Annotated in this window: 50 protein-coding genes, 4 tRNA genes, 1 rRNA gene and 1 riboswitch (2 of these 56 cut by a window edge); of the genes, 46 read left to right on the forward strand and 9 right to left on the reverse strand. The window is 37.0% G+C overall.

Annotated elements, in window-relative coordinates:
- The 5 genes from BHF70_RS08135 to BHF70_RS08155 all read left to right on the forward strand — a co-directional run.
- A 23S ribosomal RNA gene (locus BHF70_RS08135) occupies positions 1-649 on the forward strand (it extends 2,236 nt beyond the left edge of the window).
- Positions 650-716: 67 nt separating this feature from the next.
- Positions 717-789: transfer RNA gene (locus BHF70_RS08140), tRNA-Asn, on the forward strand.
- Between the two features lie 54 nt (positions 790-843).
- Positions 844-915 (forward strand) — tRNA-Glu (locus BHF70_RS08145).
- 35 nt (positions 916-950) lie between these two features.
- Positions 951-1,021, forward strand: a tRNA-Cys gene (locus BHF70_RS08150).
- Between the two features lie 50 nt (positions 1,022-1,071).
- Positions 1,072-1,145 (forward strand) — tRNA-Met (locus tag BHF70_RS08155).
- A 130-nt stretch (positions 1,146-1,275) separates the two neighbouring features.
- On the opposite strand, the gene BHF70_RS08160 is transcribed toward BHF70_RS08155, so the two are convergent.
- Positions 1,276-2,319, reverse strand: a complete 1,044-nt coding sequence (locus tag BHF70_RS08160) for a LacI family DNA-binding transcriptional regulator (protein WP_242946352.1) — start codon at positions 2,317-2,319, stop codon at positions 1,276-1,278.
- A gap of 331 nt (positions 2,320-2,650) precedes the next feature.
- Here BHF70_RS08160 and BHF70_RS08165 point away from each other — a divergent pair, with 331 nt between their 5' ends.
- The 4 genes from BHF70_RS08165 to BHF70_RS08180 are packed head-to-tail and all read left to right on the forward strand — an operon-like array spanning position 2,651 to position 6,784.
- Positions 2,651-4,090, forward strand: coding sequence for an NAD(P)/FAD-dependent oxidoreductase (locus BHF70_RS08165; protein WP_075759755.1), 1,440 nt, complete (start codon positions 2,651-2,653; stop codon positions 4,088-4,090).
- Entirely contained in the window at positions 4,090-5,343 is a 1,254-nt protein-coding gene (locus tag BHF70_RS08170; RefSeq protein WP_075759756.1) for an NAD(P)/FAD-dependent oxidoreductase, read from the forward strand. Before BHF70_RS08165 ends, BHF70_RS08170 begins: the two co-directional genes overlap by 1 nt.
- Before the next feature lie 18 nt (positions 5,344-5,361).
- Positions 5,362-5,712, forward strand: coding sequence for a DUF1667 domain-containing protein (locus BHF70_RS08175; RefSeq protein WP_075759757.1), 351 nt, complete (start codon positions 5,362-5,364; stop codon positions 5,710-5,712).
- Between the two features lie 28 nt (positions 5,713-5,740).
- The gene (locus tag BHF70_RS08180) at positions 5,741-6,784 is read left to right on the forward strand and encodes a glycerol-3-phosphate dehydrogenase (protein WP_075759758.1); all 1,044 of its coding nucleotides are present in this window, start codon (positions 5,741-5,743) and stop codon (positions 6,782-6,784) included.
- Between the two features lie 88 nt (positions 6,785-6,872).
- On the opposite strand, the gene BHF70_RS08185 is transcribed toward BHF70_RS08180, so the two are convergent.
- Genes BHF70_RS08185 through BHF70_RS08195 form a run of 3 tightly spaced genes read right to left on the reverse strand, consistent with a single transcriptional unit; the run spans position 6,873 to position 10,957 of the window.
- On the reverse strand, positions 6,873-8,744 hold the full coding sequence (locus BHF70_RS08185) for an ABC transporter ATP-binding protein (protein ID WP_075759759.1): 1,872 nt from the start codon (positions 8,742-8,744) through the stop codon (positions 6,873-6,875).
- Positions 8,737-10,470 carry an ABC transporter ATP-binding protein gene (locus tag BHF70_RS08190; RefSeq protein ID WP_075759760.1) on the reverse strand — a complete coding sequence of 578 codons (1,734 nt, stop codon included), beginning with the start codon at positions 10,468-10,470 and terminating at the stop codon, positions 8,737-8,739. Before BHF70_RS08190 ends, BHF70_RS08185 begins: the two co-directional genes overlap by 8 nt.
- Before the next feature lie 34 nt (positions 10,471-10,504).
- Positions 10,505-10,957, reverse strand: a complete 453-nt coding sequence (locus BHF70_RS08195) for a MarR family winged helix-turn-helix transcriptional regulator (RefSeq protein ID WP_075759761.1) — start codon at positions 10,955-10,957, stop codon at positions 10,505-10,507.
- A gap of 209 nt (positions 10,958-11,166) precedes the next feature.
- On the opposite strand from BHF70_RS08195, the gene BHF70_RS08200 reads away from it, so the two are divergent.
- The 6 genes from BHF70_RS08200 (at position 11,167) to BHF70_RS08225 (ending at position 15,545) form a co-directional block, all read left to right on the forward strand.
- A complete protein-coding gene (locus tag BHF70_RS08200) occupies positions 11,167-11,982 on the forward strand; it encodes a GGDEF domain-containing protein (protein WP_075759762.1) in 816 nt (271 codons plus the stop codon).
- Position 11,983: 1 nt separating this feature from the next.
- The gene (locus BHF70_RS08205) at positions 11,984-12,403 is read left to right on the forward strand and encodes a PPC domain-containing DNA-binding protein (protein ID WP_075759763.1); all 420 of its coding nucleotides are present in this window, start codon (positions 11,984-11,986) and stop codon (positions 12,401-12,403) included.
- 21 nt (positions 12,404-12,424) lie between these two features.
- Entirely contained in the window at positions 12,425-13,810 is a 1,386-nt protein-coding gene (gene asnS / locus BHF70_RS08210) for an asparagine--tRNA ligase (protein ID WP_075759764.1), read from the forward strand.
- A gap of 62 nt (positions 13,811-13,872) precedes the next feature.
- Entirely contained in the window at positions 13,873-14,481 is a 609-nt protein-coding gene (locus BHF70_RS08215) for a hypothetical protein (RefSeq protein WP_075759765.1), read from the forward strand.
- Between the two features lie 87 nt (positions 14,482-14,568).
- A complete protein-coding gene (locus BHF70_RS08220; RefSeq protein WP_075759766.1) occupies positions 14,569-15,015 on the forward strand; it encodes a GatB/YqeY domain-containing protein in 447 nt (148 codons plus the stop codon).
- Positions 15,012-15,545 carry a cysteine hydrolase family protein gene (locus BHF70_RS08225; RefSeq protein WP_075759767.1) on the forward strand — a complete coding sequence of 178 codons (534 nt, stop codon included), beginning with the start codon at positions 15,012-15,014 and terminating at the stop codon, positions 15,543-15,545. The genes BHF70_RS08220 and BHF70_RS08225 overlap by 4 nt, the downstream gene beginning before the upstream one ends.
- A 102-nt stretch (positions 15,546-15,647) precedes the next feature.
- On the opposite strand, the gene BHF70_RS08230 is transcribed toward BHF70_RS08225, so the two are convergent.
- A complete protein-coding gene (locus BHF70_RS08230; RefSeq protein WP_075759768.1) occupies positions 15,648-18,050 on the reverse strand; it encodes an endonuclease MutS2 in 2,403 nt (800 codons plus the stop codon).
- A 213-nt stretch (positions 18,051-18,263) separates the two neighbouring features.
- On the opposite strand from BHF70_RS08230, the gene ppk1 reads away from it, so the two are divergent.
- The 3 genes from ppk1 to rlmD all read left to right on the forward strand — a co-directional run bounded on the left by ppk1 (position 18,264) and on the right by rlmD (position 22,786).
- Positions 18,264-20,312, forward strand: coding sequence for a polyphosphate kinase 1 (ppk1, locus tag BHF70_RS08235; protein ID WP_075759769.1), 2,049 nt, complete (start codon positions 18,264-18,266; stop codon positions 20,310-20,312).
- Positions 20,313-20,447: 135 nt separating this feature from the next.
- Positions 20,448-21,389 carry a CRISPR-associated endonuclease Cas3'' gene (locus BHF70_RS08240; protein WP_075759770.1) on the forward strand — a complete coding sequence of 314 codons (942 nt, stop codon included), beginning with the start codon at positions 20,448-20,450 and terminating at the stop codon, positions 21,387-21,389.
- An 8-nt stretch (positions 21,390-21,397) separates the two neighbouring features.
- Positions 21,398-22,786 (forward strand): 23S rRNA (uracil(1939)-C(5))-methyltransferase RlmD, encoded by a 1,389-nt coding sequence (rlmD, locus tag BHF70_RS08245; RefSeq protein WP_075759771.1) that lies wholly within the window; start codon positions 21,398-21,400, stop codon positions 22,784-22,786.
- A 160-nt stretch (positions 22,787-22,946) separates the two neighbouring features.
- Here the strand turns inward: rlmD and BHF70_RS08250 are convergent, their stop codons facing one another.
- Positions 22,947-23,090: a hypothetical protein gene (locus BHF70_RS08250; RefSeq protein ID WP_330390901.1), complete on the reverse strand. Its 144-nt coding sequence runs from the start codon at positions 23,088-23,090 to the stop codon at positions 22,947-22,949.
- A 241-nt stretch (positions 23,091-23,331) separates the two neighbouring features.
- On the opposite strand from BHF70_RS08250, the gene BHF70_RS08255 reads away from it, so the two are divergent.
- Positions 23,332-24,210: an AraC family transcriptional regulator gene (locus BHF70_RS08255; protein WP_075759772.1), complete on the forward strand. Its 879-nt coding sequence runs from the start codon at positions 23,332-23,334 to the stop codon at positions 24,208-24,210.
- 63 nt (positions 24,211-24,273) lie between these two features.
- Here BHF70_RS08255 and BHF70_RS08260 read toward each other — a convergent pair whose 3' ends face one another.
- Positions 24,274-26,922, reverse strand: a complete 2,649-nt coding sequence (locus BHF70_RS08260) for a carbon-nitrogen hydrolase family protein (RefSeq protein WP_242946353.1) — start codon at positions 26,920-26,922, stop codon at positions 24,274-24,276.
- A 335-nt stretch (positions 26,923-27,257) separates the two neighbouring features.
- Here BHF70_RS08260 and BHF70_RS08265 point away from each other — a divergent pair, with 335 nt between their 5' ends.
- The 23 genes from BHF70_RS08265 (at position 27,258) to BHF70_RS08370 (ending at position 52,493) form a co-directional block, all read left to right on the forward strand.
- On the forward strand, positions 27,258-27,548 hold the full coding sequence (locus tag BHF70_RS08265; protein ID WP_075759774.1) for a DUF6465 family protein: 291 nt from the start codon (positions 27,258-27,260) through the stop codon (positions 27,546-27,548).
- 169 nt (positions 27,549-27,717) lie between these two features.
- A complete protein-coding gene (locus BHF70_RS08270; protein ID WP_075759775.1) occupies positions 27,718-28,383 on the forward strand; it encodes a nitroreductase family protein in 666 nt (221 codons plus the stop codon).
- 358 nt (positions 28,384-28,741) lie between these two features.
- A complete protein-coding gene (locus tag BHF70_RS08275) occupies positions 28,742-31,099 on the forward strand; it encodes a glycyl radical protein (RefSeq protein WP_075759776.1) in 2,358 nt (785 codons plus the stop codon).
- On the forward strand, positions 31,062-32,012 hold the full coding sequence (locus BHF70_RS08280) for a glycyl-radical enzyme activating protein (RefSeq protein ID WP_075759777.1): 951 nt from the start codon (positions 31,062-31,064) through the stop codon (positions 32,010-32,012). Before BHF70_RS08275 ends, BHF70_RS08280 begins: the two co-directional genes overlap by 38 nt.
- A gap of 103 nt (positions 32,013-32,115) precedes the next feature.
- Positions 32,116-32,793: a fructose-6-phosphate aldolase gene (locus BHF70_RS08285; RefSeq protein WP_075759778.1), complete on the forward strand. Its 678-nt coding sequence runs from the start codon at positions 32,116-32,118 to the stop codon at positions 32,791-32,793.
- Between the two features lie 47 nt (positions 32,794-32,840).
- Positions 32,841-33,818, forward strand: coding sequence for a Gfo/Idh/MocA family protein (locus BHF70_RS08290; protein ID WP_075759779.1), 978 nt, complete (start codon positions 32,841-32,843; stop codon positions 33,816-33,818).
- Positions 33,819-34,032: 214 nt separating this feature from the next.
- Positions 34,033-36,303 carry an endopeptidase La gene (lon, locus tag BHF70_RS08295; protein ID WP_075759780.1) on the forward strand — a complete coding sequence of 757 codons (2,271 nt, stop codon included), beginning with the start codon at positions 34,033-34,035 and terminating at the stop codon, positions 36,301-36,303.
- A gap of 32 nt (positions 36,304-36,335) precedes the next feature.
- Positions 36,336-37,496 (forward strand): glycerate kinase family protein, encoded by a 1,161-nt coding sequence (locus BHF70_RS08300; protein ID WP_075759781.1) that lies wholly within the window; start codon positions 36,336-36,338, stop codon positions 37,494-37,496.
- Position 37,497: 1 nt separating this feature from the next.
- A complete protein-coding gene (locus tag BHF70_RS08305) occupies positions 37,498-38,391 on the forward strand; it encodes a DMT family transporter (protein ID WP_075759782.1) in 894 nt (297 codons plus the stop codon).
- Positions 38,392-38,531: 140 nt separating this feature from the next.
- Complete coding sequence (locus BHF70_RS08310; protein WP_143249380.1) at positions 38,532-39,164, forward strand: DMT family transporter; 633 nt, start codon at positions 38,532-38,534, stop codon at positions 39,162-39,164.
- 15 nt (positions 39,165-39,179) lie between these two features.
- Entirely contained in the window at positions 39,180-39,407 is a 228-nt protein-coding gene (locus tag BHF70_RS12370; protein WP_278277222.1) for an EamA family transporter, read from the forward strand.
- Between the two features lie 220 nt (positions 39,408-39,627).
- Positions 39,628-40,068: an Hsp20/alpha crystallin family protein gene (locus tag BHF70_RS08315; RefSeq protein WP_075759783.1), complete on the forward strand. Its 441-nt coding sequence runs from the start codon at positions 39,628-39,630 to the stop codon at positions 40,066-40,068.
- 101 nt (positions 40,069-40,169) lie between these two features.
- Positions 40,170-41,138, forward strand: coding sequence for a DnaJ C-terminal domain-containing protein (locus tag BHF70_RS08320; RefSeq protein WP_075759784.1), 969 nt, complete (start codon positions 40,170-40,172; stop codon positions 41,136-41,138).
- Positions 41,139-41,264: 126 nt separating this feature from the next.
- The gene (locus BHF70_RS08325; RefSeq protein WP_075759785.1) at positions 41,265-42,713 is read left to right on the forward strand and encodes a 4Fe-4S dicluster domain-containing protein; all 1,449 of its coding nucleotides are present in this window, start codon (positions 41,265-41,267) and stop codon (positions 42,711-42,713) included.
- A 183-nt stretch (positions 42,714-42,896) separates the two neighbouring features.
- Entirely contained in the window at positions 42,897-43,322 is a 426-nt protein-coding gene (locus BHF70_RS08330) for a MarR family winged helix-turn-helix transcriptional regulator (RefSeq protein ID WP_075759786.1), read from the forward strand.
- Positions 43,323-43,410: 88 nt separating this feature from the next.
- The gene (locus BHF70_RS08335; protein ID WP_075759787.1) at positions 43,411-43,659 is read left to right on the forward strand and encodes an HAD hydrolase-like protein; all 249 of its coding nucleotides are present in this window, start codon (positions 43,411-43,413) and stop codon (positions 43,657-43,659) included.
- Between the two features lie 132 nt (positions 43,660-43,791).
- Positions 43,792-44,337 (forward strand): ferredoxin domain-containing protein, encoded by a 546-nt coding sequence (locus BHF70_RS08340; protein WP_075759788.1) that lies wholly within the window; start codon positions 43,792-43,794, stop codon positions 44,335-44,337.
- Positions 44,338-44,381: 44 nt separating this feature from the next.
- A complete protein-coding gene (locus BHF70_RS08345; RefSeq protein WP_075759789.1) occupies positions 44,382-45,275 on the forward strand; it encodes a PHP domain-containing protein in 894 nt (297 codons plus the stop codon).
- Between the two features lie 90 nt (positions 45,276-45,365).
- Positions 45,366-45,442: riboswitch (Fluoride riboswitch) on the forward strand.
- 48 nt (positions 45,443-45,490) lie between these two features.
- A complete protein-coding gene (locus BHF70_RS08350) occupies positions 45,491-46,663 on the forward strand; it encodes a cation:proton antiporter (protein ID WP_075759790.1) in 1,173 nt (390 codons plus the stop codon).
- A 103-nt stretch (positions 46,664-46,766) separates the two neighbouring features.
- Complete coding sequence (locus BHF70_RS08355) at positions 46,767-47,318, forward strand: TetR/AcrR family transcriptional regulator C-terminal domain-containing protein (RefSeq protein WP_075759791.1); 552 nt, start codon at positions 46,767-46,769, stop codon at positions 47,316-47,318.
- 136 nt (positions 47,319-47,454) lie between these two features.
- Positions 47,455-48,603, forward strand: coding sequence for a lactaldehyde reductase (gene fucO / locus BHF70_RS08360; protein ID WP_075759792.1), 1,149 nt, complete (start codon positions 47,455-47,457; stop codon positions 48,601-48,603).
- A gap of 142 nt (positions 48,604-48,745) precedes the next feature.
- Entirely contained in the window at positions 48,746-51,442 is a 2,697-nt protein-coding gene (locus BHF70_RS08365; protein ID WP_075759793.1) for a leucine-rich repeat protein, read from the forward strand.
- 88 nt (positions 51,443-51,530) lie between these two features.
- Positions 51,531-52,493, forward strand: a complete 963-nt coding sequence (locus tag BHF70_RS08370) for a D-2-hydroxyacid dehydrogenase (RefSeq protein WP_075759794.1) — start codon at positions 51,531-51,533, stop codon at positions 52,491-52,493.
- A gap of 9 nt (positions 52,494-52,502) precedes the next feature.
- Here the strand turns inward: BHF70_RS08370 and BHF70_RS08375 are convergent, their stop codons facing one another.
- Both BHF70_RS08375 and BHF70_RS13035 read right to left on the reverse strand, forming a co-directional pair.
- The gene (locus BHF70_RS08375; RefSeq protein ID WP_075759795.1) at positions 52,503-53,549 is read right to left on the reverse strand and encodes a phosphatidylinositol-specific phospholipase C/glycerophosphodiester phosphodiesterase family protein; all 1,047 of its coding nucleotides are present in this window, start codon (positions 53,547-53,549) and stop codon (positions 52,503-52,505) included.
- Positions 53,550-53,610: 61 nt separating this feature from the next.
- Positions 53,611-54,243, reverse strand: coding sequence for a TIGR01906 family membrane protein (locus tag BHF70_RS13035; protein ID WP_075759796.1), 633 nt, complete (start codon positions 54,241-54,243; stop codon positions 53,611-53,613).
- A 153-nt stretch (positions 54,244-54,396) separates the two neighbouring features.
- Between BHF70_RS13035 and BHF70_RS08385 the strand changes: the two genes are divergently transcribed.
- The 4 genes in view from BHF70_RS08385 to BHF70_RS08400 are tightly spaced (at most 60 nt apart) and all read left to right on the forward strand, a layout consistent with a single transcriptional unit that may run on beyond the window.
- The gene (locus BHF70_RS08385) at positions 54,397-55,041 is read left to right on the forward strand and encodes a hypothetical protein (RefSeq protein WP_075759797.1); all 645 of its coding nucleotides are present in this window, start codon (positions 54,397-54,399) and stop codon (positions 55,039-55,041) included.
- Positions 55,028-56,683, forward strand: coding sequence for an adenine deaminase (ade, locus tag BHF70_RS08390; protein ID WP_075759798.1), 1,656 nt, complete (start codon positions 55,028-55,030; stop codon positions 56,681-56,683). Before BHF70_RS08385 ends, ade begins: the two co-directional genes overlap by 14 nt.
- A gap of 15 nt (positions 56,684-56,698) precedes the next feature.
- Positions 56,699-57,538, forward strand: a complete 840-nt coding sequence (locus BHF70_RS08395; RefSeq protein WP_242946355.1) for a polysaccharide deacetylase family protein — start codon at positions 56,699-56,701, stop codon at positions 57,536-57,538.
- 60 nt (positions 57,539-57,598) lie between these two features.
- Positions 57,599-57,671: the start of a glycoside hydrolase family 13 protein gene (locus BHF70_RS08400; RefSeq protein WP_075759800.1), read on the forward strand. The gene runs 1,595 nt beyond the window's last position; the window shows 73 of its 1,668 coding nt (coding positions 1-73); it begins with the start codon at positions 57,599-57,601; its stop codon lies off the right edge, out of view.

The raw sequence follows: 57,671 nt of genomic DNA on the forward strand, positions 1-57,671 counted from the left end.
GGGCGGTCGCCTCCGAAAGGGTATCGGAGGCGCTCAAAGGTTCCCTCAGAATGGTCGGAAACCATTCGAAGAGTGCAAAGGCAGAAGGGAGCTTGACTGTGACACCGACGGGTGGAGCAGGTACGAAAGTAGGACTTAGTGATCCGGTGGTATAACGTGGGATTGCCATCGCTCAACGGATAAAAGCTACCCTGGGGATAACAGGCTTATCACTCCCAAGAGTTCACATCGACGGAGTGGTTTGGCACCTCGATGTCGGCTCATCGCATCCTGGAGCTGTAGCAGGTTCCAAGGGTTGGGCTGTTCGCCCATTAAAGCGGTACGCGAGCTGGGTTCAGAACGTCGTGAGACAGTTCGGTCCCTATCCGGCGCAGGCGGAGGAAATTTGATAGGAGCTGTCCTTAGTACGAGAGGACCGGGATGGACGGACCGCTGGTGTATCTGTTGTACTGCCAAGTGCATGGCAGAGTAGCCAAGTCTGGAAGGGATAAACGCTGAAGGCATCTAAGCGTGAAGCCCCCCTAAAGATAAGATTTCCCATACCATAAGGTAGTAAGACCCCTTGAAGACTACGAGGTTGATAGGGCAGAGGTGGAAGTGTAGCAATACATGGAGCTGACTGTTACTAATCGGTCGAGGCTTTAACCAGAGAAGGCAGAGTGAGGGATGACTTGCAAGAGATCTTGTATGATGTTTTGAAGGCACAAGCCTGATGATCCTCGATAGCTCAGTTGGTAGAGCACACGGCTGTTAACCGTGCTGTCGCTGGTTCGAGCCCGGCTCGGGGAGGTCAAGATACCGGGAGGTATCAGGAAAAGAAGGCCGTGAAGCGGTCAGAAAAAAGGCTCCATGGTCAAGTGGTTAAGACACCGCCCTTTCACGGCGGTAACACGGGTTCAAATCCCGTTGGAGTCATATTTTTTGAAATATGAGCATACAATTTATTATGTGGCGCCATAGCCAAGTGGTAAGGCATGGGACTGCAACTCCCCGATCACCAGTTCAAATCTGGTTGGCGCCTTTTCTAAACACTTAGTGATTCTAAGTGTTCAGTTTAATTTCATAAAATGGCGCGGGATGGAGCAGTCTGGTAGCTCGTCGGGCTCATAACCCGAAGGTCGTTGGTTCAAATCCGGCTCCCGCAATTTTAAAGGTCTGCAATAATATTAATTTATTGCAGACCTTTTTGTTTTCTTTTTGTACATAATCTTGTTCGATTTGTTCTAGTGCTTTAATTTTATATGACTTTACACTTTCCAGTTGAATTTCGAACGATTAATTCCGGTTCATATTCCATTCGCATAATATAGTGGTGTTTAGAAGGACTATCCTTTTGGGCATTTTTTTATAAATAATATCCACAGCTTCTCGTCCTTTGTATACAGAAGCATGTTCTATGGTAGTCAAGGAAATCTGAGGCATAGAAGATAAAGTAATATTATCAAAACCGCAAACAGAATAATCTGAAGGAATGCGATAACCGTAATCTGAAATAGCCGCCATAATTCCAAAAGCAGTCATATCATTATTTCCTACAAAAGCGGTAGAGGGAGTTTGTTCATCTAAAGACTGTGCAGCAAGATCATAACCGTTTTGATATTCAGAGCTGTCTGCGGGATAACGTCCATAGGCAGCCATGGTTGGAGATTTCACTTCGATTTGTGAAGGATCAATGCCATGATCTTTAAAACTTGCTTTCAAACCTTCTAAACGATGGATTCGTCCAACTTCTTTGGCACGAATCGGTGTTGACACATAAGTTACGTGTGTGTGTCCCAGGGATATTAAATAATCGCCAATAATATAACCAGGTTTTTTACTATCAAGTTCAACAGAATCAAAACGGCAGGATTCGGGTTTGTCACCGATGGAGACTACAGGTACCTGTTTGGATAATGCATTGGCTTCAGCAATTTTAGTTGGAGGATATAAAGAAATAACTCCAGCAAGTTCGAAACCAGATAACAGATTGAGATACAGCTCTTCCCTGGAAACATCTCTTAATGTGGAAATAGTAAAAACGGTGTATCCATATTCTTTTGCCCGCTCTGTAATTGAATGGATAATCATAGAATAGTAGCCATTGGATAAAATCGGACAAATGACAATAATACTTTTTGCCAAAGCAGTATCTTTCTTTTTTGATCCTTTCACTGGCTTTATATAGCCCAGTTCTTTGGCTGCATCTTTTACTTTATCAATAGTATCCTTTGAAAAAGATACATGAGGTTTATTGCTTAAAATCATCGAGACTGTAGATTGTGAGACTCCTGAATATTCTGCAATATCTCTTGTGGTAACTTTATTTCTTTTTCCCATTATATATCCTCCGTTCTTATAGTTTTTTTCAAAAATCATTGAAAAAAAAAGAATGATTTTTTTTGATTAATTGAAATTATTAATTGAAAGTTGTATTCGATTAATAATATTATACAAATGATTAATAACCTTTTCAAGAGTTTCTGCAGTTCTGAAAAAAATATCAGAAAAATATGTATTTAAAAGCATTGTTAATCAAAAGTAATGATTAATTTAAAATTGAGAAAAACCGCATAAAATGGGCGTTTGCGGTGTTTGACACAAGGGGAAAAGTGTGATTAGATTAAGTCAGTAAGAGTCAAATGTAAATGAAAACAGGAGGGATAAAACAGTGTATGATGTAGCAATTATCGGTGCAGGAATCACAGGCTGTTCAATCGCATACGAACTTGGAAAATATAACATTAATGCAGTAGTGATCGAGAAGGAAAATGATGTTTCTGTAGGAACCACAAAAGCAAACAGTGCAATTATCCATGGAGGATACGATCCAAAACCGGGAACTTTAATGGCAAAGTACAATATTAAAGGAAATGTTTATACGAAAGAACTTTGTCAAAAGCTGGATGTACCATTTAAACAGATTGGAGCTTTGGTTGTAGCTTTTAGTGAAGAAGAAAAGAAAACTTTAGAAGAGTTAAAAGAGCGCGGTGCCCAAAATGGTGTTCCTCATATGGAAATCTGGGATAAAGAAAAACTTCATAAAGAAGAACCAAACATATCAGATAATGCAGTTGCAGCATTGTTATCACCAAATGTCGGTATTGTCAGTCCATGGGAACTGGCAATTGCACTTGCAGAGACAGCAGTAGAAAATGGAGTAGACATTAAATTAAACACAGAAGTGACTGGAATCGAAAAGAAAGATGATGCATACCAGATTGAAACAAACAATGGAATGATCGAAGCAAAATATATCTGTAATGCAGCGGGAGTTTTTGCAGATAAAGTTAATGAACTGATAAATGAAAAGACGTTTGAAATTACTCCAAACAAAGGTGAGTATTACTTATTAGATAAGAGTCAGGGAAATCTGGTAAATCATGTTATTTTTCAGTGTCCAAATGAAAAAGGTAAGGGAGTTTTAGTCTCACCTACAGTACATGGAAACTTAATTGTAGGTCCTGATTCCCAGCCATCTGCTGGAGATGATACATCAACAACAGGCAGCGGACTTAGTTTTGTAAAAAATACAGCATTAAAATCCGTGCCAGGAATTAACTTCAGAGAATCCATTCGTAATTTTGCAGGTGTTCGTGCAAGAACAAAAAAACATGATTTTCAGATTTATGAAGATAAGAAAAACAAGGGATTCATCAATATCGGAGGAATGGAATCTCCAGGATTATCATCTGCAACAGCGATTGCATTGGATGTTGTAAAAATGCTTGCTGATACCGGGCTTGTACTGGAAGAGAAAAATGATATTGTAGATACAAGAAAAGTAAATCGTTTCAAACATTTAAGCCATGAAAAACGTGCAGAATTAGTAAAAGAAAATCCTTTATATGGAAAGATCATTTGCCGTTGTGAAACAGTTACAGAAGGAGAAATCGTTGACGCAATCCATCGTCCGATTCCTGCAACTTCCATTGATGCTGTTAAGAGAAGATGTAATGCAGGTATGGGTAGATGCCAGGGTGGTTTCTGTGGACCAAGAGTACAGGAAATCATCTCCAGAGAATTAAATATTCCATTGAAAGATGTGCCACAGGATCGATTGGGAACAGATATTATTACAGGAGAAACGAAGGATGGAGGTGCCAGATAATGAAATATGATGTAATTGTAGTCGGTGGAGGTCCGGCAGGATTAGCGGCAGCAGTAGAAGCAAGTAAAAATGGTGCCGAAAGCATCTTGGTGATTGAACGTGATCAGGAATTAGGTGGAATTTTAAATCAGTGTATACATAATGGTTTTGGACTTCATTATTTTAAAGAGGAATTAACAGGTCCTGAATATGCAGGAAAATTTATTGAAATGTTAGAGCAGACCAATATTCAGGTGATGCTGGATACTATGGTATTGGATGTGGATGAACAGGAAAAATGTGTTCATGCGATGAATAAAAAAGATGGCTACATGAAACTGGAAGGAAAATCTATTATTCTAAACATGGGATGCCGAGAAAGAACAAGAGGAGCTATTGCAATTCCCGGGGACCGCCCGGCAGGAGTGTTTACCGCAGGTGCTGCACAGCGTTATGTAAATATTGAAGGATATATGGTAGGTAAAAAGGTCCTGATTTTAGGTTCTGGTGATATCGGACTGATTATGGCAAGACGTATGAGCTTAGAAGGTGCTAAAGTTGTTGGCTGTGTAGAACTTTGTCCATATTCTAATGGCTTAACACGTAACATTGTACAGTGCCTGGAAGACTATGATATTCCTTTGTACTTATCTCACACCATTACAGATATCCAGGGAGATAAGAGAGTAGAAAAAGTTATCGTTCAGAAAGTGGATGAAACAAATACTCCAATTCCGGGAACAGAAATCGAATTTGATGTAGATACAGTTCTGCTATCTGTAGGTCTGATTCCTGAAAATGAATTGACAAGAGCAGCAGGAATAACAATGGATCCAAGAACAAATGGACCAGTTGTATTTGAAAATATGGAAACTTCTGCGGAAGGTATATTTGCCAGTGGAAATGTTGTACATGTACATGATCTGGTTGACTTCGTTACAGCAGAAAGCCAGAAAGCAGGAAGAAGTGCTGCAGAATATGTAAAAAATGGAGAAACAAAAGATCAGACTTGTATTGAATTGAAGAACGGAGATAATGTCGGATATACAGTACCACAGAAAATTCGTCCGGCAAATGTAGATAAAATGGTTGAAGTTATGTTTCGTGTAAGAAATGTATTCAAAAACGTTGAAATCAAAGTAAGATCCAATGGAGAACAGCTTGCATCTTTCAAACGTGAACATATGGCTCCAGGTGAGATGGAAAAAATCGTTATTCCAAAGGCATTTTTAGATAAAGTTGAAAATGGAGAAATCACAGTATCTGTGGAGTAGAAAAGGAAGGTGCAGAAAATGACAGAGTTAATTTGTATTGTGTGTCCAAAAGGATGTCATTTAAAAGTTGATGAGGAAAATGGATATAAAGTCACAGGAAACGGATGTCCTAGAGGAGCTGCCTATGGTGAAAAAGAGCTGGTAAATCCTACCAGAGTAATTACTTCTACAGTAAAAGTAGATGCTCAGACAGCAAGGCGTGTTCCGGTAAAAACCAAAGGGGATATTCCTAAGGGAAGAATATATGATATTATGGACGAGTTAACAAAGGTGACAGTTAAAGCACCGGTACAGGTGGGAGATGTAGTGATTCCAGATGTATTAGGACTTGGTGTAGATATTGTTGCATGTAAAAAAGTAGCAAAATAATTTAATTAAAATTTCAGGAGGAAAAGAAATGAGCGTTATAACATTTGTATGTGCAGGTCAGATGAACTCTGCAATCACATTCCCAGCATTCGAAAACGGACATGAGGTTCGTCTTGTTGGATCACCACTTGATAGAGATATCATTGATGGATTAAGAAAAGATAATTTCCATATTACATTAAAGAGAACATTACATGATGGAATCAAATATTATCAGATCGAAGAATTAGAAGAAGCACTGGAAGGTGCAGATTTAATTCTTGGTGGAGTCAGCAGTTTTGGTTTAGATTGGTTCTGTGATGAAATATTACCAGTACTTCCAGAAGATGTACCATTGTTAACAGTAACAAAAGGTATGGTGGATCTGGATGATGGAACATTAGTACCTTATCCACATATTTTTGCACAAAGACAGCCAGAAGGAAAAAATATTAACTTTAACGCAATCGGTGGTCCATGTACAAGTTATGAATTAGCAGATCATGATGACAGCCATGTTGCTTTCTGCGGAAAAGATATGGAAACATTGAAATTCATCAAATCTCTGCTTGCTACAGATTACTATCATATCAGTTTATCTACAGATGTTGTTGGTGTTGAATGTGCTGTAGCTATGAAAAATGCTTATGCATTAGGTGTATCATTGGCAGTAGGTCTTGCAGAAAAGAGAGATGGAGAAATAGGTGCTGTACATTATAATTCTCAGGCAGCACTGTTTGGACAAGGTGTTAAAGAAATGATTCGTTTGTTAGACTTAATCGGTGGAAAACCAGAAAATATCATTCACGGAGCTGGTGACTTATATGTAACCGTATTCGGAGGAAGAACACGTAAAATTGGAACATTATTAGGACGTGGCTTATCATTTGATGAAGCAATGGAAGAACTAAAAGGTGTGACTCTGGAATCTATCGTTATTGCTACAAGAACAGCTCGTGCTGTTAAGAAACTGGCTGAAAGAGGAATCGTTGATTTGAAAGATTACCCATTACTTATGCATGTAGATGATATTATTAATAATGGTGCAGAAGTTGACATTCCATGGGAAGATTTTACTATGATTTCTGAGTAAGAAAATAAATGATAAGAAGGAGAGGCTGTTACACAAGGTGTAATCAGCCTCTCCTTTATTATTGAATTCATATATCAAAGTATTTACTTTAAGAAAGTTCCAGTTTACCGGTGTATAACTGATAATAGGTTCCTTTCTGTTTTATTAAATCTTTATGATCTCCACGTTCAATGATTCTTCCGTGATCTAAGACCATGATTGCATCACTGTTTCGAATGGTAGAGAGGCGGTGGGCAATGACAAATACGGTACGGCCTTTCATCAGATTATCCATTCCTTTTTGAACAATACTTTCTGTACGGGTATCAATGCTGGAGGTCGCTTCATCGAGAATCAGTACCGGAGGGTCTGCAACAGCAGCTCTGGCAATAGATAGAAGCTGACGTTGTCCCTGAGATAATTCTTCTCCATCTCCGTTTAACATGGTGTCATAACCTTGTGGAAGCATTTGTATAAATTGATCCGCATGGGCAAGCTGGGCTGCTTTGTAAATATCTTCATCTGAAGCATCCAGATTTCCATATCGGATATTATCTTTAATCGTACCGGTAAATAAATGAGTATCCTGCAGGACAATACCAAGAGAACGTCGTAAATCATCCTTTTTAATCTTGGTAATATTGATTCCATCGTAACGAATCTTTCCCTGCTGAATATTATAAAACCGGTTAATTAGATTGGTAATTGTTGTCTTCCCGGCCCCGGTGGAACCAACAAAGGCAAGTTTCTGACCAGGTTTAGCAAACAGATTAATATCATGAAGAATGGTTTTATCATCATTGTAACCAAAAGTGACATCTTCAAAGCGAACATCTCCAGTCAGTTCAGTATAGGTTACGGTACCTTCTGCAGAATGAGGATGTTTCCATGCCCACATTCCGGTATGCTCCTTACATTCAACAATATTTCCCTGTGCATCTTTTTTTGCATTGACTAAGGTTACATAGCCCTCATCATCTTCAGGCTGTTCGTCGATAAGCTGAAAAATACGTTCTGCCCCCGCAAGTGCCATAACAATAGCGTTAAATTGCTGTGCCACCTGCATAAATGGCTGTGTAAAACTTTTTGTAAACTGCAGGTAGGATGCCATAACTCCAAGAGTAATTCCACCGATACCTTTAACAGACAGCAGACCACCTAAGACTGCGGTCAATACAAATTGAAGATTTCCAATATTACCAATGACCGGTCCCATCATATTTGCATATTTATTTGCCTGAGCGGCACTTTCAAATAAGACTTCATTAAACTGGTCAAATTCCTCCTGAGATTTTTTCTCGTAATTAAAGATTTTTACAACTCGCTGTCCATTCATACGTTCTTCAATAAATCCGGTAACATCTGCCAGAGCTTTTTGCTGACGAACAAAATATTTTCCGCTGTTTCCACCGATTGCTTTTGTTACAGCAATCAAAACAATAATAATGATAACAGCAAGAATCGTAAGGAGAGGACTCAATACTAACATGGATATAAAAGTAACAACAATGGTAAAAAAGGACATTAATGCCTGCGGGATGGACTGGCTGATCATCTGTCTTAAGGTATCTGTATCATTGGTGTAAAGACTCATAATAGAGCCGTTGGTATTCTGGTCGAAATAACGGATTGGAAGTGTCTGCATATGTTCAAACATATCATCACGTACCCGTTTTAACACACCCTGTCCAATATAAACCATCATTCTTGTATAAATAAAAGTAGAGAGAACACCAATCAGAAAAATACAGCCAAGTACAGTTAGAGCCCTGTAAAGTTCAGTATAATCTGGATTTGTGTGTCCAATCAAAGGAATAATGAAATCGTCCAGCAAATATTTTAATGATAGAGAAACAGAGATAGAGGCAATAGAGCTGAACAGAATGCAGATAAATACCAAAAGGAGGCGGAATTTATATGTTTCTGTAACATATTGCAACAGGCGTTTTGCTGTTTTTAATGCATTTCTATTTTTATTCATTATCTTCATCTCCCTTCATCTGTGATTCATATATTTCCCGGTAAATTTCATTTGTTTTTAACAGTTCCGCAGAGGTTCCCATGCCCATAATCTTACCACCATCAATGACTATGATCTGGTCTGCATCTTCAATAGATGAAATACGCTGGGCAATAATAATTTTTGTAGTATCCGGTATTTCTTCACGAAATGCTTTACGGATCAAAGCATCTGTTTTCGTATCTACAGCACTGGTTGAATCATCAAGAATCAGAATTTTTGGTTTTTTCAATAATGCTCTGGCGATACAAAGTCTTTGTTTCTGACCTCCGGAGACATTATTACCACTCTGAACAATCATAGTGTTATATCCAGATGGAAATTCATTGATGAATCCATCTGCCTGTGCAAGTCTGCAGACGTGTTTAACTTCTTCATCGCTGGCATTTCTATTTCCCCACCGGATATTGTCATAAATAGTACCGGTAAAAAGGACATTTTTCTGGAGTACCATAGATACCTGGTCTCTTAAGGCTTCCAGTTGGTAGTTTCGGACATCAACACCTCCTACTTTTACTGATCCTCCTGTTACATCATATAGGCGAGGAATCAGCTGAACCAGAGTGGATTTAGAGCTTCCGGTTCCCCCGATAATACCAATAGTCTGACCAGATTTGATGTGTAAGTTAATATCTTTTAAAGAAAGATTTCCATCTTCGCCGGCATAACTGAAGTTTACATGATCAAATACAATGTCTCCGTCGGCTACGTTGGTTATAGCCTGTTCTTTATTCTGCATTTCCGGTATTTCTTCCAGTACTTCTGTAATACGTTCGGCAGATGCTTCTGCAATCATAATCATAACGAATACAAAAGTTACCATCATAAGGGAACCTATAATCTGCAGTGCATATACAATAATGCTGGTTAATTCTCCAGTTTCCATAGTTCCCTGAATAATGCTCTTTCCGCCAATAGATACAAGGAGCAGAATTACTACATACATGGTAAACTGCATAACAGGAGAGTTCCAGGCAACAATTTTTTCTGCTTTTGTAAATAAGTCATAAACATATTGAGAAATTCCATGAAACTTGTTAATTTCGAAATCTTCTCGTACAAAGGCCTTAACTACACGGGATGCATTGACATTTTCCTGAACTGAATTATTTAATACATCATATTCATCAAATACTTTAATAAAATGGGGATGAGCTTTTTTTGCAATGAAGATTAGGGTTCCGCCAAGAATTGGAATCATAATCAGAAACAGCAGAGCCGCTTTCTTATTTAGCAGTAAGGTCATAATCCAGGAAAGAATGACCATAATAGGTGCTCTTGCTAAAAGACGGATACTCATCATATAGGCCATTTGGATATTGGTGATATCAGTGGTCATACGGGTAACAAGTCCGGATGTGGAAAAATGATCAATATTATGAAAAGAAAATTCCTGTACCTTATAAAAAATATCGTGACGAAGATTTTTAGCATATCCTGCACCGGCAATGGCTGCCATATTACCGGCAGTAACACCAAAAAACAGGGAAAGCATTGCCATGATTACAAGAATAATCCCCCTCTGGATGATATAATCCATATTTCCCTGAGCAATTCCAATATCGATAATTTTAGCCATTTCCAATGGAATAAGAACTTCCATTAGAACTTCAAGAATTACAAGAAAAGGGGACATCAGCGATTGAAATTTATATTCACGGACTGATTTTAAAAGTGTTTTATTCATCGTTTTTGCGTACCTCCTTAATGTTGATAGTTTGTTATGTGAGATTCTGGAGCATCTGATATAGAGTTTTTTTGCACAGCAGGAGTTGTTCTTCTGAAATCCCTCTTGTTAGATAGTTTTCTGTTTGACATATATGTTCAAGAATTTCGGGACGAAGGGCTTCTGCCTTTTCTGTTGGAATCAGTCTTTTTAATCGACCATCTTTCGGGTCATTTTGTCTTTTTATAAAGCCGTTTTGTTCCATTAGCTTTAGAATTCCTGTCACAGTTGATTTTCGAATCTGAAATTCTTCCTCGATATCTTTCTGGAATACGTTTCTGTGCAATGTTTCCAGTAAAATAAAATTGAGTACATGCCTCTGAATAGGAGTCAGACCCTGATCTGCTTCCTGACACTGACAGTAATTATCACGTTTTAACTTATGAGACAGCATCTGAATCAGACGTCCCATATGCATTTCTTTTAATGTTGTCTCTATATCTTCCATAGTGTTTCCTCCATTGAAAAAAGTTAGCAACCTAACTTGATTTATTATTATAGAGATTGTTACTTTCGTTGTCAATATTGAAATAATCAGTTCAGGATTATAAATAATATCAACATTTACCGTAACCTATGTGGTAAAAGCCTTTGAGAATTGTAGATTCCGTGGATTCGTGATAAAATGGAAGAAAACATCAACAAGGAGGAATAATTTTGAAATATTCAAATAAAAAATCAAATATAAAAATTACAATATTTCTAATATGTATTCTGGTATTTGTTGGTGGAGCATTATTTGATTTTTACAGCAGAATCCAGCAAAGGATACTTGAATTACAATTAGATGTGGATGCAGAAATTCTTTTAGGTAATGATATATATATGCTTATCTGGAAGATTATTATTGCAGTAATATTGTTATGTGGAATTATTGTTTATTATACTAATAAAGAAAAGAAACAATATATGCATGAGATTGATGAAAAGAAAAAGAGTGAGAAAGAACTGAAAGAAAAAGCGGATCGTGATTATCTTACAGGGTTGTTTAACAGAAGGAGCGGTGAGGAGCAGGTAGAAAGATTCCTTGAGAAAGAGGCAGAAAACAGCGAGGTGTGTCATGCTTTTATTATTATGGATTTGGATAATTTTAAATTGCTCAATGACACTTTTGGACACCAGATTGGTGATCTGGCACTAAAAGAAGTAGCAGATGTATTATACAGACATTTTCATGCAGAAGATATCATTTATCGTCTGGGAGGAGATGAATTTGCAGTTCTGATGAAAAATATTCCGATACATATTATACCGAAGAATATGCAGGTTCTTTTAGGAAAAATACTGAAAATATATGAGCAAAAGGATAAAGCAGTTACCTTATCTGCATCCGTTGGAATTGCCTTATGGCCGGCACATGGAGAAAAACTTAAAGAACTGTATAAAAAGGCAGATTATGCCTTATATCACGTAAAGAAAAAAGGAAAAGCATCCTTTGAAATATATAAGGAACATCAGGAAGGAGACATTTAAGATGGAATACCGTAAATTTGACGATCATTATGTGATTCGTCTGGACAGAGGAGAAGAAATCGTTGCCAAACTTAAGGAGGTTGCGCAAAAAGAAGGTATTAAACTGGCATATTTGACAGGAATAGGTGCTGTTGGAAAAGTAACGGCGGGAGTATTTGACACAAAAGAAAAAGAGTTTAAAGGACATACATGGGAAGGTGATCTGGAGGTTGTTTCCATAGGAGGAAATATAAATACCATGAATGGAGAGACCTATGCACATTTTCATATTAGTATCGCAGATGAAGAGGGACATGTTTATGGAGGACATCTGACAGAGGCTGTGATCAGCGGAACCGGAGAAATGGTTTTAACAGAGATTAAAGGAAATGTTGATCGAGAGTATGATGAAGAAATTGGTCTGAACTTATTCAAATTTTAAGGAGCAGGAGGAAGCTGTTTCATGAAGATGATGACAGGAAGACAAATATTTAAAAATTTTAAAGAATATGATCAGAAATCAGTAGAATTATGTGGATGGGTGAAGAGTAATCGTGGTTCAAAGAATTTTGGATTTCTGATTATAAATGACGGAACTTTTTTTGAGCCGATTCAGGTTGTTTATGGAAAAGAAATGGACAATTTCTCACAAATATGCAAGATGACGGTAGGAACAGCAGTAATCGTTCAGGGAAATCTTGTGGCAACACCTGATGCCAAACAGCCGTTTGAGATACAGGCAGAAAAGATTTTCGTAGAAGGAAGTTGTCCTTCTGATTATCCATTGCAGAAGAAAAGACATACATTTGAATATTTAAGGAGTATTTCCCATTTACGACCACGAACCAATACATTTCAGGCTGTATTTCGTGTCAGATCTCTGGTAGCATATGCAATTCATAAATTTTTTATGGAGAGAGATTTTGTATATGTTCATACACCGATTATTACCGGACAGGACTGCGAAGGGGCAGGAGAAATGTTTCAGGTAACCACTATGGATCTGGAAGAAATTGCAAAAGAAGGGAAAGTTGATTATGAAGATGATTTCTTTGAAAAACCGGTGAATCTGACAGTAAGCGGGCAGCTTTCAGGAGAGACTTTTGCACAGGCATTTCGAAATATTTATACATTTGGTCCTACCTTCAGGGCAGAGGCATCCAATACTACCAGACATGCGGCGGAGTTTTGGATGATTGAACCGGAAATGGCATTTGCAGATCTTGAAGATAATATGATTCTGGCAGAGCAGATGATAAAATATATTATCAGATATGTGTTGGAAAAGGCTCCTGAAGAAATGGAGTTTTTCAATAAATTTATAGACAAAGGGCTTTTGGAAAGACTTCATCATGTGGCAGAATCTGATTTTGCCAGAGTTACTTATACAGAAGCGGTGAAGATACTGGAGCAGCATAATGATGAATTTGAATATAAGGTTTCCTGGGGAATTGATCTGCAGACAGAACATGAAAGATATCTTACAGAAAGGATTTTCAAAAAACCTGTATTTGTAACAGATTATCCAAAAGATATCAAAGCTTTTTATATGAAGATGAATGATGATAATAAAACAGTGGCAGCAGTAGATCTTCTTGTGCCGGCTATTGGAGAAATCATAGGAGGAAGCCAGAGAGAAGATAGTCTGGATAAATTGGAAGCAAGAATGGAAGAGCTGGGAATGAATCCGGAGGATTATGATTTTTATCTGGATTTAAGGAAATATGGTTCTACAAGACATTCAGGATTTGGACTGGGATTTGAGCGAATGGTAATGTATGTTACCGGAATGGGAAATATACGTGATGTAATTCCATATCCAAGAACTGTTGGAAAGTGTAAATATTAAGGGTATGAGGTTTGAAGAAATGCATATGCTACCAGTAGAAGATTTATTCAGGAGGTAGCAGGATGCATTCAATCTGGCAGGAAAAAATAGATTTTCCCGATTATCCAATTTTGAAATCAGATAAAAAAGCCGATGTCGTATATTTGGAAGCAACTTTAAAAAATGCAGTGGAAGCGCATTTTTTAAAAGAGCAGGGAAAAGCAGTAATGATTTTGGAAAAAGGTATTATTTCCCGAAAGAGTGATCTTGGTGGAATGGGTATTTTAAAAGCCGAAAATAAAGAAGAGAGAAAAGTGCTTCATCAGCTTCGAGATTATATTTTCGGTAGGCAGATTCCCTGCGAGATGGAGGTAGTATCAGAAAACTGTCTATGGATTCATCCTGTTAAGCTGTTTTTGTTTATGTCAGAGGGAATACCTGTGTATGAGCAGACCTGTGTGCAGACACGAACAGGAAAGAGACTGGATATTGGCTGTGCATATGTGGATGCGGCCCAGATCATAGAACCAGAAAATAAAAAAGATCCAATGTATATTTATGTTTTTGAAGAGGAGATTTTTTTTAAGATGAATCAGAAGGATTTTCTTAATGTGAGAAAATATAAAGATGTGTGGCTTGCCCAATCATTAAAAAGAGATTTGAAGGGAAGCAGATATTACTGGGAGGTTTAAGGAAGTTTCCAATGGAGACTTCCTTTTGTGTTGTAAAAGGTATAAAATAGAAGGAAACGAGAGAAAGAAAGAGGAGGAACTAATCTCATGAGTATGATTGATGTAATTCGTAAAGAAATGATGACTGCAATGAAAAACAAGGACAAAGAAAGAAAAGATAGTTTGTCCATGCTGTTAAATGCATTGAAAAATGCACAGATTGATAAAAGAGAAGATCTGACAGAAGCAGAAGAAAATTCAATTATTGCAAAAGAAATCAAACAGACAAAAGAAACTATGGATTCCTGTCCTGCAGACCGTACAGATATTATTGATGAATGTAAAGCTCGTCTTGCAGTTTTAGAAGAATTTGCTCCAGAGCAGATGAGTGAGGATCAGATCAGAGCAGAAATCGAAGCTGTTCTTACAGAACTTGGAATTGATGCTCCAACCATGAAAGATAAAGGAAAAGTTATGAAAAATCTGATGCCAAGAGTAAAAGGAAAAGCAGATGGCAAACTGGTAAATCAGTTAGTAGGAGAAAAGCTTCAATGAGAAAAGCATTAGTAGTAATTGATATGCAAAATGATTTTATCGATGGAGCACTGGGAACAGAAGAAGCCCAGATGATTGTTTCATCTGCAGCAGATAAGATCAGAAATTTTCAGGGAGATATCTATGGTACGCTGGATACTCACAAAGAAGATTACCTTTCTACCCAGGAAGGGATGAATCTTCCGGTTCCTCATTGTATTTATGGGGAAGATGGATGGGCACTGAATGGAGAAATTATGCAGGCCATTGCAGATACAAAGGGGAATGTTCATGAGTTTTGTAAAAAGGATACCTTTGGATCTACCCAGCTGGCCCATGTACTTGGAAGAGAATATGCAGGTGCTGATGTGGAAATCCAGTTAATTGGATTATGCACGGATATTTGCGTAATATCAAATGCCATGATAATTAAAGCTGCGCTTCCTGAGGCCAAGCTTGTAGTTGATTCGTCATGTTGTGCAGGGGTGACACCGGAAAGTCATCAAAATGCACTGGAAGCTATGAAAGTATGCCAGATAAAAATTAAATAAAATGTTTTAGAATAAAAAGCTCCACTTTACAGTAACAGTATCCGCTGTCGGATTTAAAAACTATTACTGATAAGGTGAAGCTTTTTGTTGTAGAAAAATATTTTAAAGCATGACCACAGTTACTCCCAGATCCCCTTCGCCGTATTCACCATCACGATATCCGGAGATTCGTTTTTGCTTTTTCAATAATTTAAAATAGTTATGAAGTCCTTTTCGTAATGCACCGGTTCCTTTTCCGTGAACTACTGTAATCTGATTAAGATTTGCAAGACAGGCATCATCAATATATTTATCAAGCTGGGCGATGGCCTCGTCTACGGTCATTCCCATTACATTGATTTCCGGTTTAATAGAAGCTGATTTACTGATGGCGGTACGTCCCCGGTTTCGACTTTCGTTTCTTTGATTTTCCTTTTTCACTTCTTTTGCAGTCTTTGTAATTTCCAGATCTTTAATATTTACAAGAGAACGCATCATTCCCATCTGAACATAAAGATCACCTTTGGCATTTGGTAATGTCTGTACAGTACCAGCTAAAGACAGACTGGTAACATATACTTCATCCCCAACCTGAAAATCGCTGGCATCATGGCGTTTTTTAGAACGTTTTTTAGATTTGTATGCCATTTGATTTTCCAGCTTAGTCATACGGCCACGAAGATCACTTCTCATATGCTCCATTTTCTTGTTGGCATTCTGATTGTTGGTCTGTTTTTTCAGTTTATTATATTCTTTAATAGTAGAATCTGCCACTTCTTTGGCTTCGGAAATAATATTATGGGCTTCTTCTCTGGCATCTCGAAGCAGTTTATCACGTTTTTCTTTTATATTATCCTGTTTTGATTTTAAACTGCGTCGGAGAGATTCGATTTCCTTTCGGTATTCTAATATTTCTTCCTGTTCCTGTTCAATGGTTTGTTTACTTTTTTCCAAATCTGCCAGAATAGATTCGAAGTCTTTTACAGATTGATCAATCTGTCCGGATGCATCCTGAATAATATGCTCATCAAGTCCCAGTTTTCTGGAAATGGCAAAAGCATTACTTTTTCCAGGAATACCAATCATCAGACGATAAGTTGGTGAAAGAGTTTCCACATCAAATTCACAGGAAGCATTTTCAATATCATCTGTGGAAAGGGCAAACATTTTCAATTCACTGTAATGAGTGGTTGCCATGGTTTTAACACTACGGGCATGAAGATCATTCAAAATAGAAATTGCCAGCGCAGCCCCTTCAATAGGATCAGTTCCACCACAAAGCTCATCTAAAAGAACAAGGGAGTTGCGGTGCGCCTGTTGGATGATGGATACAATATTTGTCATATGAGAAGAGAAAGTACTTAAATTCTGTTCAATGCTTTGTTCATCACCAATATCAGCAAAGACTTCCTCAAAAATTCCAAGGCTGGAACCTTGAAAAGCTGGAATATGCAGGCCGGCCTGTCCCATTAATGTAAGAAGCCCTACAGTCTTCAGTGAAACGGTTTTACCACCGGTGTTAGGGCCTGTAACGATCAGCATGGAAAAATCTTTCCCGAGAGATACATTGATTGGTACGACTTTTTTTCTGTCCAGCAAAGGATGTCGTCCCTGTTTAATATCAATGATACCATCTTCGCGGAAAATAGGTTTGGAACCATCCAGGTCTTTGGCATATTTTGCTTTAGCAAAAATAAAATCCAGAAGAATGAGAATTTCCTGGTTATGTGCAAGGTCATCAACTCCATAAGAAGCATGTTCACTTAAGGCGGATAGAATTCGTTCAATTTCTGTCTGTTCTTTTCCTTCCAGTTCTTTTAACTCATTGTTGAGATTCACTACAGACATAGGTTCAATAAATAATGTGCTTCCAGAAGAAGACTGGTCGTGGATCATTCCCTGGAAACTGCTTCGATATTCTTGTTTTACCGGAATACAGTAGCGGCCATTTCTCATGGTAACAATAGCATCCTGCAGCTTATCCTGATTGGCAGCAGAACTGACAAGAGATGTCAGTTGTGCATGGATCTTCTGATTGGTCTGTTTCATTGCACGACGAATACTTTTTAATGAAGATGATGCATCATCACTGATTTCCTCTTCTGAAATAATACAACGTCGGATTTCGCGGAGAAGATCTTCCATCGGAATCAGATTTTCAAATAGTTCATCCAGTGAATCAGGTTCCAGATCCTCTTCTGTCCGGACACCATAAGAAACAGCATTTTTCACTGTTTCTAAAAGCCGGGCAATGTCCAGAAGCTCACCGGTTCCCAATGTTCCTTTCATTTTCAGACGCATCAGGCATGGAGTGAGATCGGATACTCCAAAAAAAGATACATTTCCACGTTTGTAAATGCGTGTCAATGCATCCTGTGTCTGATCCTGTGCGTTCAAAATATCAGTCTCATCGGTCATAGGAGTTAGACCGGAACACATGGATTTGCCTAATTCTGTAGTGGCATAACCGGTCAGGATGTTAATAATTTTATCAAATTCTAAAGTTTGTAGTACTTTTTGGTTCATAATTAATAATCCTTCTTAATTTAAATGAAATGTTTCATCATAATATAATGAGTTTAACATATATTGATAGCGGTGTAAACGCGAGGAAATGTCGAAAAATAAGGAAACGTGAGGTTATTTTACAAGAAATTAACATTACCGGAAAATAAATTTTACGATGAAGGAGTATGCTAAAAAAGAGAATATGGAATAATTGAAAGGTGAATTATCAGAATGAAACAGAAAATTTTTATGAATCGAGAACTTTCATGGCTGAAATTTAATGAACGAGTATTAGAGGAAGCAGAAAACAAAAATGTTCCATTATGTGAACGATTAACATTTGCATCTATTTATCAAAGTAATCTGGATGAATTTTTCATGGTACGTGTAGGCTCCCTGATTGACCAGATGCTGATTGATAAAAATATGAAAGAAAATAAAACTAAAATGACGCCAGTGGAGCAGCTTCAGGCAATTATGCCCCAGGTACGTAAACTGAACCGAAGAAAAGATATGGTTTATGAAGAAATCATGGATCAGTTGGAAGAGTATGGAATAAAATTAGTGAATTTCCAGAAGATATCCAAAAAGGAAAGTGAATATTTGAGAGAATATTTCAATGAAGAAATGGCACCGCTGATTTCTCCTACAATCATTGGAAAGCGTCAGCCTTTTCCGTTTTTAAAGAACAAAGAAATTTATGCAGTTGCAGTACTGGAAACAAAAAGCGGAAAAGAAAAACTGGCAATTATCCCATGTGGAAATGGTGTATTTCAGCGTTTGGTAAAACTGCCAAACAGTGATGAGTACATACTTTCAGAAGAGATGATTCTTCATTATGTACCTAGGGTATTTAAAGGCTACCATGTAAAAGCCAAAGCATTGATTCGAATAACAAGAAATGCGGATATTGATGCAGATGCCATGTACGATGAGGATCTGGATTATCGTGATTTTATGGTAGAACTGATCAAAAAGAGAAAAAAACTTGCTCCTGTCCGTCTGGAACTTTCTAAGGAAATGGACGGAGAAATTATTAATACATTATGTGAATACCTGGATCTGGATCCAGACTATGTATTCCAGAACCGTACACCATTGGATCTTTCTTTTGTATTTGTCATTCAGGATATTTTACGAAAAGAATCTTCATTATTTTTTAAAAAGCGGGTACCACAAAAATCTGTTCAATTTAACGATGATGAGCCGATCATGGATCAGATTGCCCAAAAAGATAAATTATTAAGCTATCCATATGAAAGCATGAAGCCATTTTTAAAACTGCTTCAGGAGGCTGCCAATGACAAAGATGTAGTATCAATCAAAATGACTCTGTATCGTGTGGCAAAACAGAGCAAAATTGTAGAAACGTTAATTGAAGCGGCTGAAAATGGAAAAGAAGTTACAATTCTTGTAGAGTTAAAGGCACGATTTGATGAAGAAAATAATATTGTATGGTCCCGCAGACTTGAAAATGCCGGATGTCGTGTGATTTATGGACTGGATGGTTATAAAGTACACTCAAAACTGTGTCTGATTACAAGAAAAACAGAAGGTCATGTGGGATATATTACTCAGATTGGAACTGGAAATTATAATGAAAAAACCAGTCGTTTGTATACAGATTTATCTCTGATGACAGCTAATGTTGATATTGCTCTGGAAGCTGCAGATGTATTCCAATCTCTGTCTATGGGAGAAACAGTGGATTCAACCAATCATCTTATGGTTGCACCAAATTGCCTACAGAATAAAGTATTACATTTGATTGATGAGGAAATTGCTCATGCGCAGGCAGGAGAAAAAGCTTATATTGGATTGAAAATGAATTCGCTGACAGATAAAAAGATTATGGAAAAATTAATCGAAGCATCTTGTGCTGGTGTAAAGATTGATATGATTGTGCGAGGAATATGCTGTCTGATTCCGGGAGTGAAAGGCAAGACAGAGAACATTAAAGTGACCAGTATTGTAGGACGATTTCTGGAACACTCCCGTATTTACATTTTCGGGGTTCAGGGCAGAGAAAAGATTTACATCGCTTCTGCAGACTTTATGACAAGAAATACTTTACGAAGAGTAGAAGTAGCCGCACCGATTTATGATAATGATATTAAGATGCAGTTAAATGAAATGTTCATTACAATGCTAAGTGATAATCAGAAAGCCAGAGAAGAGGACAGTGAAGGAAATTATAAAATCTGTGAAAATCAGGATACTCCTTTGAATTCACAGGAATTCTTTTATGAACAGGCATATAAAAATGCCGAAAAAATGTAGAAATTCCACATACTCTGCAGAAAATAAAGAATCCAAAATATATCATGCTTTTTATATGGATTTTATAAAAGAACTGTGGCATAATGAAACATGTATGCGTTAAGCAGCAATACCAAAATTAGAAAGGCATTATATATGAGATATATTAGTGAATTACGTGAAGGGGATCAGGTTTCTGAGATTTATTTATGTAAGACAAAATCTCCTGGAACCTCAAAGTTTGGAAAATCTTATTATTCCCTGACACTGCAGGATAAAACAGGAATGATTGATGGTAAAGTATGGGAACTTACAAATGCCATCGGTCATTTTGAGGCAATGGATTATATTTTAGTCAGAGGTCAGGTGACAAGTTATCAGGGGTCTAATCAGCTGAACATACAGCAGATTCGAAAAGCACAGGAAGGCGAATACAGAATGGTTGATTACATGCCAAGTACGAAGAAAGATATTGATGGCATGTATCAGGAGTTGTTAAATCTGATCAGGAAAACAAAAGAACCACATTTAAAGAAACTGGCAGAAATGATTTTTGTTGAAGATAAGGATTTTGCCAGGGAATTTAAGGTTCATTCTGCAGCCAAAAGTGTACATCACGGTTACATAGGAGGACTGTTGGAACACAGTTTATCGGTGGCGAAAATCTGCGAAAGTTATGCAGATCTGTTTCCACAGATCAATCGTGATCTTATTGTTATGTGTGCGTTATGGCATGACATGGGTAAAGTTGAAGAATTATCCGGATTCCCTGAAAATGATTATACAGATGAAGGACAGCTGGTGGGTCACATTGTTATGGGAGCCATTAAGCTGGATCGTTTGATTCGACAAATTCCGGGATTTCCACCAAAGCTTGCCAATGAAGTGAAGCATTGTATGCTGGCACATCACGGGGAGCTGGAGTTTGGATCTCCAAAGAAACCGGCATTGCTGGAGGCAATCGCTTTAAGTCAGGCAGATAATCTGGATGCAAAAATGGAAACTTTTGCTGAGATTATGGAAAAGCAAAAAGAAGATCAGGAATGGTCAGGTTTCCAGAGACTGTTAGATACAAGAATCCGTAAAACATCAATTTAGAGGTATGTATGGAATTTAAGAAGAATCAAATTGTAGAAATATATATTGATGATATTGGAAATGAGGGAGAGGGCATTGGTCATATTGACGGCTATGCCCTTTTTTTGAAAGATGCCGTTATTGGAGACAGAGTTCGAGCAAAGATCATAAAAACAAAGAAAAATTATGGATTTGCCAGAGTTGAAGAAATCCTGGAACCATCCAAAGATCGTGTAGAGCCAAAGTGTCCTGTGGCCAGACCGTGTGGTGGCTGTACCTTGCAGCATTTGTCCTATGATAAACAGCTTGAGTATAAATTTAATAAAGTAAAAAACTGTCTGGAACGAATAGGCGGACTTAATGGTATTGAAGAGAAAATGGAACCGATTTATGGCATGGAAGAACCTTTCTATTATCGCAACAAAGCTCAGTTCCCGGTAGGAACAGATAAAGAAGGAAATCTGGTTACCGGATTTTATGCAGGAAGAACCCATAGCATTATTGATTGCACTCATTGTGCTATTCAGCATCCGGTCAATGAAGAAATTTTGTTAAAAGTACTGGATTATATGAAGGCAAACGGCATTACTGCCTATGATGAGAAAATACACAAAGGACTGGTGCGCCATATTGTAACTCGTGTTGGCTTCGTCACTGGCGAGATTATGGTTTGCTTCGTTATAAATGGGCAGAAAAAAGATTTGAGAAATCTGGACAGACTGGTGGATTCTTTAAAGGAAATTAAGGGAATGACCAGTATTTGTATTAATGTGAATAAAGAAAAAACAAACCGTATTTTAGGAAATAAAATACAAGAGGTTTATGGTCCTGCTTATATTCATGACTACATTGGAAATGTAAAATATCAGATTGGACCGCTGTCATTTTTCCAGGTAAATCCAAAACAGACTAAGGTTTTATATGAAAAGGCACTGGAATACGCTCAGCTGAATGGAGAAGAAACTGTCTGGGATTTATACTGCGGAATCGGAACTATTTCCTTGTTCCTGGCACAGAAAGCAAAACAGGTTTATGGAGTGGAAATTGTTAAAGAAGCCATTGATGATGCCAGATTGAACGCCAGAATGAACGGATTTGACAATGCACAGTTCTTTGTGGGAAAAGCAGAAGAAGTTCTTCCAAGAGAGTATGAGAAAAATGGTGTCTATGCAGATGTTATCGTAGTGGATCCGCCAAGAAAGGGATGCGACGGAAAGCTTCTGGATACTATGGTAAAGATGGCACCAAAACGGATCGTTTATGTCAGCTGTGATCCGGCAACTCTGGCAAGAGATGTGAAGGTGCTCGGAGAAAACGGGTATCAGGTAGAAAAAGTCAGCGTTGTGGATCAGTTCAGCCATAGCAGCCATGTTGAGACGGTGTGTTTGATGTCAAGAAAAGCCAAATCATTAAACTAGTACGAAATGAAAAAATGTGAAGAGTTCTGTTTTAATAGGTGAGATGTTTTGAACCCTGAAAAGTAGAAATAACCCTCCGGGATATCGATTATGGTAATCCAGAGGGTTTTATTTTCATACTTTTATATATCTTTGGTTTTTACAACCTGTGATATCGTCCCTATTTCAGATTTACTTTAAAGAAATCTTCAAGCTTATCAAACGGAATTGCATCCTTTCCACCGCCATCATATAAGTCTGTGTGAACCATGTCAGGTATAATCAGAAGTTCCTTGTTATCAGTATATGGATTATCGTTTATCATATTGGCATAAGCATCCCTGCTAAAGTAACATGAATGTGCTCTTTCTCCAACTCTTGAGACAAATATGTATATTATCTGGAAGAAAATACAATTCTAAATTTGCTTTATTGCAATCAGTTTCTATGTCTCGTTTTCTTTGGATTATAAGATTTGTCTCCAATTAACACTACACAGCATAAAATGTCGGGAGACTGGATTTGTTTCTTGATAAAATGTAGTCACAGAACAGGAGGAAAAGAATATGGAATGGATAGCAGGGATTCAAAGAGCGATTGATTATACGGAAGCTCACTTAACAGAAGAAATAGACTATGAGATTGTGGCGAAAGAGGCCTATTCGTCATCATTTCATTTTCAAAGGGTATTCAGTATTCTGTGTGGATTTACGTTGGGAGATTATATCCGTATGCGGCGTCTTTCTCTGGCAGCAGAAGACCTGATTCAAACAGATGATAGGGTTATAGACATTGCCTTGAAATATGGTTATGACACGCCAGAAAGCTTTACCAGAGCTTTTGCCCGTTTCCACGGAATTACGCCTACAGAAGCAAGGCATGGAGGTAATATCAAGTCTTTTTCCAGACTGTCTGTAAAACTTATTTTAACAGGAGGTAGTACGATGGACTATAGAATTGAGAAATTGGATGCTTTTCAGGTTATCTGCAAACGTAAGACAGTAGGAAAACCTGCAAATGCAGCGGCAACAGCAGATATTTCTGCATTTTGGGGAGAATGTGCAGCGGATGGATCTACACAGCAGATTATCAGTTATTTTCCTAAAAAACCTAAACTGAAAGGTTTGCTTGGCATATGCTTTTCTGCCGAAATGCAAGCTTCAAAGTTTCCGTATGGTATTGGTGTAGAGTATGACGGCAGCCCGGTGGATCAGGATAGCCTGGAGATTATAGAAATTCCGGCATATACTTATGTTGTGTTCACCTGCAAAGGGAAAATGCCGGATGCTTTTGTGGAAACTTATCGGAAGATTGTTTCAGAATTCTTTCCACAGAGTGATAAGTATGAGTATGGTCAGGGGATTGAACTTGAAGTATATCCTTCTGATAAGGTCAGCAATCCAAATTATACCTGCGAAATCTGGATTGCAGTTAATGAAAAATAAGTATAGAAAAGAAGTGCCCGCTAAAGTTTTTTTAGTGGGCACTTTCAATCAGAAACATTTTTCTTAATATGCCTTTACCAATTTCGCTTTGGAATATGCTCCATAAACTCTTTGGTTTGTGGAATCATAGTAGTAATAGCGAACTTGTATGTAATATTTGTTTCCTTTCTTTAATCCGGTCTTGGTATATACATTCTTCGCAATACCGGTTGTATTTGTTTTAGCATTTTTCATTTTTGAGTTTGTGGCATAGCGGTATGTAAATCCACGTCTGGATCCATCAGTTTTTGTATATTTTTGTGAGGTGGCAACAAATCCAACGCCTTTTCCGGATTTCCCTTTTACGGAAAGTGATTTTGCCTGTCCTACAGAAAGTTTTACAAATTTAGCAGTTAAAGTAACTTTTTCTTTCACAGATGGGACGGTTGTGATGACTTTGCCATTATATGTCCATCCTGCAAAGATGTAACCTTTCTTACCAGCCGCCTTGTACTGAGCTTTGCTCCATGCAGGCAATTTTGTTCCTGTTTTTACATTTTTCATGACTTTTACAGTTTTTTCGGAAGTTCCTTTAAAGGTTACAGTTACCGTATTTACAGTTTTATTTTCAGACAAATCAATGGTTTCTGGCTGATTGATGGATTCACTGTAGAGACTGGTGTAGCCTGCACGGTAATCTTTTGCCAAATCGTCATACATTCTGGAAAACAGATCTGGGTTAAAGTTGCTGATTCTAAATCCACATCCATTTAAATTCATTGTTGCAACTTCTAATCCTTCTGGACTGGTTTTGCGTTCTTCATATCCTTCAGATTCATATCCAGTACCATTTAAATCAATGGCAGATCCGGTTTCTGTATTAAATCCATGCTGCTGTTTGGTAATGATCAAACTGGTACTATTAAAAATTCCACCAGAATAGGTTCCATCAGATTGTAAGGTTCCATCTGGTCCAAGAAGGTTACATGTAATTGCAGCCATTCCATCACGATCGGTATAAGAACCGATTCTTGTTTCACGGTACCAAGGGTTTCCTGTGGTTGCTGTTGGATGAATGAATAAAGTACAACCCATCGCAGCGTAGTATCTTCCTAATTCAGGATAGAAGTGACCGTCACGACAGATGTCGATACCAACTTTACCCCATTTTGTTTCAAACATCTTCGGATTTTCTCCAGGTACTGACCATTGATCTTCTGCTCCTGCACGATGAATCTTACGATAAGAATCAATAGTTCCATCTGGCATACAGATTGCAGCAGAGTTGTATACTTTTTCAACTCCATTTTCATAAATTGGTCCACTCTTGTCTTTTTCTGTCATTCCAAAAATAATATACATATCATATTTTTGTGCCAATTCAGAGAATTTCTTGGTGGTTGGACCTGGAATCAGTTCCGCAAGTTTCACTTGCATGGCGTCTTCCCCGTCTTTTGGCTTCTGATATTCATAACCTGTTAATACAGTCTCTGGGAATACTAGGATATCTACATCCTGTGCAGCTGCTTCTTCCACATATTTTTTCATATTATTAATATTAGTTTCTTTATCACCCCATACACCTGCCATATTGACAACTGCAGCTTTTGGACCATCAGTTACTTTTGAGGAGTAAGATAAAGAAGCTCCATTGGCTTTCTTTGTTGCCAGTCGTTTGTACAGTGTAGCATACATTTCCGGATTAAAGTCTTTGTTAGAGCAGGTGGAGCCGGTTGCACAGGTGATTTTTTCCATGTTGGTTAGCAGCCCTTCTTTTCCTGTTAAAATATCTGCTTTCTCATTTGCTTTTACTTCTGTATCAGTAGTTCCGGCATAGTAGGTTGGTCCATTGAAGACTGCTTTCAAAATAATACTTCCACCAGGGAAGTTATAATTTTCATTTGGCCCATCTTTTCCAACAAGATTGGAACTTAAGATAGTATAACCTTCTCTAGATGCACCACTTTCCAGACGGTTTTTATAATACCATTCCCATCCCTTATCATTATCAGATCGATAGCTTCTGGAGGTTGCTGTTGGATTTAATAAAATATTGGCACCTTTGGCTGCATAATATCTTCCAAGTTCAGGCGTAGCATAGGTATCATAACAAATGCTTAAACCAATCTTTCCATATTTTCCTGCATCTAAAAGGACAGGTGTTGTACCTGCTTTACACCAGGCTCCTTCTACAGGAGTGATTTTCTGATAAGCAGTTACTTTTCCTTCTGGTGAGCAGGCGAATGCTGAATTGTAGGCATGCTTGGTATCTACGGTTTTGTTATCATTATATACTTTCTGAGTACCACCATAGATGACCCACATGTCATATTTGTCTGATAATGCTGCAATGGTTTTCTGGGTTGGACCATCTAAATCCTCTGCATTTTTGATTGGCATCTGATAAATTTCAGATTCTTCGTTACTGGATGATGCATATCCAGTTACACACATTTCTGGGAAAAGTATAATCTTTGTTCCTTTTTTATGTGCTTCCTCGATATACTCAATCATACTGTTTACATTTGTCTTTTTGTCACCCCATTTGGGTTGGAAATTAACAACTGCTAGTTCATCTTTCACAAAAGTATATTGGTAAGATGGCTGCGTTAATCGTTCTAGTCTGGAATAATCTGTATCTGCAAGTACTGTGGTCACTGACATTACAAAAGTAAGTATCACAGCAAGAGCAAATGATACTGATTTCCGTATCATTTTCTGTGCTTTTTGCAATTTCTTCATCTCCTTTTCATACTTTTCCAAAACAAAAAAAGCCTTACACAGCATTTTCTATGCTCTGTAAAGCTTCTTTGCTTTGTCTGATTGGTTTGTGATGAAACAATGATATGCTTAACTTTTTTTAATGTCAAGCTATCTGAATTATGAGTTTATTTTTTTAATTTGTTTTAAGTTATTTTTTTATTTTAATATGTTTTTTTAATTCTCGCTTTATTTTTTTAATTTTTTGTGTTATTTTCACATGCTTTCGTCTTTTGTATAATTGTTTGACTAACTGGCTCTTTATATGGTAGTATGCATTGTGACATAAATATCATGTGGGAGGGAATATGGCTAATCGAAGAATCACAAAAAAGAAAAATAAGGCATTACAGAAAGCGATTAAAATAAAAGAGATAGGAAAGGTAGAAGAAGAAAATATGAAATCACGTTTTTTTGTACAGTATCAGGGAAATGAATTTGAAGAAAAAGAGATTATAACAAAAATCAAGGAAGTATGGAAAGAAGAAGGAAACAAAGTCAAAGATTTAAAAGAATTGGATATATATGTAAAACCGGAAGAAGGAAAAGCATATTATACAATTAATGGAGAAATTAGGGGAAGTATCGACATTTTTTAATTAGAAGATACTATAGCGTAATAAATATATTCTCTACCGCAAAATCGTTTCAAAGTTTTTGTAAAATTTACAAAGAATGTGCGATTTGATGAATGGGTTACGAGGGGCAAAGTCATTGCTGGCTTTGCCCCTTATTTGGAAAGAAAAGAGTTGTGGAGGTAAAGAAAAAATGGATTTATTAGAAGCAATGAAGAATCGTCATAGTGTACGACAATATAAAAGCAAACCTTTGGAACCAGAGGTTATTTTTGCGCTGAAGAAAGAAGTTAAAGCCTGTAACAGGGAAAGTGGTCTGCACATTCAGCTTGTTACCAATGAACCAAAAGCATTTAATGGTTTTATGGCCCATTATGGAAAATTTAGTGGTGTTACAAATTATTTTGCATTGGTCGGGAAAAAAACAGATGATCTGGAGGAGAAATGTGGTTATTATGGAGAAAGGCTTGTTTTGGCTGCACAGCAATTAGGACTAAATACCTGTTGGGTAGCTCTGACTTATAGTAAGATAAAAAGTGCATTTATCATTGACAGTGGAGAAAAACTCTGTATTGTAATAGCTCTTGGATATGGCGAAAATCAGGGAGTGCCTCATAAATCAAAACCGGCTAGTGCTGTTATGAAAGTGGATGATCAGGTACCGGATTGGTTTCAAAGAGGTATAGAAGCAGCACTGCTTGCACCAACAGCGATAAATCAACAGAAGTTTTCATTTAATCTAAAAGGAGATCAGGTGTTAGCAAAAGCAGGAATAGGACTTTATTCAAAAATAGATCTTGGTATTGCTAAGTATCATTTTGAACTTGGTGCCGGAAAAGATTCTTTTAACTGGGCATAATGAGAGGAATCAATACCTTTTATAGAATTCTTATGTTTGTTTATATTTTATTTATAAAATTTTATATGGAGAAAATTGAATCCATCAAGGAATCAGGTATAATAAAGACATAGTTTTTCATATATATTTTAATCCTCTCTTTTCATTAAAATAGGAATCCCGCAGATGATGCGGGATTTTTTACATTATAGGAAAACAGTTAAAACTGTTGTACATCAGCATGCAAAGCAGACTTGTCTGCTTTGTTTTTTATTATAAAAAAATAATACAAAATAAACAAAAGCAATTGACAGCAAGAAGAAAACTATATAGAATAATAAAAAACAAGAATAAATAATAATTATGAAAGGAGATAAAGTTGAGCGAAGTATATGAAACAGATCGAGTAAGATATTTAAAAGATAAAATGTTGTCAGAGCCAAGATATGCATCCATTGAGCAGGCACTGATCATTACGGATGTATATAAAGCAAATGAGGATAAACCAAGAATTATTCAGAGAGCATTGGCATTGAAGGCAGCTTTGGAACAAATCAAAATTAAGGCAGAACCGGAAGAATTAATTGTTGGTAATCGTACAGCAGGAGTACGTTATGGTGTTGTTTTTCCGGAAAGTGGAAGCACATGGGTTGATAAAGAGTTTGAAACACTTCCAACGAGACCGCAGGATAAATTCAATGTACATGAAGAAGATATTACGACTTTTCGCAAAGTGATCAAGCCTTATTGGGAAGGAAAATCTCTGGAAGATGTTTTAAATCAGAGATATGGAAAAGAGATTAATGAAATTGGGAAAGTAGTAAAGATTAATCAAAAGGATCATGCCCAGGGACATATTTGCCCAAACTGTGTAGAGTGGCTGCAGTTTGGACCAACAGGGTACAGAAGACTGGCAGAAGAAAAGCTTAATACAGTTACAGAAGAATCTCAGAAATTATTTTATAAAGCAGTAGCACTTGTAATGGAAGGTGCATCCAATTTTATGGTTCGCTATTATGATCTTCTTGTAGATATGGCTGACAAAGAGGAGGACGAGAAGAAAAAAGAAGAAATGCTGATAGTAGCTAACAACTGTAAGAATTTAAGTGAAAGACCGGCAGAAACATTTCATGAAGCGGTACAGGCAATCTGGTTTTTATTTGTGATTTTGCAAATGGAGTCCAATGCATCATCATTTTCACCGGGGCGTTTGGACCGACATTTGATCGCTTATTATGAAAAAGATATAAAAGAAGGGCGGCTGAACAAACAGCAAGCGTTGGAGATCATCGAATGTCTGTGGTTAAAGTTTAATGAAATCGTATATATGAGAAATTCCGGAGGAGCAAAGTATTTTGCAGGATTTCCAATTGGATTTAATATTGCAGTAGGTGGACAGGATGAAAATGGAAATGATTATGTCAATGATCTGTCATTTTTATTTTTGGAAGCACAGAAGCATATCGGATTACCTCAGCCAAATCTGTCTGTCAGGCTTCACGAAGGTACAGGAGAAGAACTGTTAAAAGAAGCAGTCCATACGGTTGCCCTGGGAAGTGGTATGCCGCAGTTTTTTAATGATAAGGCGGTTATCCCGTCTATGATGGAATTGGGGATTGAGGAAAAGGATGCACTGGACTATGCCATTGTAGGCTGCGTGGAACTTACCACACAGGGAAATAACCTGGGATGGAGTGATTCTGCAATGTTTAATTTAAATAAAGCTTTAGAGGTAACACTTACCGGTGGAAAATGTCTTTTAACAGGGGAACAGATTGCACCAGATTACGGAAGTCTTCCGGAATATGAGACCTATGAGGATCTGGAACATGCTCTTCAAAAGCAGATTGATTATTTTATGGATAAGATGATCCTTGCATGCGAACAAGTGGAAAAAGCACATATTGATCTGCTTCCATCTCCATTTCTTTCAGCTACCATTTCTGATTGCATGGAAAATGGGGTAGATGTAACTGCAGGTGGAGCAAAATATAACCTATCTGGAATTCAGATGATTCAGATAGCCAATCTGGCAGATAGTCTTGCAGCTATTAAGCAATTAGTATATGAAGAAAAGAGATTTTCCAGAGAAGAAGTATTAGAGGCACTGAAAAAGAATTTTGAAGGTTTTGAATTAATGAGAGCTACAATGCTTCATAAGGTACCGAAATACGGAAATGATAATGACCAGGTAGATGGTCTTGGTGCAAAATGGGCGGATTATTTTAAAAATCGTCTCCGTACATATAAAAATTACCGTGGTGGTCCGTATCACACAGGTATGTATACCGTGTCAGCCCATGTACCAATGGGACAGAATGTAGGGGCGACACCAGATGGACGTTATGCCCTGGAGCCACTAGCAGATGGGGGTATGTCACCGGTATATGGAAGAGATATAAAGGGACCGACTGCAGTGTTAAAATCTGTATCAAAACTGGACAAAAACTGTACCACCAATGGCGGACTTTTAAATATGAAATTCCTTCCGGAATTTTTCGATACAGAAACAGGTGTACAGAAGTTTGCAAACTTCTTACGAAGTTTTGTAGACCTGGAAATTCCACATATTCAGTTTAATGTAGTAAGAAGAGAAGACTTAATTGCAGCAAAGAAAAATCCGGAACAATATCGCAGCCTAACTGTTCGTGTAGCAGGATATACAGCATATTTTACAGAGCTTGCAGGAGACCTGCAGGATGAAATCATTGCAAGAACAAGCTATGGAGATATTTAAAATGGAAGGAACGATATTTGATATCAGGAGATTTTCCACACACGATGGAGATGGTATTCGGACCACTGTGTTTTTCAAGGGATGTCCATTATCCTGTGTCTGGTGCCAGAATCCGGAAGGAATTTCTGCAAAGAGACGGCCGATTTATTTTGAAAATCGCTGCATTCACTGCTGTACCTGTGTTGCCCAGAGCAAAGATGGAGGATGCAGAACTTGTGACGGAAAAATTCAGTTGAATATCCAGGCAGATGAGGATTGGAATCAGTTAATCTACCAATGTCCAACAGGAGCCTTGGAGATGGATTCACAGATATTATCTTTAGATGAAGTAATGGAAGAAATCCGCAAAGACAAAGTATTTTTCCGCCATGGCGGCGGAGTAACCTTGTCTGGAGGGGAACCTCTAATGCAATGGCAATTTGCAGTGGAATTATTAAAGAAATGCCAGGAAGAGGATATACATACAGCAATTGAGACTTCACTTTATGCAAAAACAGAAGTGGTAAAAGGATTAATACCACATCTTAGTATGGCATTTTCAGATTTGAAACTAATGGATGATGAAGCACACAAAAAATATACGGGTGTGTCCAATGAAATCATTAAAAAGAACATGGAAATACTGCTGTCTTCAGAAATCAGGGAGCATGTGATTATCCGGACACCAATGATTCTGGAAATTACCACGAGTAAGGAAAATATTCAGGGAATTGCAGAATTTATCAGCAATATTTATTCAGATGTTTCTTATGAGATTTTAAATTATAATCCCCTTGCAGAAGCCAAATATCATCTTGTCGATAAAGAATACTGCTTTAAGGAAAATCCAAAAATGTACTCTAAGGAACAGATGCAGCAATTTGGTCAATGGGCAAAAGAAGCAGGTGTAAAAAATATTATTATTGAATCATAAGGATAAATGCAAAATAAATAATTGAAGCTATTGAATAATAATAAATAATAATATAAAATAATAAAAAGAAATAAAACGAAGAAAATAACCAGGAGGAACAAGAATGAAATTAATTATCGATGATGCAAATGTAGAAGCAATCAAGGCCCTTTATGAATATTTTCCAGTAGATGGTGTTACAACAAATCCATCAATCTTGGCAAAAAGCGGAAGAAATCCATATGATGTATTATCTGAAATTCGTGAAATCATTGGGGCAGATGCAGAACTGCATGTGCAGGTAATTTCAAAAAAAGCAGAAGGAATGGTTGCAGAAGCAGCAAAAATCAGAGAAAAATTAGGGACTAATACATATATAAAAATTCCTACAACCCGTGAAGGATTAAAAGCCATGAAAGCTTTAAAAGCAGAAGGTGTAAATGTAACTGCAACTGCAATTTATACAGCACAGCAGGCATTTCTGGCAGGAAAAGCAGGTGCAGATTATGCAGCACCATATGTTAACCGTATTGATAATCTGGGAGCAGACGGTGTGGCAACAGCAAAGAAGATCCACGATATCTATAGAAAAAATAATCTTCACACAGAAGTATTAGCTGCAAGTTTCAAAAATACACAGCAGGTGCTGGAACTGGCAGAATATGGTGTAGGTGCAGCAACGGTTGCAGCAGATATCATCGAAGGATTATTAAAAAATGCATGTGTAGATTCTGCAATCGATGCTTTCACAGCAGACTTTGAAAATCTGGTTGGTAAAGGGAAGACAATGGAAAACTGTTAATAGAAGTAGGATACGAAAATGAAATGAGACGGAAGAAGGGTGAAATGATGGTAAATTTTGCAGTAATCGGTACAAATTTTGTAACGGATAGTTTCATTGATGCAGGAAGACAATGTGATGATTTTCATGTGCAGGCAGTTTATTCCAGAACTATGGAAAGAGCAAGGGAATATGCAGATCGATATGAAATTGAAGATTGTTACGATTCTTTAGATGATCTTGCTAAGGCAGAAAATATCGATGCAGTATATGTGGCAAGCCCTAATGCTTTCCATGCAAAACAAAGTATTCAGATGATGAATGCAGGGAAACATGTATTATGTGAAAAGACTATAGCCTCCAATTTGAAGGAATTGAAACAGATGCTGGAGGTGGCAAAAGAAAATCATGTTATTTTACTGGAAGCTATGCGTTCAGCGTTTGACCCTGGTTTCCAGGCAATTCAGGATAATTTAAAGAAACTGGGAAAAATCCGCAGAGCTACATTTCAGTATTGTCAATACTCCAGAAGATACGACAATTATAAAAATGGTATTGTGGAGAATGCTTTTAAACCGGAATTGTCTAATGGTGCTTTGATGGATATCGGTGTTTATTGTGTTCATCCATTGGTTAAGTTGTTTGGAATGCCAAAAGAGATTTCTGCACATTGCCTGAAATTAGATAACGGAGCTGAGGCAGCTGGAACGATTGTAGCTATGTATGAAGATATGCAGGCAGAATTAATGTATGCAAAAATTACAGATGCAATCCTTCCAAGTCAAATTCAGGGAGAAGAAGCTTCTATGATTATTGAGGAAATTCCAGATACTAAAAAGATTAGGATCCGTTATCGTGACAGACATTGGGAAGAAATCGAAATTTCCAAAAAAGAAAATAATATGTATTACGAAATAAAAGAGTTTATAAGATTAATTCAGGAAAAAGGAAGTGCCAGGGAACATAATCAGTATTCTCTGTGGGAGCTGGAAGTTATGGACGAGGCAAGAAAACAGATGGGCATTGTTTTTCCGGCAGATTGTTAAGATAGGAAAGGAAATACCGCATATTATCTTAGAAATAGTTTCTACGAAATGTCATTATAGGAGTGTTATCCAATAGATGAAACATCTATTGGATAACACTCCTTTTTAAAATAGTATTGACAGATTTTAAAATAGGTTTATAATTATTCAAAAACGGATTAGCACTCTATAAAGAAGAGTGCTAACAAAAATATTTGTAAAGGGGGAATATAAGATGATAGTGGTACCTTTTTATAATTTAGTAGTGGTTCCAGAAGTTACCTTCTATTTTCAAGGAGAGTATTTTAAGGAAATTGCGGGACAAGATGCTGAGAAAGGCGATGAAATCCTGTTTCTAATGCTAAAAGAAGACAAACAAAGGGAAGATATGACACCAGAAGATTTTTATCCTATCGGGGTAACAGGTGTTGTTGAAAACCTGGATAAAGATGGTAATATCGGAATTAAAACTCTCGGTCGTGTAGATATTAATAGCGTTGAAGTGGATAAAGATGATATCAAAACAACATTTTCAGATCGTATTATAATAGAAGATATTGATTCCCAGCAGCAGAAAGAACGTTTTGAACAGGTCAAATCTGCTGTTTTGCAGTATATTAATGGATTCCAATGGGGCATCATGGTGAGAAACTATGTTGTACGATGGAAGTCCATGGAAGAAATGATTGCCAATTTATCCAATCATCTGAATATTTCAAATGAAGAAAAATACGAGATTCTTGCAGCAGACAAGATTTCCCAACGGTTTGAATTGATGGAGCAGGTTTTATATGAATTCATCGAGGTCTCTAAAATAGGAGAAGAAGCTAAAAAAGTACAAACGGAAGCCCATGAGAAGGTTTATCGGGAGGAAGCCATCAAAAAACAGATTGAGATTCTGCAGAATGAATTGGATGAAATGCATCCCGAAAATGTATCGGATATTAGAAAATTTGAACAGAAAATAAGAAAATCTCATATGAATGAGATTGCAAAAAATGAATCTGAAAAAGTTCTTAATCGTATGAAACAGGAAGGGAAAGATAGTCATGAATATGGTATGCTGTATGATTATCTGGATTTTGTAACAGGATTATCCTGGGAGAAAGAAACTTTTTCAGATATCAATCTTGTGGAAGCAGAGGAGATTCTTAACCAGGAACATTATGGTCTGAAAAAGGTGAAAGAAAGAATTATACAGCAGATTGCAGTAATGGCGTTAAATAAGCAGCAATCCGGTTCTATCTTATTATTTGTAGGGGCACCAGGTACAGGAAAGACAAGTATAGGTCAAAGTGTTGCCAAGGCATTAAAAAGAGAATATGTAAGAGTCAGTCTTGGTGGTATTCGCGATGAGGCGGAAATTCGTGGACACAGGAGGACTTATGTAGGTGCAATGCCGGGACGTATCATGGATGGAATCAAAAGAAGCGGTGTTTCCAACCCGGTTATGGTTTTAGATGAAGTAGATAAAATGGTAAAAGATTATGGAGGAGATCCTTCCAGTGCATTGCTGGAAGTTCTGGATCCGGAACAGAATAATACATTTACTGATCATTATATGAATGTGCCATATGATTTATCAGATGTACTGTTTATCTGCACAGCAAATTCAATGGATACCATACCGGAACCGTTGCTAAATCGTATGGAAGTGATTCAGTTCCAGGGATATACAGAATCTGAGAAATATCAGATTGCCAAAAAGCATCTGCTTCCAAAAGCAATGAGATCCATGGGAATCAAAGCTGCTAATCTGAAAGTGACAGATGAGGCATTTCACACAATTATTTCTGATTACACCATGGAAGCCGGAGTGCGTGGTTTAAAGAAGCAACTGGATACCCTTTGCCGTGTGGCAGCGGTAAAACTGGTAAAAGGAGAACAGAAATCAGTTACAGTCAGTCCGAAACGTTTGAAGGAATTTTTAAATGAAAAGCCGATATCTCATGATCATGTTCTGGAAAATCCAAAGCCGGGGATTGTTACAGGACTGGCATGGACACAGGCAGGCGGTGATATTTTATTTATTGAAACCATGTTTACCAAGGGAGAAGGAAAAACCATTGTAACGGGACAATTGGGAGATGTGATGAAAGAATCTGTTCAGATTGCCGTAACTTTGGTAAAATATCTGTATCCGGAAAAAGCACAATTGTTTAAGGAAAACGATCTGCATATTCATGTGCCTGCCGGGGCAGTGCCAAAAGATGGACCATCAGCAGGAATTACATTGACAACAGCATTGTCATCTTTGGTAACAGGAACAACAGTCAGTCCTAAACTTGCCATGACAGGTGAAATTTCTTTGCAGGGAATGGTTATGCCGATTGGTGGTTTGCCAGAAAAATTAATGGCAGCAGTCAGAGCAGGAATGGAAAAAGTCCTGATTCCTGTAAAAAATGTGGAAGATCTGGAAGATGTAGCAGAAGAAGTAAAAGAGAAAATAGAAATTGTACCAGTGGAAACAATAGAGCAAGTGTTAAAATATGCAGGATGCAGATAGTGAACCTGGTATTAATGTAGTGGAGTGAAAATATGAAAGTAACCATTGCCATAGATTCTTTAAAAGGCAGTCTTTCTTCTATGGAAGCAGGACATGCTATTGCCGAAGGAATAAAAAAGGTCTGTCCAAAAGCTCAGATCAGCGTTCGTCCGCTGGCTGATGGCGGAGAAGGAACAGTGGAAGCTTTAACCCAGGGTATGGGTGGTGTCCTAAGGGAAGTTCATGTAACAGGTCCTTTAGGGACACCGGTTGATTGTAAGTATGGAATTCTTATGGAGAGTAAAACAGCCATTATTGAAATGGCAGGGGCATCAGGAATTACATTAGTACCCGAAGAAGCAAGAAATCCGCTGAATACTACTACATATGGAGTAGGAGAAGTGATTCTGGATGCCATTGAAAATGGATGCAGGCATTTTATTGTCGGAATAGGAGGAAGTGCTACCAATGACGGTGGTATTGGAATGCTGCAGGCATTGGGATATGGAATGCTTGACAAGGATGGTAATCAGGTAGATTTTGGTGCAAAAGGATTAAAAGAACTGGTGATGATTACAGATGATCATGTGGTGCCAGAGTTAAAAGACTGTACATTTCGAATTGCCTGTGATGTAACCAATCCACTATGTGGGAAAGATGGGTGTAGTGTCGTTTTCGGCCCGCAAAAGGGTGCTGATCAGCATATGATTTCCAAGATGGATCGGTGGTTATCTGATTATGCCAGTCTGGCATGTAAAAAGTATCCAAAGGCTGATCCTGGATATGCCGGAACGGGAGCTGCAGGAGGACTGGGATTTGCATTTTTAACTTTTACCAAGGGTACATTGGAATCAGGAATAAAGATTGTTCTTGAAGAAACAAAACTAGAAAAATTTGTGAAAAATGCAGATGTTATTGTGACCGGAGAAGGACGTTTGGATGGTCAGACAGTTATGGGAAAGGCTCCTGTTGGAGTTGCCGGGATTGCAAAAAAATATAACAAACCAGTCATTGCTTTTGCAGGTGCAGTCACAGAAGATGCGGTAGAGTGTAATCAGGCAGGTATTGATGCATTCTTCCCGATTTTAAGAGAAATTTCAACATTGGAAGAAGCAATGGATTCTTCTAATGCAAAAAGAAATATGATCAATACCAGTGAGCAGGTTTTTCGACTGATCCACTTATCAAAGCAGATGAGAAAGGATTTAGATTAACGTGAAAGACGCAACACAAAAGAAAGGATATCTGCAAGTCTTTCTGGCAGGTATATTATGGGGAACCATTGGCTTATTTGTAACGGATATGAGTCATAATGGAGCATCATCAGCTTTGACCAGTTTTTTAAGAATATTTTTTGCATTTTTGATTTTGTTAGTGATTACTGTTTTTAAATTTGGATGGAAGTCTTTGATTATCCCCAAAAGAGATTTGTTATCATGTGCTCTGCTTGGATTGCTCTGTCAGGGAGTTTATAATATTTTTTACAGTTATGCAGTTGTTATGACAGGAGTAACAATAAGTGCAGTATTACTAAATGTAGCACCGGTGTTTACTGCATTGGTATCTTATGTTTTATTTTCGGAAAAAATCACATGGATTAAAGGGACAGCATTAGTGATTAATGTAATCGGATGCAGTCTTGCGGCAACAGGTGGACATATTTCATCGGGTACTATTTCACTGATAGGGATCCTATTTGGTGTTGCAGCTGGTTTTTGTTATTCTCTGACAGCAATTATTGGAAGAATTGCCGGTTCAAAAATAAATGCATTTGTTGTCAGTACATATAGTTATTTTTTTGCAGCAGTATTTCTGGCGGTTTTTATGAAGCCATGGAATATGTCATTTTATATTGAAAAAGAAGTATGGATCATAGGATTTCTTTATGCACTGATTCCTACAGCAATCGGTTATCTGTTATATTATATGGGGGTACAGAAAATTAGAGAAAGTAGTAAAGTTCCGGTGATTGCATCAGTGGAAACAGTTGTGGCGGCAGTACTTGGTATGCTGGTATATCAGGAACAGATCAGAGGAATGAATTTCTTAGGGATTTTACTGGTTATGGGTTCTGTTGTATTAATGAACCAGCCATTAAAAAGAACATAGGGTAAATTGATTTATTGACATCATATAATTTTCAAAGTATATTAATTAAAAAGCAGACAAAGAAGCCTGAAATAACTTCTTTGCCTGCTTTGTTCTATTTTAGAATTAAAAAATCAAAAAGAATCTGGAGAGGAAGACAAATGAGGAAAAAATATACATATGCAATTATTACAGTTTGCATTTGGTCAACTTTGGCGGCATTGGCTAAGAAACTGTTACTGGATATACCAAATTTAGAAGCACTGTGTATTAGCAGTTTTTTTGCATTTTTATTTTTATTGATGGTAAATATTAAAAGTGGAACAATCAACCAGATGAAAAATTATTCAGTAAAAGAATATGCAACTATGAGTGGATTGGGATTTATTGGATTATTCCTTTATAATGCACTATATTATTATGGATTATCACAGCTAAGTTCTCAGGAAGCATGCATATTAAACTATTTATGGCCTATTATGCTGGTGATATTTTCATGTATCATTTTAAAAGAAAAATTGACAATAATGAAAATCATAGCTATGATTAGCTCTTTTTTGGGGATAGTTATACTTTCTCTGGATAGTGGGAGTCATTCTTCTGGAAATGTATCTTTGGGGATGATCAGCTGTATTGTGGCAGCAGCATGTTATGGATTGTTTTCTGTTTTAAATAAGAAAGCAGACTGTAATCAGAATATTGCCATGATGATAATCTGGCTGATCACAGCGGTCTGTGCACTGGTATTTGGTGCACCAGTGGAAAAGTGGATTCCAATTCAGGGAATACAGTGAATCGGAATTCTATGGATTGGAGTGGTAATAAATGCTGTGGGATATCTTCTTTGGGCACTGGCGCTAAATGGAACTGAAAATACGGCAGCGATTGCTAATCTTGCATATTTCACGCCATTTCTATCATTGATTATTTCTGCTGTTTTTCTTAAGGAAAAAATACATATTCGGACAGTTGTGGCATTGATTTTTATTATTGGAGGAATTTTACTTCAATATGTGTATGACAGAAAAAAGGGATGAATCAACGCTCTGAGATATTTCAAATGTACGGCGTAGGTTAAAAAATTTTTCAAAAAAATTAGCACTCACCTGTTGACAGTGCTAACAATAGGTGTTATATTACATATAGAACAAAGGAAGAGGTAATAAAAGGAACCGAATTCATAGTTCAGGAAACCAGGCACATGAGAACAAACTCATAGTGTTAAACATAGATTGTTAGAAAAAGGAGAGATGACTTATGATGATGCCTAGTATTTTTGGAGGAAACTTATTTAATGACTGGATGGATTTTTCATTTCCTGATTTTGACGAGAAACTTTATGGTAAAAAGACTGCAGCTGTTATGAAAACAGATGTTAAAGAAAAAGACCATGGTTATGAAGTATCTATTGATCTGCCAGGATTCAAAAAAGATGAAGTAAAAGCAGAATTGAAAGATGGATATCTGACAATTTATGCAGCAAAAAATGTAAACAATGATGAGAAAGACAAAGACGGCAAATATATCAGACGTGAACGTTACAGTGGTAATATGAGCAGAAGCTTTTATGTAGGTGAAGAAGTTACGGAAAATGATATTCATGCCAAATTTGAAAATGGTATTCTGATGCTGGATATTCCAAAGAAAGAAGAAACAAAGAAGGCGGAAGAAAAACGATATGTAACTATTGAAGGATAATAACAAATTAAAAATGGTATTTCCCCGGGATGATTCCCGGGGATACTTTTATCTTTTATTACAGGAAACCAAACTGTCAAGGTATATAGGGGGTGGTAACATTGGCAGCAAAGAGAGATTGTTATGATATTCTGGGAATCAGTAAAAATGCGGATGATGCACAGATCAAAAGGGCTTATCGAAAACTTGCGAAAAAGTACCATCCGGATATGAATCCCGGCAATTCTCAGGCAGAACAGAAGTTTAAGGAAGTAACAGAAGCTTATGAGGTTTTAAGTGATCCGAAGAAGAAAAAGTTATACGATCAGTATGGATATGCAGCTTTTGATGGAACAGGCGAAGGAGAGAATCCTTTTAATGGAAATCAGGGAAATTATAGAGAATATCATTTTGAAAGTGGAGACATGGATGATATTTTCGGGGATATTTTTGGAGGAATGTTCGGGAATAAGAAAAAAGCTTCACAAGGATATAGAGGATACGGATTTCATGATGGGTTTGGCGGACAACATTTTCAGCAAAAAGGCTCTGATGCAGAAGCAGAAATATCCATCAGCTTTGATGAAGCGGTTTCAGGTTGTACAAAGACCATACATCTCCAGTCTTCTAATGGAGGTGTTCAGTCTCTTCAGGTTCGGATTCCAGCTGGTATAGATACAGGAAAGAGTATCCGGCTTCGTGGAAAAGGCAATTCGGGCCTTGGCGGTGGCGAGCCTGGGGATCTGTTGCTGAAAGTAACCGTGGGAACCAAACCAGGATATGAGAGAAAGGGAATGGATGTATATACAACAGTCAGCATTCCTTTCACCACAGCAGTATTTGGAGGAGAGGCTGTGGTAGAAACACTCTATGGAAATGTTGTTTGTAAAATCAGGGAAGGAACCCAGTCTGGAACGAAAATCAGACTTCGTGGAAAAGGTATTGTATCTATGAAGAATTCCTCTGTTCGCGGGGATCAGTATGTAACAGTACAGATTCAGGTTCCTACAAATTTAAGCCCGGAAGAGAAACAGAAACTTATAGAATATGACCATATTGTAAAACGAAAAAACAGAAAGCATGCAGTATAAAAAGAGTTAAAAAATCTAAGGATAAATACTACGAAAATAAGCAAATTTGTGTTATAATAAATATGTTAAAAAAATGACAAACAATGGCGGACTGGTAGAAAAAATAAGGAAATGAGGGAAAAGATAATGCTCGCAGACGCAAATTTGTTAAAAATTAAACATGCTGTACTTTATGAAGTTGCCAAACTTGCTTTTGAAGGTACACTGGAAGAGAACAGAGATAATATTGCCATGGAATTAATTCCTGGTCCAACACCACAATTTAGGTGTTGTATTTACAAAGAACGAGAGATTATTCGTCAGAGAGTTCGTTTAGCAGAAGGAAAAGCTCCAGGAGTGAAAGATGATGGAAATGTCATTCAGGTTATTTCATCTGCATGTGCAGACTGTCCGATTTCCAGTTATGTTGTTACGGAAAACTGTCAGAATTGTATCGGAAAAGCATGTATCAACGCATGTAAGTTTAGTGCTATTGAGAGCGGAAGAAAACGTTCACATATTGATCCATCAAAATGTAAAGAATGTGGACAGTGCGCTAAAGCATGTCCGTATAATGCTATTGCATATCTGCAAAGACCTTGTAAATTCAGCTGTCCGGTAGATGCCATTACATATGATGAACATGGTATTTCCATAATTAATGAAGAGAAATGTATCCGTTGCGGACAATGTATTCATAGCTGTCCGTTTGGTGCTATTGGTTCTAAAACATTCATTGTAGATGTAGTTGAAGCACTGAAGTCAGACAAAAAGGTTTATGCAATGGTTGCACCTGCTACAGAAGGACAGTTTGGCGAAAAAATTACAATGAGCAGCTGGAAGAATGCAATGAAAGAAGTAGGATTTGATGGATTCTTCGAAGTAGGGCTTGGCGGTGATATGACAGCAGCCTATGAATCTGAAGAATGGGCGGAAGCATATAAAGAAGGTAAGAAGATGACAACCTCCTGCTGTCCTGCTTTTGTTAATATGATTCATAAGCATTTTCCAGAATTAAAAGATCAGATTTCCACAACAGTTTCTCCGATGTGTGCAGTATCAAGACTGATCAAAGCAAAGGATCCTGATGCAGTAACTGTATTTATTGGGCCATGTCTTGGAAAGAAATCTGAAGTTGTAGATCAGAAGATTGAAGGAAATGCAGATTATGTATTAACCTACAGTGAAATTCGTGCCATTATGAAGGCAAAAGAAGTTGTTTTAAAACCGGCAGAAAATGATTATCAGGAATCTTCTGTTTATGGTAAAAAGTTTGCGACTTCTGGAGGAGTTACAGAAGCTGTAATTCAGAGTCTGAAAGAATCTGAAGAGGAGATTGATGCAAAGGTTTGTAAGGCAAACGGAGCAGCAGAATGTAAGAAGGCATTGTTGTTCCTGAAAGCTGGAAGATTACCGGAAGACTTTATTGAAGGTATGGTATGCGAAGGTGGATGTGTCAATGGACCAAGTTCATTTAACAAGCCAAATGTCAGCAAAAAGAGCAGAAATGCATTATTGAGTCAGGCAGATAAAAGAGAAATTCATGAAAATCTGAAGAATTATGATATGGATTCATTCTCTATGCATCGTGAATAAAATTTTATAGACGAATATCCTGCAGATAAATTTCTGCAGGATATTTTTATTACATAGGAAATTCCTTTGAATTTCCTATGTAATAAAAAATGTTCCGCGCGGATGTGCAAAAGAAAACAATTATTGACAAAATAAAGAAAAACACTTATAGTGTATATACACGAAAAGTAATAAGAGGTATATATGACACAAGTTAAAAGAAAAAAAAGCAGTTGTTATTGTATTAATTTAAGACAGGCAGCAAAGGTCATCTCAAACTTATATGATGATGCACTGAAATCGGTTGGGATTTCTGTGACCCAGTATTCATTATTGAGCAGTCTTGGGCATATGGAAAACTGTAATGTTAGTGATTTAGCGAAATATGTAGGACTGGAAAGGACAACTTTAGTGCGTACATTAAAACCTTTGACAGCAAAAGGCTTGGTGGTGGACGTATCAGAACCGGGAGAGCGGGATCGAAGATTGCGTCTTACCAATCAGGGAAAAACTGTTATTCGGAAAGCAAAAGAGTTGTGGAGTGAATCACAAAGGGAAATAGAACGTCGTATAGGGAAAGAGGATGCAGCGAAATTAGAAGAAATATTACTTCGACTTTTGGAGCAATAATTATATATAATCTATCAGCGGAAAATCCCGCAAAGCGGGATTTTTTTCTTAAAGAAATATGTGTATATACACGAAAAAGGAGGAAGCGATGAAAAAAGCAGTTATTTTTGACATGGATGGAGTAATCTCTGATTCTGAATATATAAATATTTTGGCAAAGCATAAATTATTGCAGAGCTTGGGAATCGAAGTTGATTGGCATTATCATGATCAATTTCTTGGAACGACTTATGAATTTATGTGGGAAAAGATGAAAGAAGAATTTCATTTACCAGAAGATGTCTCCTATTATGTTGAGACAGCAGAAAAGAAAAGCCAGATTCAGAAATTTTTTTAAAGGCAGCATCAATGCTTAAGGAAAAGCCAGAAGCTTTAAAACAGGATTTAACTCTGGCAGATCTTGTTGTATCGGATTTTGATACATTGACAATAGAGCAATTAATGGAAGATTAAAAGGAGGAAAAGTGTTATGATTTATAAAGAAAAACAAATGGAAGAACAGGCGGTTTTGCAAACAGCAGCCAGAATGTGTGCAGCGGCGAGAACAGCTCCAAAAACCAAAGGAATTGATGATATTCAGACGATGGTTCTTACTGGAGAAGATAAAGACCGGTTAGCGGACGAAATGGAAAAAATCGGGCAACGGGATTTTGGAGAAAAGGCAGAGGACTGGTATATAAGAGATGCACGCAATGTAAAAGCGGCAGATGCCATTATATTAATCGGAGTAAAACGTACATATCGAGGAGTACAGAAATGCGGATTCTGTGGATTTAAAGATTGCGGTGAGTGTAGAGCTAAAAATGGAAGATGTGCATTCCAGTTTGTAGATCTGGGAATTGCACTTTCGTCTGCGGTGGCAGTGGCGGCGGATGCAAGAGTAGACAATCGAATTATGTTTTCAGCAGGAAAGGCAGCAATGGAAATGTTTGACACATCAGATGATGTAATATGGCAGGGAATCCCGATCAGTGTGTCTGGAAAAAATGTTTTCTTTGACCGGAAGAAAAAATAAAAAACTGGAGCAAATTACATAAACAAAGAGGAAAGGTGTGAAAAATGAAAAATTACATTGATTTGCATATGCATAGTATATATAGTGATGATGGAGAATATATGCCGTCCAGACTGGTAGAAATGTGTGCAGAGAAGGGAATTCAGATTATGGCAATTGCTGATCATAATAAGGTCGATGCAATTACTGAAGCGAAACAAAGAGCGAAAGAATTGGGAATTCAGTACATTCCGGCGATTGAAATTGATTGTACATATCAGGATATTAATCTGCATGTAGTTGGATATGGAATTAATGATAAAGCTCCAGAATTTACAGTTTTGGGTGAATCTGTTCTAAACCAGGAGCTGGAACTTTCCATGAAAAAAATTGAATTAACAAAGCAGCTTGGTTTTCAGGTATCCAAAGAAGAATTAGATCAGTTATCTGACAATGGGGTGTATACAGGAGAGATGTTTGGAGAAATAATTTTAGCAAAAGAGGAATATGAGAAACATCCATTATTAACACCATATCGAAAAGGCGGAGATAGAAGTGACAATCCATATGTAAATTTCTACTGGGATTTTTATGCACAAGGGAAACCATGCTATACGAAAGTAATTTATCCATCTCTTGCGGAAATAGTAGATTTGATACACAGAAACGGAGGGAAAGCAGTACTGGCACATCCGGGAGAAAATTTAAAAGGAAGATTTGAAATTTTTGATGAAATGATGGAGGCTGTAAAATTCGATGGAGTTGAGGCATTCAGTAACTATCATGATGCGGAAACAGTGGATTATTTTTATAAAAAAGGGCAGGAGTATGGAATCATGACAACTTGTGGAAGTGACTTTCATGGAAAAACCAAACCTGCAATTCAACTGGGTGAATCTCATTGTCAATATGATCAGAAATTTATAGAAAAAGCATTAGGAGAAAATGGTCTAATTTAATTGGAGCTTTTGTAATCGAATGATAGAAAGATATGCTTATAATATTCAGAGGGATGATGATTATTGAAAAATGGTATAGATTGTGTTAGGATTATACATGGGAATGAAGTACTCCCTTAGTATTTATACTTAAACCGCTTATTAGAGCTGATGACTTCTGCAATTATAATACGCAGAAGCTATCGGCTTTTTCTGCGTAAAAAGGAGATTTTTTTATGTTATTAAGTGTTGCATTAATTTTAAGTTTAGGCATGATTTTAGGATGGTTATGCCAGAAATGTAAATTACCTAGTTTGTTGGGAATGCTGATTACAGGTATTATATTGGGACCATATGTTTTGAATCTGATTGATCCCAGCATACTTTCCATCTCATCTGAACTTCGTAAAATAGCATTGATAATTATATTGACCAGGGCGGGATTAAACCTTGATATTTCCGGACTAAAAAAAATAGGGAGACCAGCAGTTCTTATGTGTTTTGTTCCTGCAAGTTTTGAGTTGCTAGGAATTATTCTATTAGCACCAAAAATATTGGGAATTAGTGTGTTGGAGTCTGCAATTTTAGGTTCTGTTTTGGCTGCTGTTTCTCCAGCAGTAGTAGTTCCACGTATGGTCAAATTAATAGAGGAAGAATATGGAACAAAAAAAGGCATTCCGCAGTTGATTTTAGCTGGAGCTTCTGTTGATGATGTATATGTAATTGTGTTGTTTACAACATTTATAGGTATCATACAAGGAAAAGGAATATCTGTAATAAGTTTCATAAATATTCCAATATCTATAACACTTGGAGTACTAATTGGAGTGGGACTTGGATATATCCTGTCAAAATATTTTGAAAAGGTGCATATAAGAGATACAACGAAAGTATTACTCATTCTTTCTGTTTCATTTATGCTGGTAACAGCAGAAGATACATTAAATACAAACATTACATTTGCAGCGTTGATAGCTATTATGTTTATAGGTGTTGCAATACAAAAATTTCGTGAGCCTGTTGCAAAAAGATTATCCGCAAAATACAATAAATTATGGGTTGCAGCAGAGATATTTCTGTTTGTTTTAGTTGGGGCAACAGTAAATATAGGATATCTTAAAAATGTGGGAAGTAATGCATTGATTGTTATTGCAGGAGCATTGGTCCTTAGGATGGCAGGTGTATTCGTGTGTCTGTTAGGAACAAAACTAAATTGGAAAGAGAGAATGTTTACAATGCTGGCATATACACCCAAAGCAACTGTTCAAGCTGCAATCGGAGGTATTCCGCTTAGTATAGGACTTTCATGCGGAGATATGGTTTTAACAGTTGCTGTTCTTGTCATTGTGTTAACAGCACCATTAGGGGCATTTGCAATAGATTTTAGTTACAAAAAGTTATTAGAATAAACAAGAAGGATGGTTCCATCAGAAAATTTAATAGTTCAAATAATGCAAATTCTGATATAATATTTTCTGAAAGAAGAATCACAGGAAAGGAAGGGCGGTTTCAATGGATGCGTCAGAGAAGATGAAATATAAACTGGCAGAAGCAATGAAAGAGTTGTTAGATCATTATCCGGTAGAAAAGATTACAGTAACACAGATTGTAGATCAGTGTGGAGTGACACGCCCTACATTTTACCGCCATTTTAAGGATAAGTACGATTTGGTAAACTGGCATTTTGATAAACTTGTTCAGAAATCTTTTCAGGAAATGGGGGGAAGTCTGAATCTGAGGGAAGGTTTAAGAAAAAAATTTGAGTTTATTAAACGTGAAGGAAAATTTTTTCCGGCAGCATTTACCTGTGATAGTCAAAATTGTTTGAAAGAATATGATTATGAATGGTTTTATCAGTTTTATCGGGGTATGGTTCATGAGAAAGGTGTGAAGGATATTCCAGATGATATAGAATTTCTGCTGAGGATGTATTGTCGCGGATCTGTACATATGACTGCTGAATGGGCGACCACAGGGATGAAGGTTCCTCCGGAAGAGATGGCAGATCGTTTAATGGCAGCTTTACCTCCAATGTTATATGATTTACTTGAGAATAGCAGATAGGAAATGTTGAAATGTTACACTTTTTTCGAAGTGTAACATTTTTTACATTCTAAGGAAAATGTAACTTGTATTAAAATTTGTACAATATTAAAATGAAGATAGTTAAAAAAATATCAATATAAAAGGAGCGTGTATTATGGTAAATCGTATTATTTTAAACGAAACATCTTATCATGGAGCGGGAGCAATTAAAGAAATTGCAACAGAAGCAAAAGCAAGAGGATTTAAAAAAGCTTTTGTTTGTTCTGATCCGGATCTTGTAAAATTTGGTGTTACAAAAAAGGTGACAGATGTTTTAGATGAAGCTGGATTAGACTATGAAATTTATTCTGAGATTAAACCAAATCCAACTATTGAAAATGTACAGAATGGTGTTGCAGCATTTAAGAAAGCCCAGGCTGATTATCTGGTAGCTATCGGTGGAGGATCTTCCATGGATACTGCCAAAGCTGTTGGTATTATTATTAACAATCCGGAATTTGAAGATGTGAGAAGTCTGGAAGGCGTTGCACCTACAAAAAAACCTAGCGTACCAATCATTGCAGTACCAACAACTGCAGGAACAGCAGCTGAAGTAACTATCAATTATGTTATTACAGACGTTGAGAAAAAACGTAAATTTGTGTGTGTAGACCCTCATGATATTCCTGTTATTGCAATTATTGATCCGGATATGATGTCTTCTATGCCAAAAGGATTAACAGCAGCAACCGGAATGGATGCATTGACACATGCAATTGAAGGATTCACAACAAAAGGTGCATGGGAAATGACAGATATGTTCCACTTAAAAGCAATCGAAATCATCTCCAATAGTTTAAGAGGTGCTGTAGATAATACTCCAGAAGGAAGAGAAGGAATGGCTCTTGGACAGTATATTGCAGGAATGGGATTCTCAAACGTAGGTCTTGGAATCGTACATTCTATGGCACATGCATTAGGAGCAGTTTATGATACACCACATGGTGTAGGAAACGCAATTCTCCTTCCGACAATTATGGAATTTAATGCTGATGCAACAGGTGATAAATATAAATATATTGCTAAAGCAATGGGTGTTGAAGGGGTAGAAGATATGACTCAGGAAGAATACAGAAAAGCAGCTGTAGATGCTGTAAAACAGCTGTCTGCTGATGTAGGAATTCCTGCTGATCTGAAAGAAATCGTAAAAGAAGAGGATATCCAGTTCCTGGCTGAGTCTGCTGTTGCAGATGCATGTGCACCTGGAAATCCAAAGGATGCTTCGCTGGAAGATATTATTGCACTCTATAAATCTTTATTATAATTTAAAATATTTTTAAATCAAAGGTTCCTTATGTGATTTATATGTAAGGAGCCTTTTTCTATACAAAAAAAATATAAGGAAAATGAGATTTTCCTGTACTTCAATTTGTATATTATATATAAAGAAAAACAGGAGGAAAAGAATGAAAAGAAGAATGAAAAAACGATTGCTTGGTATGATGTCCTTTTTTGTGGCTGTCTGCCTTTGTTTTTCTGTAACAGGGCTGCCAATAGTATCAGTGAAGGCTGAAATTCTAGAACCAGAATACGATGGATTTGAGTATGAAGAATATACAGAGTACATTGCTCTTACAAAATACATAGGGAATGATAAGAATGTTATTGTACCAGATGAAATTTATGGAAAAAGAGTAACAAGTGTTAAGGAAGGAGCTTTTAGTGGAAATGCTACGGTGGAAAGTATTGTTTTTCCAGATAATATAAAGCGGATTGGAAGAATAGAAGACTGTAGTGAGTTAAAAAGGGTTGTAATTCCGGAAAATTATGATTATCTGGCAGAAAGATTGTACATTGAAGACTGTCCGAAGCTGGAAGAAGTGAATCATTTTTTTGAAAAAGAGGGAGACAATATCATTTACAAAATACCGTCCAAAGAATTTACTGGAAAGGTTGATTTTTCAGGATGTTCCAGAATTAATATTGTAGAAATGCCAGAGAATATGCAGGAGATTCCAGATCAGGCATTGTATACCTGGAATAATGTAAAGGAGGTCAGGCTGCCGGATACGGTTACAAAAATAGGAAAAGAAGCCTTTGCATATTGTTCAAATCTGGAAAAAATAAATCTGCCGGATGGATTAGCTTTTATTGAAGGGAAGGCTTTTTCTAATTGTCGAAAACTGACAGAGATTCTGCTTCCAGAAAGTTTAAGAGATATAAAAGTCGATGGGTTTGAAGGAACAGGGATTACATCTGCAGAGATTCCATCAGAATGTCAGTTGGGAGAAGGAGTTTTTTCTGCGTGTTCTAATTTAAAAGATATCACGATTCGTGGAAAAGATATTACGATCACACCTTATATGTTAAGAGGATGTGGTAACTTAGAGAATATAAATTTTCCAGATGGAATGGAAAAGATTACAATTGGAGATTTTGCATTTGATTATGATGAAAAATTGAAGACGATCGATGGAGTGTTAAATCAAAACGGAGATCAGGCACAGCTAATAATATCTTCTAAAATAAAATCAATGGGAAGATCTGTATTTAATCATTGTACACAGATTAAACAAGTAAAATTCCAGGAGGATATTAAAGAAATACCAGAAGGGGCATTAGGTGGAGTACAGGAAATTCATTCTGTGCAGATACCCGAGGGAGTAAAAAAAATAGGAGATAGAGTTTTTTCCAACTGTTCGGGATTAGAAACTGTGGAAATACCAAAGTCCGTTACTTTTATTGGTAATCAGGCTTTTTATGGATGTGCAATCAAAGAAATCAAGCTGCCAGAGCAATTGGAATCTATAGGAAATGGAGCTTTTTCTTTTTGCAAAAGATTAAAAAATATATATGTTCCAGGAAATATTAAAACAATCGGAATGAGTATTTTTTCATACTGTGACAATCTGGAGACGGCAGTTATTGATTGTAAGCTTAGAAGTGGTATGTTTTCAGGTTGTGGAAGACTAAAAAAAGTAACTTTGAATCCCGATATAGAGAATGAGATACCATATAATACATTTGTCAATGATTCCGGGCTGGAGGTAATTGAAAATGCAGATACGATTACTGCAATTGGAGAATATGCATTGTATGGATGCAAAAACCTTAGGCAGATGGGAAGCTGGATTGTACAAAATGAGACTTCAAAAGTATTAAATATATCAGATAGAGTGAGAGAGATTGGAGAAAAGGCATTTTCTCATACAGGAATTACAAAGGTGAATTTTGGAGGAAAGAGAACTTCATTACAAAATATATATTTGACAGATGTGGATACTCTGGATGAAATTACAATGACATCTTCGATTACTGTACTTGAAAAAAGAGCTTTTGAAAATAATCGAATTCTTAAAAAGGTGCAGTTATCGCCTGGAATTAAGGTAATACCGGAAAAATGTTTTGCAGGATGTAGAGGGCTGGAAGTTTTGGTGATTCCAGAGGGAGTAGAACGTATTGAGGATTATGCGTTTGAAAATATTATGAATTTAAGCGTATATATGCCATATTCTGTAAAATATATTGCACATAATCTGAGTTCCATCATAAATCAACCTAGTTATATGTACGTATATGCGAATACATCAGCACATGAATATGCAAAAAATCATTCTGATAAATATGGGTTGAAAGGGTATTATATCCGGAGTCCACTTTTAGATAGAGTGGAAATTGTGGCTCCAACCAAAAAAATTTATGTAGAAGGAGAAACTTTTCAGATAAAAGGTCTTAAAGTGATCACATATTACAGAGATGGAAGTAAGAAAATTTTAAATGATTACAAGCTGGTGAAACCAGATATTCGGATTGGAGTTCAAAAGGGAAAAATCAGTTGTCTGGGATATGAGAAAACCTTTGATATTAAGGTGTATCCGAAAGCAGTCAGTGGAGTAAAAGCAAAGTCTTCTAAACGAAAGACAGTAGCTGTTACATGGAATAAAGTCAGTGGATCTTCATATTATAAAATATATCGGGCAACGTCAAAGAATGGAAAATATATTTATAAGAAAAAGATTAAAGCATCTTCCGCAAGAAAATATATCAACACAAGATTAAAGTCTGGAAAAAAATATTATTATAAAGTGTATGCATGCAAAACGGTCAAGGGGAAGGAATGGAGATCCAGAACAGCAAAAATTGTTTCTGCAAAATCACGTTAATGGTAAAAGAGATATTGAATAAGTGATTTTTCAATATCTCTTTTGTGCTATAATATAGTTGAAAATATTATACAAGGAGATAATCTTTATGAAAAGCAAAAATATTCTGGTAGTAATACCATTTAATAATAGACAGAAAAAAACAATCGAAGAAAGTGCACCGGGGTGCAGCTTTACATATACATCCTATGACAAAGTCACAGCGGAGCAGGTTGAGAATGCAGAAATTATTATTGGAAACGCAGATCCATATTATCTTCAGGATGCTTCAAAACTGGAATGGATTCAGTTAAATTCAGCGGGAGCTGATGCATATGTGAAAAAAGGCGTTTTACCAGAGGATGTTTATTTAACCAATGCAACGGGAGCTTATGGACCAGGTGTGGCAGAGCACTTGTTTGCTGTACTTTTTTCCATTCAGAAAAAACTTCATTTATATAGAAATAATCAGGAAAAATGTGAGTGGAAAGATGAAGGAGAAGTACTATCTTTGTTCGGAGGTAATCTGTTAATCGTTGGTTTGGGTGATATAGGGTTATATTTTGCCAAACTTGCGAAAAAGTTTGATTACCATGTGGTCGGAATTAAGAGAAGACCTGGAAAACTTCCAGAGAATGTAGATGAGTTGTATACGATGGAAGATCTGGATCGATTGCTTCCGGAAGCAGATGTGATTTTGTCTGTCCTTCCAGATACAAAGGATACAAGAAATATATTTAATAAAGAACGTTTCAAAAAAATGAAATCTTCCGCGATCTTTTTGAATGGAGGACGTGGAACTGCGGTGAATACTGAAGAATTATGTGATGCATTGGTAGCAAAAGAAATCTATGCAGCCGGACTTGACGTTACAGATCCGGAACCATTGCCAAATCAGCATAAATTATGGAATATGGACAATGCGGTAATTACTCCTCATGTGTCCGGAGAGTTTCATCATCCGGTAACTTTATATCGAATCGCAGATATTGTAGCAGAAAATCTACGCAGATATCTGGCAGGAAAAGATTTAAAGAATATTGTGGATCGGGAAACAGGTTATCGAAAATAAAAAACCGACTTACAGATTACGGTAAGTCGGTATGAGTTCCTTCATGAAACGAATGATAAATGTAGGATAATTTGCCCGGATATAAGATAAATCTATTTGAGCAGGAGTGAGAAAATCGGAATAAACGCCATATACTCCAAGTTTCATAAATTCTTTTGTATGATAAGAGCTGTTGATGGAATGGGTAAAAGAGTAAAGTCCTTTTTCTTTTAAAATATCCATTCGATAGTCATTAATATCGTTTTGAGGAGAGGTAACTCCTTCAATATGATTTGCCAGACAAAAACGAACCATTTCATAGAAAGCAGCATCAGGCTGTTTATATGTAGTATATACAAAATGTTTAAATGGATAGATTTCCTTGATTGTCTGGAACATTTGCTGGTTATAAACCTGGACGATCAGACGATCCAGGAGATATTCTTTATTTGCCTTTCTGGCGGTTTCAACAATGACATTAAAATCGCTGCGAACATCGGCAATTTCATCTCCTTTGGAATCAGTCATCAGATAAAAATCCGGATATTTGTCCATGACCTGGAACATATCCAGCAATGAGGTTGGAGTGTATTTTCCATATATTTTTGTGCTTTTAAAAGTCTGATAACTTACTGCATTGCCTTTTTTGGAAGTAGGATCAGCCAGATTCCATCCCCATTTATGCTTACCGATGGCAACCTGATCTGTTGTAAGGAGAAGATCCATCTCAAAAATACGGTAACCTTTGGCGTAAGCCTGATAGAAACCGTCTATGGAATTAAGATAATCTTTTCCATCCACGCCACCAAGTGCATGTGCCACACCACGGTATGTGTACCATGGTTTTAATACTGGTTTTTGTGCCTGCTTTATTGTTTTTTCAATAGCAGCATGTTCTTTTGCTATCTCCTTTTGGGTTTTTCTCTCCAAAGCTTTTGTATGAATATAATACAGTGTTGGAAGTCCGATAAGTGTTACTAAAAGAAGAATAGTAATAAAAACAATGAAATGTTCTGATTGCTGCTGCTTTTTTAATATTTTACGGATTTCACCGGTTTTAAATTTTTTGGTATTCATAAACAAATCTCTCTGACGATGTAATATATTTGTAATAAATGAAATAAATAATTAACATGTATTATATCATAGATTTGTGTCGAAAAAAAGAACAAAATTTATAAAGTAGAAAACAGGTGCCGCTTCCTGCCAGGATTAAAAGGATTATCATAACAGTGCAATGGAAGAAAAAGGTATCAGGCAGAATATTAATTATAGGATCAAAGTAGGGGTCAAAAATCCAGTAATCATTACTGAATAATAATTTATGAAAAAGAACAAAGGCTTTGTTCCAAAACAAAGAAACTGTAACACCTGTAATGAGAGGTATAGTAAGAGTCAGAATAGAAGTGGTTTTAAGAAAATGATAATTTTTTTGTTTCATCTGGCGGAAGCCTAAAAAGAGGGAACAAAGAAAACTGATTCCCAAAAGAATCTGAACAGCATAAAAAATTTCTCTTACTTCCTGGAAATGGATTCTTCCTTCTTTGGACATTTTCATAGTCAGTTTTAGAGGCTCTCTGGAAAAAACAGAATTATAGTCTATGAGGGAATTGTAGTTTTCACATATGGTTTTTCTGGAAAGGCCGGAAGTTTGTTCTATTTTCAAAGCAGTGATATCATGATAATATAAAATGCGAAAGTTTAGAGTAAAGGTAATGGAACCGGTGATAATAAAAATAGTAAGCACTACAGATAAAATCATTTGTTTCATAAATAAAATCCTTTCAAGTTTTTATTGAAAATATTTGACTATTTTAAGTTCAGTATATATCAGATATGAAATGACGTCCATCTGTAAAAATTGCGATTGAAAAATTTATGGAACGTTATCTAGAAGGAAAGAATAAAGGGAAAGGTTTGGGAAATGAAAGCAGAATTGCAATGTCCAGTGATAGAAAGGAATCATAAAGTTATAGGCTATGGTGGAAATCAGGAATGGTTTACAGGTGAGTTCCAGAAAAAAGCAGGATGTGGCAGCGTTACAGGGAGTAATATTGCCGCTGTATATGCACAGACTGATGAATCTATGAAGTCATTATATCCGGCACATGGCAATCCTGAAGATTATCAGGAGTTTATAAAACTGATGGAAACAATGTACACATATATGAAGCCTGGTTTTATGGGATATCCTCTTATTGGGAGATTTGCTAAAGATTTTGTTAGATATGCATCAGACCAAGGTGTTTCCTTAACTTCGGAACAGGTTTTTCTGCCTCATAATAAGGAAAAGTCTCTTGAGTTTATTATGTCTGCCATTGATCATAAAAATCCGGTGGCGTTTTTGATTCTTAGGCATCCGGCCAGAGAATTCCGGGAAGATAACTGGCATTGGGTAACTATTACCGGATATGATACAGACAGACATTTGATTATATGGTCCAATTGTGGAGAAAGGGAAGAAATTAATTGGGATATTCTGTTTGATTCTCAAAAAAAATATTTTGTGGGAATGGTACGATTTAAAAAGAACCAAATCAGAAGGGAGCAATACAATGGAAAGATATGAAATGGTTTTTAAAAATGGAAAAATCGTGGATGTAAGGCAGGGAAAGATTGTTGAGGCAGATCTTGCAGTAAATCATGGAATTATCTGCGGCATTGGTGATTTTTCCGGAGAGAAAGAAATTGATTGTAAGGGAAAATATCTGTGTCCTGGATTTATTGACAGCCATGTCCATATTGAATCCAGCATGGCATCTCCTTTGGAATTTGCAAAAGCGGTTATGCCTCATGGAACAACTACAGTTATTGCGGATCCCCATGAGCTGGTCAATGTAAAAGGCAATGATGCTATGGAATATATTCTTAATGCAACAGATCAGCTTCCGCTGACGGTTTATGTGATGATGCCTTCATCAATTCCGGCTACACCATTCGAGACCAATGGTGCTGATTTTACAGCGGAAGATATGAAACGCTGGAAAGATCATGAAAGAGTTCTAGGGCTTGGAGAAGTTATGTGCTATCCGGCAGTTCTTGCAAAGGATCCGTCAATTATGAATAAGATTTCGTTATGTAAAGATATGGTGATTGATGGGCATGCGCCGGGATTGACAGGGGAGGATCTTAAGAATTATGTGGCAGCAGGAGTTATGACAGAACATGAATGCACTTCCTATCAGGAGGCCAGAGAAAAGTGTCATGCAGGAATGAAGATTTTAATCAGAGAAGGAAGTGCGGCAAGAAATGTTGAAAATATTATTCCTGGATTATTGAAAGATCCTGATGATATGGAACATTATATGTTTTGTACGGATGATAAGCATTTGGATACTATTGAAAATGAAGGACATATCAGTTACAATATCAAGAAGAGTATTAAGCTTGGACTTGATCCTATACAGGCTGTTGCTATGGCAACATATCACGCTGCTTGTACATATGGACTTGACAATGCAGGGCTCCTTGAAGAAGGACGGGATGCCGATATTGTAATCCTGAATTCTTTAGAAGATGTTCAGGTGGAAGAAGTATATAAAAAAGGTGTAAAAATTCAGAAAGAATTATTTGATCATCTGGACATAGCACCTGTGGATCCATCCATTCTTCACACAGTGGTACTTCCTGAAATTTCCAAGGACAAAATTCAGGTAAAGGCAGAAGGTGCTATACCAGTGATCGGAATGGTGCCAAATCAGATTGTAACAGAATTTTGCAAAGAAGAAGTGCCTTCTATTGATGGTTATTTTAAACCAGATCGTGTATATAGCAAATTATGTGTATTTGAGCGACATCGAGGAACAGGTAATGCAGCGGCAGCTCCTCTTCGTGGATATGGAATTGTCAATGGAGCCATTGCCACATCTGTAGCCCATGATTCCCATAATATTATTGCAGCTGGTGATAATGATGAGGATATTATCAAAGCAGTAGAAACAATCAGGGATATTCAGGGAGGTTATGTTCTGGTATCAGAAGGCAGGATACTCGGAACTCTTCCATTGCCGGTGGCAGGTTTGTTAAGCCAGAAGCCGGCTAAAGAGATTCAGAGGAATATTGATGAGATGCTTCAGAAGGCATGGAGTCTGAATATATCAAAAGATATTGATCCGTTTATTACCTTATCGTTTATGGCATTGCCGGTTATTCCTGAGTTAAGACTGACAGATCAAGGTCTGGTTGATGTTGTTAAATTTCAAAAGATATAAAAAAGGATGGAAAAGATGAAAAAAAGAAGAAAATGGAGAAAAGACCGTGTTGCAGCACTTTTAGCAATTATTGCTGTTTTGGTTTTGGGAAGTGTTTTTATTGTAAAGAGCCGACAGACTAAATACGTATCAGTTAATGAAGGATTAGGACAGTATGTTGTAAAGGCTAACGAAGGAATATTAAGCAAAGATACCGGGAAACAGATGAAAAAGGCTTTATACGTTCCAAGAAAAATAGATAAGACCAAGAAGCTGATTGCCTTTACTTTTGATGATGGGCCGAAACCTGGGAATACGGAAAGAATCATCAAGGCATTAGATAAGCAGAATTACCGGGCAACTTTTTATATGCTTGGACAAAATGCAAAAAGTTATCCGGATATAGTAAAAGAGGTACAGAAATCAGGGAATGAAGTTTCAGGACATTCTTATGATCATCCTCTTTTGACAAAGATTGGAGCAGCAGGAGTGGCCAGTCAGTATCAAAGAATGAATGATGCGCTGGTGAAAGCATGTGGAAGTAAAGCAGCTAATTTCCGGCCGCCATATGGTGGAATCAATGAGACAGTTAAACAGAACATTGATGGACCATTGGTTTTATGGAGTGTTGATACACTGGACTGGAAGACAAGAAATACAGCTGCAACAGTTAAGTGCATATTACAGAAGGCAAAGGATGGGGATATTGTTCTGATGCATGATATTCATGAGCAGACGGTTCAGGCAGTGGAACAGGTGCTTCCTCAGTTAAAGAAAAAAGGATATGAAGTGTGTACTGTTTCTGAACTGCTGGAGGCTAAGGGCATTAAAGTGAAAAAAGGAGATGTAGTAATCAGCGCAAATCAGATTCAGTAGTACATAATAATAGTTTTGGACTGGAGATAGCCAGGAAAACCCTGTTTATGGAGAAGAACTATGAAAAAACAATGGTGGCATGAGAAAGTTGCTTATCAGATTTATCCAAAAAGTTTTATGGATTCCAATGGAG

Source organism: Anaerostipes sp. 494a (assembly GCF_001940315.1).
Lineage (GTDB): Bacteria > Bacillota > Clostridia > Lachnospirales > Lachnospiraceae > Anaerostipes > Anaerostipes faecalis.

What these genes read in the sequence shown, in the direction of transcription:
- lon (WP_075759780.1), top strand. Translation starts at nt 34,033, where the DNA reads ATGATAGTGGTACCTTTTTATAATTTAGTAGTGGTTCCAGAAGTTACC.
- BHF70_RS08250 (WP_330390901.1), bottom strand. Translation starts at nt 23,090, where the DNA reads ATGATAAACGATAATCCATATACTGATAACAAGGAACTTCTGATTATA.
- BHF70_RS08365 (WP_075759793.1), top strand. Translation starts at nt 48,746, where the DNA reads ATGAAAAGAAGAATGAAAAAACGATTGCTTGGTATGATGTCCTTTTTT.
- BHF70_RS08255 (WP_075759772.1), top strand. Translation starts at nt 23,332, where the DNA reads ATGGAATGGATAGCAGGGATTCAAAGAGCGATTGATTATACGGAAGCT.
- BHF70_RS08355 (WP_075759791.1), top strand. Translation starts at nt 46,767, where the DNA reads ATGGATGCGTCAGAGAAGATGAAATATAAACTGGCAGAAGCAATGAAA.
- BHF70_RS08280 (WP_075759777.1), top strand. Translation starts at nt 31,062, where the DNA reads ATGAAATCATTGCAAGAACAAGCTATGGAGATATTTAAAATGGAAGGA.
- BHF70_RS08230 (WP_075759768.1), bottom strand. Translation starts at nt 18,050, where the DNA reads ATGAACCAAAAAGTACTACAAACTTTAGAATTTGATAAAATTATTAAC.
- BHF70_RS08205 (WP_075759763.1), top strand. Translation starts at nt 11,984, where the DNA reads ATGGAATACCGTAAATTTGACGATCATTATGTGATTCGTCTGGACAGA.
- BHF70_RS08300 (WP_075759781.1), top strand. Translation starts at nt 36,336, where the DNA reads ATGAAAGTAACCATTGCCATAGATTCTTTAAAAGGCAGTCTTTCTTCT.
- BHF70_RS08265 (WP_075759774.1), top strand. Translation starts at nt 27,258, where the DNA reads ATGGCTAATCGAAGAATCACAAAAAAGAAAAATAAGGCATTACAGAAA.
- BHF70_RS08340 (WP_075759788.1), top strand. Translation starts at nt 43,792, where the DNA reads ATGATTTATAAAGAAAAACAAATGGAAGAACAGGCGGTTTTGCAAACA.
- BHF70_RS08345 (WP_075759789.1), top strand. Translation starts at nt 44,382, where the DNA reads ATGAAAAATTACATTGATTTGCATATGCATAGTATATATAGTGATGAT.
- BHF70_RS08285 (WP_075759778.1), top strand. Translation starts at nt 32,116, where the DNA reads ATGAAATTAATTATCGATGATGCAAATGTAGAAGCAATCAAGGCCCTT.
- BHF70_RS08240 (WP_075759770.1), top strand. Translation starts at nt 20,448, where the DNA reads ATGAGATATATTAGTGAATTACGTGAAGGGGATCAGGTTTCTGAGATT.
- BHF70_RS08185 (WP_075759759.1), bottom strand. Translation starts at nt 8,744, where the DNA reads ATGAATAAAAATAGAAATGCATTAAAAACAGCAAAACGCCTGTTGCAA.
- BHF70_RS08370 (WP_075759794.1), top strand. Translation starts at nt 51,531, where the DNA reads ATGAAAAGCAAAAATATTCTGGTAGTAATACCATTTAATAATAGACAG.
- BHF70_RS08215 (WP_075759765.1), top strand. Translation starts at nt 13,873, where the DNA reads ATGCATTCAATCTGGCAGGAAAAAATAGATTTTCCCGATTATCCAATT.
- BHF70_RS08330 (WP_075759786.1), top strand. Translation starts at nt 42,897, where the DNA reads ATGACACAAGTTAAAAGAAAAAAAAGCAGTTGTTATTGTATTAATTTA.
- BHF70_RS08220 (WP_075759766.1), top strand. Translation starts at nt 14,569, where the DNA reads ATGAGTATGATTGATGTAATTCGTAAAGAAATGATGACTGCAATGAAA.
- BHF70_RS08195 (WP_075759761.1), bottom strand. Translation starts at nt 10,957, where the DNA reads ATGGAAGATATAGAGACAACATTAAAAGAAATGCATATGGGACGTCTG.
- BHF70_RS08315 (WP_075759783.1), top strand. Translation starts at nt 39,628, where the DNA reads ATGATGATGCCTAGTATTTTTGGAGGAAACTTATTTAATGACTGGATG.
- ade (WP_075759798.1), top strand. Translation starts at nt 55,028, where the DNA reads ATGGAAAGATATGAAATGGTTTTTAAAAATGGAAAAATCGTGGATGTA.
- BHF70_RS08325 (WP_075759785.1), top strand. Translation starts at nt 41,265, where the DNA reads ATGCTCGCAGACGCAAATTTGTTAAAAATTAAACATGCTGTACTTTAT.
- BHF70_RS08310 (WP_143249380.1), top strand. Translation starts at nt 38,532, where the DNA reads ATGAGGAAAAAATATACATATGCAATTATTACAGTTTGCATTTGGTCA.
- BHF70_RS08160 (WP_242946352.1), bottom strand. Translation starts at nt 2,319, where the DNA reads ATGGGAAAAAGAAATAAAGTTACCACAAGAGATATTGCAGAATATTCA.
- BHF70_RS08290 (WP_075759779.1), top strand. Translation starts at nt 32,841, where the DNA reads ATGGTAAATTTTGCAGTAATCGGTACAAATTTTGTAACGGATAGTTTC.
- BHF70_RS08350 (WP_075759790.1), top strand. Translation starts at nt 45,491, where the DNA reads ATGTTATTAAGTGTTGCATTAATTTTAAGTTTAGGCATGATTTTAGGA.
- BHF70_RS08375 (WP_075759795.1), bottom strand. Translation starts at nt 53,549, where the DNA reads ATGAATACCAAAAAATTTAAAACCGGTGAAATCCGTAAAATATTAAAA.
- ppk1 (WP_075759769.1), top strand. Translation starts at nt 18,264, where the DNA reads ATGAAACAGAAAATTTTTATGAATCGAGAACTTTCATGGCTGAAATTT.
- BHF70_RS13035 (WP_075759796.1), bottom strand. Translation starts at nt 54,243, where the DNA reads ATGAAACAAATGATTTTATCTGTAGTGCTTACTATTTTTATTATCACC.
- rlmD (WP_075759771.1), top strand. Translation starts at nt 21,398, where the DNA reads ATGGAATTTAAGAAGAATCAAATTGTAGAAATATATATTGATGATATT.
- BHF70_RS08335 (WP_075759787.1), top strand. Translation starts at nt 43,411, where the DNA reads ATGAAAAAAGCAGTTATTTTTGACATGGATGGAGTAATCTCTGATTCT.
- fucO (WP_075759792.1), top strand. Translation starts at nt 47,455, where the DNA reads ATGGTAAATCGTATTATTTTAAACGAAACATCTTATCATGGAGCGGGA.
- asnS (WP_075759764.1), top strand. Translation starts at nt 12,425, where the DNA reads ATGAAGATGATGACAGGAAGACAAATATTTAAAAATTTTAAAGAATAT.
- BHF70_RS08225 (WP_075759767.1), top strand. Translation starts at nt 15,012, where the DNA reads ATGAGAAAAGCATTAGTAGTAATTGATATGCAAAATGATTTTATCGAT.
- BHF70_RS08270 (WP_075759775.1), top strand. Translation starts at nt 27,718, where the DNA reads ATGGATTTATTAGAAGCAATGAAGAATCGTCATAGTGTACGACAATAT.
- BHF70_RS08385 (WP_075759797.1), top strand. Translation starts at nt 54,397, where the DNA reads ATGAAAGCAGAATTGCAATGTCCAGTGATAGAAAGGAATCATAAAGTT.
- BHF70_RS08180 (WP_075759758.1), top strand. Translation starts at nt 5,741, where the DNA reads ATGAGCGTTATAACATTTGTATGTGCAGGTCAGATGAACTCTGCAATC.
- BHF70_RS08175 (WP_075759757.1), top strand. Translation starts at nt 5,362, where the DNA reads ATGACAGAGTTAATTTGTATTGTGTGTCCAAAAGGATGTCATTTAAAA.
- BHF70_RS08395 (WP_242946355.1), top strand. Translation starts at nt 56,699, where the DNA reads ATGAAAAAAAGAAGAAAATGGAGAAAAGACCGTGTTGCAGCACTTTTA.
- BHF70_RS08170 (WP_075759756.1), top strand. Translation starts at nt 4,090, where the DNA reads ATGAAATATGATGTAATTGTAGTCGGTGGAGGTCCGGCAGGATTAGCG.
- BHF70_RS08190 (WP_075759760.1), bottom strand. Translation starts at nt 10,470, where the DNA reads ATGAATAAAACACTTTTAAAATCAGTCCGTGAATATAAATTTCAATCG.